Annotated in this window: 39 protein-coding genes and 8 pseudogenes; 26 read left to right on the top strand and 21 right to left on the bottom strand. The window is 65.8% G+C overall.

Annotated elements, in window-relative coordinates; genetic code table 11:
- On the bottom strand, positions 1-423 hold a 423-nt coding region (locus GJ632_RS03585), incomplete at its 3' end, for a PfkB family carbohydrate kinase (protein WP_231751306.1).
- Positions 424-558: 135 nt separating this feature from the next.
- On the opposite strand from GJ632_RS03585, the gene GJ632_RS03590 reads away from it, so the two are divergent.
- The 10 genes and pseudogenes from GJ632_RS03590 (at position 559) to GJ632_RS03630 (ending at position 10275) form a co-directional block, all read left to right on the top strand.
- Positions 559-1332 (top strand): SDR family oxidoreductase, encoded by a 774-nt coding sequence (locus tag GJ632_RS03590; protein WP_191452112.1) that lies wholly within the window; start codon positions 559-561, stop codon positions 1330-1332.
- An 89-nt stretch (positions 1333-1421) separates the two neighbouring features.
- Positions 1422-2374: pseudogene (locus GJ632_RS03595) on the top strand (nucleoside hydrolase).
- Between the two features lie 99 nt (positions 2375-2473).
- Positions 2474-2662, top strand: a complete 189-nt coding sequence (locus GJ632_RS03600; protein WP_343161001.1) for a hypothetical protein — start codon at positions 2474-2476, stop codon at positions 2660-2662.
- Positions 2663-2747: 85 nt separating this feature from the next.
- Positions 2748-3596 (top strand): universal stress protein, encoded by an 849-nt coding sequence (locus GJ632_RS03605; protein ID WP_191452114.1) that lies wholly within the window; start codon positions 2748-2750, stop codon positions 3594-3596.
- Between the two features lie 295 nt (positions 3597-3891).
- A complete protein-coding gene (locus GJ632_RS03610; RefSeq protein WP_231751308.1) occupies positions 3892-5565 on the top strand; it encodes a serine hydrolase in 1674 nt (557 codons plus the stop codon).
- Positions 5523-5795, top strand: a complete 273-nt coding sequence (locus GJ632_RS22955) for a hypothetical protein (protein ID WP_231751309.1) — start codon at positions 5523-5525, stop codon at positions 5793-5795. Before GJ632_RS03610 ends, GJ632_RS22955 begins: the two co-directional genes overlap by 43 nt.
- Positions 5796-6062: 267 nt before the next feature.
- Positions 6063-8168, top strand: a complete 2106-nt coding sequence (gene fdhF, locus GJ632_RS03615) for a formate dehydrogenase subunit alpha (protein WP_191452115.1) — start codon at positions 6063-6065, stop codon at positions 8166-8168.
- A gap of 33 nt (positions 8169-8201) precedes the next feature.
- The gene (locus GJ632_RS03620) at positions 8202-8645 is read left to right on the top strand and encodes a pyridoxamine 5'-phosphate oxidase family protein (RefSeq protein WP_191452116.1); all 444 of its coding nucleotides are present in this window, start codon (positions 8202-8204) and stop codon (positions 8643-8645) included.
- Between the two features lie 467 nt (positions 8646-9112).
- Positions 9113-9457, top strand: coding sequence for a TfoX/Sxy family protein (locus GJ632_RS03625; protein ID WP_191452117.1), 345 nt, complete (start codon positions 9113-9115; stop codon positions 9455-9457).
- Between the two features lie 71 nt (positions 9458-9528).
- A complete protein-coding gene (locus tag GJ632_RS03630) occupies positions 9529-10275 on the top strand; it encodes an alpha/beta fold hydrolase (RefSeq protein WP_197427864.1) in 747 nt (248 codons plus the stop codon).
- A gap of 176 nt (positions 10276-10451) precedes the next feature.
- Here the strand turns inward: GJ632_RS03630 and GJ632_RS03635 are convergent, their stop codons facing one another.
- The 3 genes from GJ632_RS03635 to GJ632_RS03645 form a co-directional block, all read right to left on the bottom strand.
- Positions 10452-10982 carry an ester cyclase gene (locus GJ632_RS03635; protein WP_191452119.1) on the bottom strand — a complete coding sequence of 177 codons (531 nt, stop codon included), beginning with the start codon at positions 10980-10982 and terminating at the stop codon, positions 10452-10454.
- 2 nt (positions 10983-10984) lie between these two features.
- A complete protein-coding gene (locus GJ632_RS03640; RefSeq protein WP_197427865.1) occupies positions 10985-11350 on the bottom strand; it encodes a cupin domain-containing protein in 366 nt (121 codons plus the stop codon).
- Positions 11351-11575: 225 nt separating this feature from the next.
- Positions 11576-12541: a helix-turn-helix domain-containing protein gene (locus GJ632_RS03645; protein ID WP_191452120.1), complete on the bottom strand. Its 966-nt coding sequence runs from the start codon at positions 12539-12541 to the stop codon at positions 11576-11578.
- Between the two features lie 216 nt (positions 12542-12757).
- Between GJ632_RS03645 and GJ632_RS03650 the strand changes: the two genes are divergently transcribed.
- Together GJ632_RS03650 and GJ632_RS03655 are read left to right on the top strand one after the other, a co-directional pair.
- Positions 12758-13558 carry a ParA family protein gene (locus GJ632_RS03650; protein WP_191452121.1) on the top strand — a complete coding sequence of 267 codons (801 nt, stop codon included), beginning with the start codon at positions 12758-12760 and terminating at the stop codon, positions 13556-13558.
- Positions 13555-13986, top strand: coding sequence for a hypothetical protein (locus GJ632_RS03655; protein ID WP_191452122.1), 432 nt, complete (start codon positions 13555-13557; stop codon positions 13984-13986). Before GJ632_RS03650 ends, GJ632_RS03655 begins: the two co-directional genes overlap by 4 nt.
- Positions 13987-14075: 89 nt before the next feature.
- Here GJ632_RS03655 and GJ632_RS03660 read toward each other — a convergent pair whose 3' ends face one another.
- Positions 14076-14315, bottom strand: coding sequence for a PRC-barrel domain containing protein (locus tag GJ632_RS03660; RefSeq protein WP_191452123.1), 240 nt, complete (start codon positions 14313-14315; stop codon positions 14076-14078).
- A gap of 399 nt (positions 14316-14714) precedes the next feature.
- Between GJ632_RS03660 and GJ632_RS22960 the strand changes: the two genes are divergently transcribed.
- Positions 14715-15272, top strand: a complete 558-nt coding sequence (locus tag GJ632_RS22960; RefSeq protein ID WP_231751310.1) for a hypothetical protein — start codon at positions 14715-14717, stop codon at positions 15270-15272.
- Between the two features lie 71 nt (positions 15273-15343).
- A complete protein-coding gene (locus tag GJ632_RS22965) occupies positions 15344-16285 on the top strand; it encodes an ATP-binding protein (RefSeq protein ID WP_343161002.1) in 942 nt (313 codons plus the stop codon).
- 324 nt (positions 16286-16609) lie between these two features.
- Here GJ632_RS22965 and GJ632_RS03670 read toward each other — a convergent pair.
- The 4 genes and pseudogenes from GJ632_RS03670 to GJ632_RS03685 form a co-directional block, all read right to left on the bottom strand.
- A pseudogene (locus GJ632_RS03670) lies at positions 16610-17054 on the bottom strand (acyl-CoA thioesterase).
- Between the two features lie 112 nt (positions 17055-17166).
- Positions 17167-18425 (bottom strand): annotated as a pseudogene (locus GJ632_RS03675) (Cdc6/Cdc18 family protein).
- A 914-nt stretch (positions 18426-19339) separates the two neighbouring features.
- On the bottom strand, positions 19340-19765 hold the full coding sequence (locus GJ632_RS03680; RefSeq protein ID WP_089810355.1) for a VOC family protein: 426 nt from the start codon (positions 19763-19765) through the stop codon (positions 19340-19342).
- 63 nt (positions 19766-19828) lie between these two features.
- Positions 19829-20485: an RNA 2'-phosphotransferase gene (locus GJ632_RS03685; protein WP_191452124.1), complete on the bottom strand. Its 657-nt coding sequence runs from the start codon at positions 20483-20485 to the stop codon at positions 19829-19831.
- A 262-nt stretch (positions 20486-20747) separates the two neighbouring features.
- Here GJ632_RS03685 and GJ632_RS03690 point away from each other — a divergent pair, with 262 nt between their 5' ends.
- Positions 20748-22082, top strand: a complete 1335-nt coding sequence (locus GJ632_RS03690; RefSeq protein WP_191452125.1) for a RimK family alpha-L-glutamate ligase — start codon at positions 20748-20750, stop codon at positions 22080-22082.
- A 15-nt stretch (positions 22083-22097) separates the two neighbouring features.
- On the opposite strand, the gene GJ632_RS03695 is transcribed toward GJ632_RS03690, so the two are convergent.
- The gene (locus GJ632_RS03695; protein WP_191452126.1) at positions 22098-23723 is read right to left on the bottom strand and encodes a SufS family cysteine desulfurase; all 1626 of its coding nucleotides are present in this window, start codon (positions 23721-23723) and stop codon (positions 22098-22100) included.
- Positions 23724-24030: 307 nt separating this feature from the next.
- Between GJ632_RS03695 and GJ632_RS03700 the strand changes: the two genes are divergently transcribed.
- The 3 genes from GJ632_RS03700 to GJ632_RS03710 all read left to right on the top strand — a co-directional run bounded on the left by GJ632_RS03700 (position 24031) and on the right by GJ632_RS03710 (position 26931).
- Positions 24031-25074: an NAD(P)-dependent alcohol dehydrogenase gene (locus GJ632_RS03700; protein ID WP_089810362.1), complete on the top strand. Its 1044-nt coding sequence runs from the start codon at positions 24031-24033 to the stop codon at positions 25072-25074.
- A gap of 382 nt (positions 25075-25456) precedes the next feature.
- Complete coding sequence (locus tag GJ632_RS03705; RefSeq protein ID WP_191452127.1) at positions 25457-26395, top strand: hypothetical protein; 939 nt, start codon at positions 25457-25459, stop codon at positions 26393-26395.
- A 149-nt stretch (positions 26396-26544) separates the two neighbouring features.
- A complete protein-coding gene (locus GJ632_RS03710) occupies positions 26545-26931 on the top strand; it encodes a MoaD/ThiS family protein (RefSeq protein WP_089810366.1) in 387 nt (128 codons plus the stop codon).
- Positions 26932-26953: 22 nt separating this feature from the next.
- On the opposite strand, the gene GJ632_RS22970 is transcribed toward GJ632_RS03710, so the two are convergent.
- Together GJ632_RS22970 and GJ632_RS03715 are read right to left on the bottom strand one after the other, a co-directional pair.
- Complete coding sequence (locus GJ632_RS22970) at positions 26954-27220, bottom strand: hypothetical protein (RefSeq protein ID WP_231751311.1); 267 nt, start codon at positions 27218-27220, stop codon at positions 26954-26956.
- Entirely contained in the window at positions 27202-28125 is a 924-nt protein-coding gene (locus GJ632_RS03715; RefSeq protein WP_231751312.1) for a hypothetical protein, read from the bottom strand. The genes GJ632_RS22970 and GJ632_RS03715 overlap by 19 nt, the downstream gene beginning before the upstream one ends.
- Before the next feature lie 208 nt (positions 28126-28333).
- On the opposite strand from GJ632_RS03715, the gene GJ632_RS03720 reads away from it, so the two are divergent.
- Positions 28334-28654, top strand: coding sequence for a CGCGG family rSAM-modified RiPP protein (locus GJ632_RS03720; RefSeq protein WP_191452128.1), 321 nt, complete (start codon positions 28334-28336; stop codon positions 28652-28654).
- Between the two features lie 197 nt (positions 28655-28851).
- Here GJ632_RS03720 and GJ632_RS03725 read toward each other — a convergent pair whose 3' ends face one another.
- Positions 28852-29256: a hypothetical protein gene (locus GJ632_RS03725; RefSeq protein WP_191452129.1), complete on the bottom strand. Its 405-nt coding sequence runs from the start codon at positions 29254-29256 to the stop codon at positions 28852-28854.
- Positions 29237-30348 (bottom strand): annotated as a pseudogene (locus GJ632_RS03730) (TIGR04053 family radical SAM/SPASM domain-containing protein). Before GJ632_RS03730 ends, GJ632_RS03725 begins: the two are co-directional and overlap by 20 nt.
- A 168-nt stretch (positions 30349-30516) precedes the next feature.
- On the opposite strand from GJ632_RS03730, the gene GJ632_RS03735 reads away from it, so the two are divergent.
- Positions 30517-31356 carry an aldo/keto reductase gene (locus tag GJ632_RS03735; protein WP_191452130.1) on the top strand — a complete coding sequence of 280 codons (840 nt, stop codon included), beginning with the start codon at positions 30517-30519 and terminating at the stop codon, positions 31354-31356.
- Positions 31357-31563: 207 nt separating this feature from the next.
- On the opposite strand, the gene GJ632_RS21880 is transcribed toward GJ632_RS03735, so the two are convergent.
- The 4 genes and pseudogenes from GJ632_RS21880 to GJ632_RS03750 form a co-directional block, all read right to left on the bottom strand.
- Positions 31564-31767, bottom strand: a complete 204-nt coding sequence (locus GJ632_RS21880; protein WP_197427868.1) for a hypothetical protein — start codon at positions 31765-31767, stop codon at positions 31564-31566.
- Positions 31764-32573, bottom strand: coding sequence for an ABC transporter substrate-binding protein (locus GJ632_RS21885; RefSeq protein ID WP_197427869.1), 810 nt, complete (start codon positions 32571-32573; stop codon positions 31764-31766). The genes GJ632_RS21880 and GJ632_RS21885 overlap by 4 nt, the downstream gene beginning before the upstream one ends.
- Before the next feature lie 1021 nt (positions 32574-33594).
- Positions 33595-35779, bottom strand: a pseudogene (locus GJ632_RS03745) (LUD domain-containing protein).
- Between the two features lie 33 nt (positions 35780-35812).
- Positions 35813-36322, bottom strand: coding sequence for an LUD domain-containing protein (locus tag GJ632_RS03750; protein ID WP_191452131.1), 510 nt, complete (start codon positions 36320-36322; stop codon positions 35813-35815).
- A 739-nt stretch (positions 36323-37061) separates the two neighbouring features.
- On the opposite strand from GJ632_RS03750, the gene GJ632_RS03755 reads away from it, so the two are divergent.
- From GJ632_RS03755 to GJ632_RS25150, 3 genes and pseudogenes are all read left to right on the top strand, one after another.
- On the top strand, positions 37062-38006 hold the full coding sequence (locus tag GJ632_RS03755) for a UbiA family prenyltransferase (protein ID WP_191452132.1): 945 nt from the start codon (positions 37062-37064) through the stop codon (positions 38004-38006).
- A 134-nt stretch (positions 38007-38140) separates the two neighbouring features.
- Positions 38141-38449, top strand: a pseudogene (locus GJ632_RS25145) (histidine kinase N-terminal 7TM domain-containing protein); the annotation flags it as partial.
- Between the two features lie 92 nt (positions 38450-38541).
- Positions 38542-38769 (top strand): annotated as a pseudogene (locus GJ632_RS25150) (histidine kinase N-terminal 7TM domain-containing protein); the annotation flags it as partial.
- Here the strand turns inward: GJ632_RS25150 and GJ632_RS25155 are convergent.
- Positions 38686-39036, bottom strand: a complete 351-nt coding sequence (locus GJ632_RS25155; RefSeq protein WP_343161004.1) for a hypothetical protein — start codon at positions 39034-39036, stop codon at positions 38686-38688. The pseudogene GJ632_RS25150 and the gene GJ632_RS25155 overlap by 84 nt on opposite strands.
- Positions 39037-39176: 140 nt before the next feature.
- Here GJ632_RS25155 and GJ632_RS25160 point away from each other — a divergent pair, with 140 nt between their 5' ends.
- Positions 39177-39797: a HAMP domain-containing sensor histidine kinase gene (locus GJ632_RS25160; RefSeq protein WP_343161005.1), complete on the top strand. Its 621-nt coding sequence runs from the start codon at positions 39177-39179 to the stop codon at positions 39795-39797.
- Between the two features lie 40 nt (positions 39798-39837).
- Positions 39838-40905, top strand: coding sequence for a Gfo/Idh/MocA family protein (locus GJ632_RS03765; protein ID WP_191452133.1), 1068 nt, complete (start codon positions 39838-39840; stop codon positions 40903-40905).
- A 33-nt stretch (positions 40906-40938) separates the two neighbouring features.
- On the opposite strand, the gene GJ632_RS03770 is transcribed toward GJ632_RS03765, so the two are convergent.
- A complete protein-coding gene (locus tag GJ632_RS03770) occupies positions 40939-42102 on the bottom strand; it encodes a DUF3604 domain-containing protein (RefSeq protein WP_231751313.1) in 1164 nt (387 codons plus the stop codon).
- Positions 42102-42608 carry a hypothetical protein gene (locus tag GJ632_RS22990; RefSeq protein ID WP_231751314.1) on the bottom strand — a complete coding sequence of 169 codons (507 nt, stop codon included), beginning with the start codon at positions 42606-42608 and terminating at the stop codon, positions 42102-42104. The genes GJ632_RS03770 and GJ632_RS22990 overlap by 1 nt, the downstream gene beginning before the upstream one ends.
- A gap of 204 nt (positions 42609-42812) precedes the next feature.
- On the opposite strand from GJ632_RS22990, the pseudogene GJ632_RS03775 reads away from it, so the two are divergent.
- A pseudogene (locus tag GJ632_RS03775) lies at positions 42813-44002 on the top strand (amidohydrolase family protein).
- Positions 44003-44102: the final 100 nt, after the last annotated feature.

Genomic DNA, 44102 nt, shown 5'->3' on the forward strand with positions numbered 1-44102 from the left:
GTACGCCTCGCCGACGCGTCCGTTCGCCCCCGCGAGGATGGCGATGTAGTTCTCCCCCGTCTCGTCCACCGCGACGTACGCCGCGCCCGTCGGCCCGTCCGCCCGCCCCACGTCGTTCACGTCCACGCCACGTCGGGTGAGCGTCTCGCACACCTCGTACTCCGCCTCGTCGTCGCCGACCATCCCCAAGAGCGAGGTGTCGGCACCGGCGGCCGCCGCCGCGACTGCCTGATTCGCCCCCTTGCCGCCGAGGTGCGTCTCCGCGTAGGCCGCGTCGAGAGCGTCCGGAAACGACGCCACCCGGACCGTCTCGCCCGCCGCGGGGAACCAGTCGTACGCGGCCGCAGTCTCCCGAATCCACTCCGTTGACGTGTACCCCACGTGGTCGACGTTGATGCTCCCGAGACTGACGACGCGGCCCATACGTCGTCGTCGCGCGCCGTCGGTAAGACCCTTCGGCGTTCGGCCGGGGCGGTCGACCCCGACGTCATCCGAGCGAGCATCCCGTCGGAATACGTGGATTACAGTTATCACCGGCCGAGGAGAAGTTCGAGCGAGATGTCACTTCTCGAAGACAAGACGGCGGTTATCACGGGCAGTTCCGGCGGTATCGGACGCGGCATCGCGCAGACGTTCGCGGACCACGGCGCGTCCGTCGTCGTCGCCGACATCCGGGAAGACCCCCGGGAGGGCGGCACACCGACGCACGAACTGCTGCAGGAGGAAGGGTCCGAGGCGACGTACGTCGAGTGCGACGTGACGGACTACGACGACTGCGTCGCGGCCGTAGAGGCGGCCGAGGAGTTCGGCGGCGTCGACGTGATGGTCAACAACGCGGGCATCGTCGGCCCGCAGGACCCACTGGTCGACCTCGACTTAGCGGAGTACCGAAACCTCGTCTCGGTCAACCTCGACGGCGTGGTGAACGGGTCGAAGGCGGCGGCGTTGGCGATGGTCGAACGCGGCGAGGGCGGCAGCATCGTCAACATGTCGAGCGTCGCGGGGATGGTCGGATACGGCGGCATCACGCCGTACTCGGCGGCGAAGGGCGGCGTCCGCCTGTTCACCTACGCGCTGGCGAGCGAACTCGGTCCCGACGGGATTCGCGTGAACGCCGTCCACCCGGGCGTCATCGAGACGACGATGACGAAGGAGGACTCGCCCATCGTCGGCACCGAACAGGAAGAGCAGTTGCTCCCGACGATTCCGCTCCGCCGGGTCGGCCAACCCGAGGACATCGGCGGCGTCGTCACGTTCCTCGCCAGCGACCTGGCGTCGTACGTCACCGCGGAGTCCATCGTCGTCGACGGCGGCCAGTTGAACAGCGAATAAACCGTCGACCGATATATCGAGTCGACGGGACGGCGAGTCCGTCGCGCCGCCCAGAGAAACTAAACGGCGCGGCGGGGAAACGTCACGCCATGAGCAGACGCGTCCTCATCGACACCGACACGGCCGGCGACGACGCGATGGCGATTCTCCTCGCGGCAGTCGCCGACTCCGTCAGCGTGGAGGCACTCACCATCGTCGCCGGCAACGTCGAGTTCGACTACGAAGTCGAGAACGCGAAGCACTCGCTCGAAGTCGCCGACGCCACGGACGTCCCCGTCTACGAGGGCGCGCGCGCACCTCTCGTCAAGGACCACGAACACGCCGACCAGGTCCACGGCGAGGGCGGACTCGGCGGCAACCTCTTTCCCGACACCGGCATCCCTTCGGCCGAGGGACACGGCGCCGAAGCCATCGTCGAACGCGCCCGCGAGTCGCCCGGCGAGTTGACCCTCGTCTGCATCGGGCCGTTGACGAACGTGGCCATCGCCCTCCGCCTGGAACCCGACCTGAACGAACTCCTCGACGAGGTGTGGGTGATGGGCGGCGCCGTCAACACTCTCGGCAACGACACGCCGTCGGCGGAGTTCAACTTCTGGGTCGACCCCGACGCCGCGAGCGTCGTCGTCGACGAACTGGACGTGACCCTCGTCGACTGGGGACTCTCCCTCCGACAGGGGACGTTCGAAACCGAGACGCTCGCCGAGATAGAGGCGATGGGAACCGACTACGCGGAGTTCTTCACCACCGCCTCCGAACGCGCCCGGGAGTTCGCCCGCGAACAGTACGGCGAGGACAGCACCACCCAACCCGACTCGCTGGCGATGGCGTGCGCGCTCTACCCGGAACTCGTCGACGAGGCGAACGACTACTACGTCGACGTGGACGAACGCGAGGGGATGACCCGAGGCTACAGCCTCGTGGACGAACACGGCGTCACCGGCGAGGAACCGAACGCGCGCGAGTCGAGTCGGTGGACGAGGAGGCGTTCGAGACGCTGTTCCTCGACGCGATGCGGCACGGCGACCCGGAGCGGTCGCTGTAACCGCTCTCCTCCGGTTTCGCCGGTCGGACGGTCTTCGAGTGCTCGTCCCTGCCGCCGGAGGCCGAACGGTTGTTAGGTGTCGGGCGCGGAGAGACGGGCGTGACCGTTCCCCCGCCGAACGTGGACGACATCGACGTGACAGACGAGGACGTCGACCCGCGACCGCACGCCGACCTGGTGGCCGCAACGATGGAGGTCCGTTCCTGTTCGCGACCCGACGCGGCGGACTGGGTCGAACGGGTCGGCCCGGAGTACGCCGAGCGGGTGGTTCGCGCACGATGGCTGTAAAACCGGTTCAGGAGACCAGAGACGCCCGTATCGTCACACGGGAACAGAGTCGGGGATTTATTAGGTGCGGGGACGAGCATCGGCCATGTTCGGCCGTCTTACAGGAGACGAACGCGCGGGGGCCGCCTCCTCGGACGGTGACGACGAGGCGTCGGGTGAGCGGGTGCTCTGTCTGTTCGATTCGGGAGAAGCGACCGACGGGCGGTTCGTTCAGGTCGCGGCGGCGATGGCCGACGGCGGTCGATTCGTCGTCCCGGTGGACGGGGCGGCGACGGCCCAGTCGCTGAAACCGGAATCGACCCGCTCTCCGGTCGAGTACGAGACGCGGTTTCTCGAACGCCCGTCGGCGATAACGACCGAGTGGGTCGTCGACGTGGTCAACCGCTTCGACATCTCCATCATCTTCGACATCCGAGACCGGCAGTCCGTCCTCGGCGGCGGCGAACTCGCGTTGGCGACGGGACGCACGCACGTCACGGTGACGCCCGGCACCGAAGTCGAGAGCCTCTCGTCCTGTCTCGTCCCCGTCGCCCGAGGGCCGCACCTCGACGAGACGCTGGACGTGGCTCGCGCCATCGGCGAGTCGCACGACGCCTGGTTGGACCTGTTCCACGTCGAGGACGGCGACCCTCAGGCGGAGACGGACGCCCTGTTCGACTACTGTGCGGACCGCCTCGGCGACTTCGACGCCTTCGACACGTGGCAGTACGACGGCTGGTCGCCGGCACAGGCCATCGTCGAGCAGTCCTCCTACTACGACGCGACGGTCATCGCCGCCCCGTGCAAGGGGCGACTCCGGGAGTTCGTGGACGGGTCGACGATCGAAGTCGTGCAGTCGCTGTGCGAGAACTCGGTCGTCACCGTTCGAAGCGGCGACGTTGACTGCTCCCGCCTCGGCCGGTGGCTGGGGGAGTTCCTCGCGCCGAAGCGCTGAGTTCCCGCCGCGTGCGCCGGTTGCGACCGATTTCGTCCCAGATTCCGCGAGCGAATCGTCCGAACCGCCCCACGAGACTACTTCGCACTCGTTCTTATTTCTATCCTGTTCGACGCGATAGCCGTCCTTATGTTCCTGACGTGACATCGATCGGACATGATCCGGCGCCGCCCACCGCCCGAACTCGGTCGGCCCGCCGCGCGCCGCGCGTGCGAACCGCTCGGCCGCCGCCCGAGAAACGGACAGTTCTCCAACCGCCAGACGAACGTCGCAGCCCCCATCCACAGGTCCCCCGATGCCCACCTCACTCTCCCGACGACGGTTCCTCTCGCGTTCCACCGCGGTCGGAGCCGGTACCGTCGTCGCCGCCAGCGGTCTGTCACGAGCCGAATCGAACGCCGAAACCGGTCGAGACGACGGAATCGAGTCGGTCATCGAGTGGGCGGCCGAGCGCGCGCTGTCTGACCACGACGCCGGCGGCCTGGCCGTCGCCGTGGTCGAGGACGGTGACGTCGCCCTCACGGGCGGGTACGGCCACGCGTTCCGGAGCGAAGACGTCCCCGTTCGGGCCGACGAGACGCTCTTTCGCGTCGGCTCCGTCTCGAAAGTCGCGACGTGGACGGCGGCGATGCAACTGGTCGACGCCGACAGGGTCGACGCGGGCGCGTCGGTGAACGACTACCTCGACGCCGTCACCGTCCCGCGAGCGGACTACGAACCCGTCGCGCTCGAACATCTCGCGACGCACACCCCGGGATTCGAGGTTCGGGGCTGGGGCGACGCCGTCAGAGACCCCGCGTACGTCCGCCCCCTCGCCGAGTCGGTTTCCACGGACGTTCCGACGCGCGTCAGGCCGCCGGGCGAACTCCCGCAGTACACCAACTACGCCGCCGCACTCGCGGGTCAGTTGGTGGCCGACGTGCGGGGTCGGTCGTTCGGCGCGTCCGTCGAGGCGACGGTGTTCGACCCCCTCGGGATGACGAACAGCACGTTTCGGCCGGCCCCGTCGGGACTCGTTCCGGCCGACGGGACGGCCGTGGCGGACGTCGTGGACTTCTACTCCGACGTGGCACCGGCGTCGGGACTGCACACCACCGCCGGCGACATGGTGCGGTTGCTGCAGGCGAACTTGAACGGCGGCGTCGCGGACGGCGAGCGAATCCTCTCGGCCGACGCCGTCGCAGAGATGCACCGGCGGTGGTACGCGCCGCACGAGCGGATGGACGGGATGGCGTTCGGCCTGTTCGAGCAGTCTCGCGGCGACGCGCGACTGGTCCGACACGGTGGCTCCGTTCCGAGTTTCGCCGCCGAGTTCTCGCTGCGCCCCGAAACCGGGAGCGGCCTGTTCGTCGTCGCGCACGGTCCCGAGGCGTCGGACGCCAAGCAGGAAGTGGTCGACGCGATACTCGACCGGATTGCCCCCGTCGAATCTGGCGGTGCGCGACCCACTCCGTCGGCGATGCCCGAACGCGCGGACGAACTCGCCGGTCGCTACCGCTCCGTGAACACGGCCGACAACGCCACGAGCGAGAAACTCGTGTTCGGACTCCTCACCGGCCAGCCGATAGACGTCCGCGTCGCGGACGACGGCACTCTCGTCACGGAACAGGGTGACAGCGTCGACAGGTGGGTCGAAGTCGAACCGCTGCTGTTCGAACACGTCGAGACGGACGAGATGCTCCTGTTCAGCGACGACGGGGGAGAAGTGAGTCACCTGTTGCGCGGTCTGTCCGCGTACGAGCGAATCGGCTACCTCGAACGGCTCTCCGTGCAGGGGTGGCTGGCGACACTGGCGGCGGTGACCGCGCTGACGGGGCTGGTGGGGTGGCCCCTCGCGCGTGGCTGGCGTCGGGTCCGCGGCGGCGGGGACCCGCCGCCGTCGGCGACGCGGGCGCGATGGGTCGCCGGTGCCGGCGCGGCGGACTGGTGCTGTTCGTCGTCGCGACGACGCTCGCCGTCGTCGCCGTGACGACGATGGACCGGCCGACGCTGTTCAACCGACCTCCCGAGTGGTTCGAGGCCGTCTTCGTTGTCCCGACGCTCGGAGCGGTTGCGACGCTCGTCGCCGTCGGCCTCGGGGCGCGCGCTTGGCACCGGAGCGAGTGGTCGCTCGGAGCTCGCGTCCACTACGCCCTCGTCGTCGCCGGGACGGTGGTCCTCTACGGCCTGCTGCACTACTGGAATCTCCTGGCGGTCTGACGCCGGCCGTCCGGTCGTCGACGACTCCCCTCTCTTCCAGTCGGGCGAACGACGCGGGCTGTCACGCCGACCCGGAAGAAGTCGAGCCGTCAAAACCGTCAAATTGTCAAAACCATAAAAAACGTCAAAATTGTCAAAACTGCTATCTTCGTTCCTCCCTCACAGCGACGCCGATTCGCCCGAGGGTCGGGCAGTCCGTCGGCACCGACGTCCCGAGGTGTGAGAACTACCCGCATCAACTAACTCCGTTCGTGTCGTACGCCCGTCATGGCCGATTCCGAAGACAGGGTGTTCGAGGCGCGACAGACCATCTGTCCGTTCTGCGGCGTCGGGTGCGCACTCGCGTACGACCCGAAGAACGGGAAGGCGACGGGGCGAGAGGGGCCGGTGAACGCGCGCGGCGAACTCTGCCCGAAGGGGGTGGCGGCGTTCGACGTCGTGGACCACGACGACCGTTTGACGAAACCGCTCGTTCGCGAACACGGCCGGTTCGTCACCGCCCCGTGGGAGGAAGCGTTCGACCGCATCGAGGCGGCGTTCGGCGACATCGTCGCGCAACACGGGCCGGACGCGCTGACCTTCTTCGCCTCCTCGAACTGCACGAACGAGGAGAACTACGTCCTCCAGAAACTCGCGCGCATGCTCGGCACGAACAGCGTGGACAACTGCGCGCGCCTCTGTCACTCCTCCACCGTCGCCGCGATGGGCGAACGGTTCGGCGCGGGGGCGATGACGAACTCGATGGCGGACCTGAGGGAGGCGGACGCCTACCTCGTCGTCGGCGCCAACCCGGCCGAGAACCACCCCATCACCTTCCAGTCGTACCTCGCGCCCGCCATCAAGTCGGGGACGACGCTGATACACGTCGACCCGCGGGCGAACGCGACGACCAAGCAGGCGGACCACCACCTCCCGGTCAGACCGGGCTACGACATCCCCCTGCTGAACGCGATGGCGAAGGTGGTCGTCGAGGAGGGACTGACCGACGAGGCGTTCCTCGACGAACGCGTCGAGGGGTACGACGCGCTACGCGCGTTCCTCGACGACGTGGACGTGGACCGGAACGCGGATCTGGCCGGCGTCGACGCCGACGAACTGCGCGCGGCAGCGCGCGCGTACGCGAGTGTCGAACGCGGTGCCATCTTCACCGGGATGGGGATGAGCCAGCACCACTGCGGGACTGACAACGTCCACGCCCTCCTCAACCTCGCACTCCTGACCGGGAACGTCGGAAAGCCGGGGTCCGGGGTGAACCCGCTCCGCGGGCAGAACAACGTTCAGGGCGCGGGCGACGTGGGCGCACTGCCGAACGTCCTCCCCGGCTACCGGCCGGTGACGGACGAGGACGCGCGGGAACGACTGGCCGCGGAGTGGGGCGTCGAACCCCCGCCGATGCCGGGGTTGACGGAGGTGGAGGCGACGCACGCGTTCGGCGACGAGGTGCGCGGCGCGTTCGTCCTCGGCGAGAACCCGGCGATGACGGAACCGAACACGAACCGCGTCAGAGAGCAGTTCGAACGCCTCGACTTCCTCGTGGTGCAGGACCTGTTCCGCACGGAGACGGCCGAACACGCCGACGTGGTGCTGCCGGGGAGCGCGTGGGCCGAACGCGGCGGCACCGTCACGAACACGGACCGGCAGGTCCAGCGGATGCGGCCGAACGGCGACCCGCCGGGCGACGCCCGACCGGACCTCGACGTCCTCTGCGAACTCGGCGCGCGACTGGTCGACGCCGACGCGTTCGACTACGACGGTCCCGAGGCGGTGTTCGAGGAGTTGACTCGCGTGACGCCGCAGTACGCGGGGATGTCGTACGACGGCATCGGCGCCGGGAGTCAGCGGTGGCCGTTCCCCGAGGGCGCCGAGGAGGGCACCGCCGTCCTCCACCGGGAGACGTTCGGCACCGGGGAGAAGCGAGCCGAACTGCGGGTCGTCGAACACGTCGACCCGGTGGACTCCGTCGACGACGACGAACTCGTCCTGACGACCGGTCGGGTCCTCCAGCACTTCAACAGCGGGGCGCTCAGCCGTCGGTCGGGCATCCTCGTCCGTCTCCGCGGCGAGGACGTCCTCCAGATTCACCCCGACGACGCCGCCGCGCGCGGCATCGAGGACGGGGACGAGGTCCGCGTCAGCAACGACCGAGGGACGGTGACCGTCGAAGCGGACGTGACCCCCGGCATCAGGCACGGGACGGTGTTCGCGACGTTCCACTACGCCGACCCGCTGGTGAACGTCCTCACCGGCGACACGCTCGACCCGGTGGCGAAGATTCCCGAGTACAAACACTCGGCCGTCCGCGTCAGCGTCGAACGCGCGGACGAGTCCGGCGAACCCGCCGACGAGTCGGGGGCCGCAACAGGCACTGATTGATACGCCCCGCTCGCGTATCGTCGAGTGAGGACCATGGACCACATTCAATTCGTGTACACGTTCGGGATGGAGGAATCGGAGGTGGAGGAGCGACTCCGCTCGGAGGCGGCCGGAGTGCTGTCGTTGGCCGACGACGGGACGGCGTACGGCGTCCCCATCCACCACTACTACGACGGTGAGTCGCTCTACTTCAGGCTCGGCGACGACGACCACAGCAAGAAGCTGTCGTTCGTAGAGACGACGACGGAGGCGTCGTTCGTCCTCTTCGGCGTCGAGGAACCGGAGTCGTGGAGCGTCCTCGTCACGGGGGCGCTCAGAAAACTGTCCGAGGCGGAACGCGAGTCGTTCGACGCCGCCACCATCAACGACCGCTTCGGCCCGTTCCGCGTGTTCGACGAACCCATCGACGACGTCGAACTCGCGATGTTCGAGATGGAGATAGAGTCGGTGACGGGGCGACGGACGAGTCGTCCGTAGCGCCGACGACCGGGAGAACCGAAAGAGCGGGGTGAGCAAAGAGGGAAAAGAGGGCAAGGCTAGCAAAGAGAGCAAAGAGAGTCAAAAGAGCAGAACTCTACGAACCGACCGACCGTGGAAGCCGAGTGACCGCTGACTTCGGATAGCTGGCTCTGGTGAAACGCTCGGCGGCAGATAGAAAAGACGTGCAAGATACGGCGGGTGTATTTGTCACGTGCGCAGAATCGTGGTTATGACAGCAGGTGCTGTCACCCTCCCTTCCGATAGTGGCGTTGACTCACTGAGCCGTCTGTCCGTGAGCCCGCCGACCGAGATGCGTTCTGTGTGTAGCAGAGCCTTTCACACCGTTGCATTTTTGGAAAATCGCTCGTCCTCATCGACCTCGAACTCTTTTTGCCAGTCGTCGTCGGAGAGGCTATGACCGTCACCACCGTATATGAGGTTTAAAAGGCAGAGGAGATGATAGCATGAACTACTTCGACAAAGACGAAGGAGCAGCACTGAAATCGGCGTTCGACGAGGTGGTGTTGGGCTGGCCGAACGTTACTGCAAAGACCATGTTCGGGTGCCCCTCCTATCAGGCGGAGGGGACGCTATTTGCGGTCCTCGTCACGGACGGTATTGCCCTGACAAGACTTCCCGAGGACAACCGCGAACAGGTGACGCAAGCGTTCGAAACCGGGGCGTTCCAAGCCGGTGAGCGAACGGTGACGAAATGGACGCAGGTCACTATCGACGACGTAGCCGAGCTTGACCCCCTTATACCTCACATCAAAGCGAGTTACGAGTCTGCGTTGGGGGAATCGGACTGATGGCCGGCCGATTGGACCGGCACACTGAGGGCGGGACAAGCTACTTGACGGGGGGCGAGGGCTCTCCGGTGGTGTTTCTTCACGGCATTCCCGGGTCAGCACTCACGTGGGAAGCCGTCGCCGCTCGGATGCAGGACCAGTATCGGGTCATCGTCCCGGACCTTCGCGGATTCGGCCAGTCCGAACCACCGGTCGGCGACTACTATATGGAGGGACAAGCTCGGGCAATCGTGGACCTGCTCGATACACTCGGGGTCGAGGAATGTACGCTAGCTACGCACGATTTCGGCGGGCCGGTTGGCCTGACGATGATGCGGCTGTTTTCTGATTTCACCGCTCGGGAGTTGGTGCTCTCGGATACGAACTTGTTTACCGATACGTACGTTCCTCCGCCGTTACGCGTTGCCAAGATTCCCTTACTGAACACAGTGTTTTTCCAGTTGATGGTAGGAAATCGGTTCGGATTACGGATGCTGTACAATGGAGCAGTAAAAGAGAAAGAAACAGCGTCGTGGTCGAAGTTTCAGCGGCATCTGACGCCGTCGGGGATGGCGATGACTCGCCGGATTTTCCAACGGAGCTTGGCAGATCTTGAAGCAAACTACGGAGAAATCGAGCGGATGCTCACTGACATCCAGAGTCGAACGCTGGTCCTGTGGGGCGACGACGACCTGTTCTTTTCGACGGGAGTGGGAGAACGAACACGGGCAGCAATCCCTGATGCAGAATTGATCGTATTCGACGAGACGGGGCATTTCGTGCCCGAGGAGCGTCCAGCAGAAGTGACAGCGGCTATACGCGGCTTTCTTCGATCCTAATGCAGCACAGATTATCCATCGGATCTGCGTTTGCAAGATACGCGCTCTCTATTCAGCACGACCGGTGAAGTCTGTCATCGATTGAGGGTTTCAGCAGTGCCGGAGAACTGGAATCTACCCGTCGAAGACGGGGTCGAGCGGACGCCCTCACACGAGAGACGCGTCACCTCGTCTGCCTACCGATTCGACCGCACTTTCCCGACGAGCAGTCGCGGAAGTTGACCGAGTACCTGCGGGAACGTCAGTCCGAGTTGGTCGGCGACGTCGGTCATGTCCGTGTAGAACCGGTGTTCGTCGACGAGTCCGTCGTCGAGACGCAGTATCGAGACGCCCCGAACGTCGACTCGCCGCCCCGTCGGCGGAACGCTGCCGAGCGGTCCGTCGTGCGTCATCGTCAGTCGGACTTCGTACATGGCCGTCGCCTCACCGGTGAGCACGTCGAGGACCGTTATCTCGAAGTCGGGAAACGCCGTGGTCACCCACTCCATGAACTGTCGGAGGCCCGTCCGTCCGTGGACCTCTCCCTTCGGACCGGGAACGCCCGCCGCGGGCGCGGCGGGGTCGTACATGCGGAACGTCCCCGAGACCAGACGCGGAATCGTCGAGTAGTCCCGCTCGTTCCACATGGTCACGTACGCTATCGCAGTCTCCTCCGGGCCGGCGTCGGTCACCGACCGTTCGCCGCTCGATTGTGGTCGTGAAGTCATGGCTACGTCTCGATAACGGTCGTGTCGAGCGGTTCCACCGGTGCCTCGAACTCGGAGACGGTGGTGCGGTCCGAGAAGAATCCCAGGAACCGGGCCGTGTCGGCACCGACGTTACGGAATCCGTGCGGGACCAGCGGCGGAATCACCGTCAGGTCGCCCGCTCGAACCGTCCCCTTCGCCTCTCCGGCCCATGCCTCGACAGATTCTCCGTGCAGGCAGACGACGAGTTCCTCGGCGCTATCTCGGTGCGTCGCCAGTTCGGTACCAGCGTCGAGTTCGAAGTAGACGACGTTGTGACCGCCGTCGAGTTCGATTCCGGTCGTCGCGGGGAACGCGGCGGAGAACGGGAAGCTCACCCGCGTGTCCATCTCCGAATCGCGCTGTGTGACCGCACGAGTTCGAGGTCCTCCAGACGGACCGTCTTCAGTGCTGTGTCGTTCGACATATCCGACGGAACGTACGTCGAGTTCGGTCATATCTGTTCTGAGAATATCAGTTCTCTAAAATAAATTAGAGAATTTCCGTTCACTCGTGGTCCAAGAGGGATGGATTTCTACCGGTCGAGACGCCGGCCGCGAGACGGCGACGGTCGACTATCCTGCGAGGTCGACGACGGTCAGGTGTTCGTCGAGGGTCAGCGTCACGCCGTCGTCGCCGTCGATGGCGACGACCACGCCGGGCGGGGTATCGGTGACAGTAGTGGTGACCCGCGAGCGGACGACTTCGAAGAGGTCGTCGAGCGAGGGTGCGAGGACGTTCGTCCCGCGCGCGTACAGGAACCCGATGACCGGCGGGAGCGCCATCGCGCACAGTTCGACCGGGAGTCGTTTGGCGAACAGACACGTCCCACATCGCAAGTCCCCCCAGGCGGCGAACGGAGTCCTGCACGTCAAGCAGGACTGTCCGAGAGCGGCGTCGTGCTCGTCACACACCGAGAGTGAACCCCTGACGGCACTCGCACATTCGGGGCAGACGCCCTGCATCATCGACGTCAGGTCCAACATGCACCGGTAGAGTTCCGTCCCGAGCGCATCCTCCGGAGTCCGGCCGACCAACCCCGGAGGCGGAAACGGCGCGTTCAGGAGCGTTCCGTTCGGTGCCGCGTCGCCGAACAGACCGTCACATCGAGTGCAGGTGAACCGGAGCCACTGGTCCTCGTACGTGACCGTCACGTCGCCGCCGCACGCCGGACAGGCCGCGTCTACCTCGCCGGCGACGTCGACGTCGTGCTCTCCCGAGATAGCCACCACCGTCCGCGCGATACGCTTGCCCCCGCCGCTCAGTCGGTACCCCTCGTCCGTCTTCCGGACGAAGTGCGGCACGAGTTTCGAGAGGTGGTAGTTGAACCGACCGTTGTCGTCGACGTCGACGCGTCGTCGGAGTTCGGAGAACGACAGCGCCCCTGCGGTGTCGTCGACGTCGTCGTATTCGTGGAACGCTCCGGCACGCCACAGCACTCTGACGATGTTCAGCCGCGTTTCGTCCCCCAGAATCGCGAACGCCTCCTCCGGTGACACGCCGTTCGCCTCCGTCGTGGGTACCGACCACCGCTCTTCCATGACAACCAGTACCACGTGTTGAGCAATAAACGAGTCGTCCGTGACTGGGAGCCGTACCGGTCTCGTACGGAAACGTAGGTCGTCAGCGCCCGGGAGTGAAGACACGCCGACGCAAACGGATGTGTTTAGCAAAACTAGCAAAACTAGCAAAACTAAGAAAACTAGCAAATCCATCTTTGCCGGAAAGTATAAGTTTTGATGGACAAGCCGTGCAGTATGACTGGTCCGGCAAAACTCTGCGTCTCGAACCAGAAGGGTGGGGTGGGAAAGACGACTATCGCCATCAACGTGGCGGGCGCGATAAACGAACGCGGCCACGACGTGTTGTTCGTCGACTTGGACCCGCAGGGCAACGCGACGGAGAACCTCGGTCTGATGGCGGCGTACGACGACGAACCGCCGACGCTGTTCGACTGTCTCACGGACCCCGAGACGCGGGAGGCGGTGACCGACATCGTCCGGGAACACGAGGAGATGGACGTCATCCCCTCGAACATCGACATGACGGCCGCCGAGCCAGAACTGACGCTCTCGCGACGAAGCGGCGAACAGTTGGCGCTGGTCCTCCGCGAGGTGGAAGACGACTACGACTACGTCATCGTCGACTGTCCGCCGAACCTGGGTAACCTGATGGACAACGCCCTGTTCGCCACGCAGAACGTCCTCATCCCCGCCCTCGCCGAGTCCACTTCCAAGCGCGCGTTCGAACTACTCTTCGACCACGTGGACGCGTTGGAGTACGACTACGAGATAGACATCGAGGACTGCGGCGTCGTCGTCAACCGCATCGACGTGCGGAAGAAACAGGCCCGCGAGATGGTCGAGTGGATCAACGCCGCGTTCGACGACGTGCCGGTGTGGCAGGTTCGCGAACGCGCGGACGTCCAGAAGGCACTCGACGCCGGCGTCTCCCTCCTCCAGTACAACCCCGATTGCGACATGTGCGAGGTGTTCCGGGACGTCGCCGCCGGTCTGGACGACCAGTTCGGTCTGGAGGAACCGGAGGTCGAAGCATGAGCGGTGAGGACCGGGCCGACCGACTCCGACGCCGACGACAACGCGCCCGTGACAAGGTCAAGTCGGACGAGGGAGACGAGACGGCAGAGACGGCAAAACCGGACGAGACAGCAGAGTCAGACGAGGCGACAAAGCCGGACGAGACGGACGCGACGGGCGAGAGCGACGAGGGAGACGAGACAAGCGGGAGCGAAAAACCGACGCTGTCGGTCAAAGACGAACAGAAACCGACCTACATGTACCTCCCTCACTCGATTCGTCGTGACCTAGACCGGTCGTACTCGATGCTGAAAGCCGAGTACGAGTACGAGTACCAGGAGGGTTTCGAGAAGAACCGGCACTTCTACCCGCTGGTCGTCTCTCTCGGACTGGAGGCCGTCGAGGAACTGGACCCGGAAGACGTCCGTGCCCACCTCGCCGACGAATGAGAGGAGAGACCGACCCGAACGTCGCCGCGAGGGTCGTGTCCGCCCGCAAGGTCACTCCTAGTCGAAAATAGCGGTGACTGCGGCCGTCGTTACAGGTCTCGCAGTCGAATCTCGTCGTCCGTGACGGCCTGGACGCGCGCTTCCTGCAGGGGGTAGTCCTCCTCGTCGGAGTCGCCCCAGCCGAGTTTCGCCATCAGTTTCTCCGTGATGCCCGGGTCGGGGTCGATGTAGGCCGTCCCGTGTTCGACCGAGGAGACGACGCCGACCTGGTTTCCGTCGCTATCCAAGACCGGTTTGCCCGTCTCGTCGTCGGTGATAGTTGTCGCCATGCAGTCGAAAGGTAGACCGGAACGATTGATGGTGAGTGTGGCTGTATATACCGGGTGTTTTAAATTACGTCTCAGACACAGCGGACCAGCACGCGAATCTGCCCTCGTGAGACGACGAGCGCCGACCACAGGAGAGGCTCGAATTCGGGACGAGACCGGCCGTGATCCGGAGCAGAGAGCGACGAGAGAGGAGAGATGGCAACGACGACAAAGAGGTTTTTGCCGTCTTTGCCACCAAATTCGTCACGGAAGCCGAAACGCGACGGCAACCTCACGCCGCACGCCGCGTCCGAACGATTTCGTCGGCCGACGCGTACCCGTGATGCGTTCCCGAACACCGAGTATCACGAGTGAGAACGAAGAATCGACTTTTTAACGAGGGTCGGCGAACAGGCGGACGTGATAGTAGGGGGGCGAACCGAAGACGTGGCGTATCTCTGCGCGGACGGGTCCGTGAGGCAGGGATACCGACTCGGAGACGCGCGGCCGTTGCGGACGCTCGGTCGAATCCAGTACGCGTGGGACCGGACGACGGACGACGGTCAGATTCGCGAGTACGTCACCACCGCGGGGTTCCTCGTCCGTGACGGGCAGTTGTCCGCCGCGAACGTCGCCGCGACGCTCCACTTCGAACGGGTGCTCGACGTCGAACACGTCGAGGAGTTCGTCGAGGCGTGCGAGACGCGTGGCGAGGAGATTAGCTCGGAAGCGGCCGCGAACTGCGACCCGGCGAGACTTCGCGGACACGCCGCCGACGCGTCGAGTTCGTCAACAACGCCGCTCGCGGGGCGGCGGAACATCGGTACTGGGACTGGGACCGGGCGCAGACGCCCATCGGCCGAAATGGCCGGTTCGTCCAGAGCCTCCCGGACGGGTTCCACGCGGACCTGCGCGACGCACTCGAAACCGAGTTCGGCTGGGCCTCCCACGCCGACGCCACGGTCCTCGCGAACCTGACGCCGAGGCGCGTCCGCGGCGTCGTTCGGTTCCAGCGGGGCGACCAGAAGCAGCCGACGACGCCCGACGACGTGACCGACGAGATGTCCGAGGCGGTCCGACCCGCCGGCGAAGACGACGAACACGAGGAGGCCGAACAGTGGCTGTGCGAACCCGATACGACGTTCGACGACGTCGCCGCGATGCACGAGGTGAAAGACCGCTTGCGGCAGACGGTGTTGAACCCGCTTCGGGACCCAGAACTGTTCGAGGAGTACGGCCTCGGAACGATAAACGGGATACTCCTCCACGGCCCGCCGGGAACGGGGAAGACGTACGTGAGCCGTGCGCTCGCGGGCGAACTCGACCGACCGTTCCTCCGGATCACGCCTGCAAACGTGACGAGCAAGTTCGTCGGCGAGAGCGCGGACAACGTCGCGGAGGTGTTCGAAGTCGCCCGCAGGCACCAGCCGAGTATCGTCTTCATCGACGAACTCGACGCACTCGGGACCGACCGGAGCGCGACGCACAACACGCAGAGTGAACGGCAGATGCAGAATCAGCTCCTGCTGGAGTTGGCGGACTTGGAGGCCGACGACGTCGTCGTCATCGGCGCGACGAACAAACTCGACGAGTTGGACGAGGCACTCACCCGAACGGGTCGCTTCGACGAGTGGATCGCCGTCCCCCTCCCGAACGCGGAGTCGAGGCTGTCGATGCTGTTGCACCACCTCCGGGACCGACCGACAGACATCGACGAAGCCGATTTAGGTGAGTTCGCCACGCTGACGGAAGGCTTCAGCGCGAGCGACATCGAATCCATCGCGAACGAGGCGGCGAGACGCGCCATCGACGAGACGTACGACACCGGAACTCGGCAACCGATAGCCGCGCACCACGTTCGCGCCGCCGTCGAAGCCACCGACTCCCACACCGACCGAACGGTGAGTCGGTCGAGGGATTCGGGCGACGGCGTCGACGTGGCCGACGACGGTACCGAGGAGTCCGACAGACACCCCCAGATGTCGCTGTAGGCATCGAGACTCCGTCGTCCGCCGCTCTCGTCTCGTTATCTCGGGCGAGGGGCGGAGATACCGACGACTGCGGAGATAGCGATTATTGCGGAGATACCGACGACTGCGGAGATAGCGATTATTGCGGAGATACCGACGACTGCGGAGTTGGTTCTGATAGCAAAACCGGTTTTGATAGTAAAATAGTTTTGATAGCAAAGAGAGGTGCGACAGTAGAGATAGTTTGCAGTTGAAATAGATTCCGACGGTGTCGGGAGGGGAAAGAAACGCGAGGGTGGCGACCGGAATCGGAAACGAGAGGTCGGCGACGACGTCGGAAACCGTTTACCGACTCGGTTCGTCGGCGAGTGCCTCCTCGCGGAGTTCTCGGTCCCGGTCAGTCTCGACCGCGATTTCGGGGACCTCGGTCGGTCGCATCGACTTGTCGACGGCGACGAAGACGAAGTACGATTGGGTCGTCAGTTCTCGTTCGCCGGTCGTGGGGTCCTCGCGGTACGCGCGGATGCGGACGCGGACGCTGGTCCGTCCGGCGGCGTACGCGTACGCCTCCACGACGCACGTCTCGCCGCGCGGGATGGGCCGGTCGAAGTCGAGGCGGGCGACGTGTGCTGTCACGCACGTCTTCCCGGCGTGTCGCATCGCCGACATCGCGCCCACCTCGTCCATCCACTTCATCACGTTCCCCCCCGTGTGCGGAGTCGTAGTTGTTCGTGTCGTCGGGTTGGACCCGTTCGCGGTTCAACAGGTAGGTGTCGGTGACTGTGGGCACGTTCGTGAGTCGCGACGGACGACCATAGGTTCGCCGCCGAGTGCCGTCGAACCGTGACCGCCGCAGTCGGTATCGTCGTCGCACGAGAAACGACGGAAACCCGGGGTGGGGGTCAGAACGAATCGAGTGAGGCGTTCTCTGCGTCCGTTTCGCTGACGACGAACTGTTCGTCGTCCATCGCAGTCTGGTGAACGATGTCGAGGTCGTGATCCGGTTGGAGGCGGGCGTAGATGGTGATGCCGCCCGCGCGTCCGAGGTTCTGCTTCCGGAGTTCGAGGATGTCGAGGAAGGCGAGACGGCGAACGAAGTCTCGAACGCGGCGGTCCGACCGGGTGGAGGTGCCCGTCGCCTCGCAGAGTTTGGTGTACGTCTCGATTATCTGTGCCATCGAGAACTCGTCCTCGTCGGTCCCTTTGTGGAGGGCCGTCACCGCCGAGAGGACGAGTTTCTTCTGAACGGTGAGTCCGCCGATGAGGTCGCGGAATCGGTCCTTCTCGGCTTCCATCTTCGCGTCCTCGACGTGGTCGCGGGTCACGACGTCCGACCCGTCGCGTTGGGCCAACATGCCGGCGTTCCGGAGGACGTCGATGGCCTGCCGTGCGTCGCCGTGGTCCTGGGCCGCGTACGCGGCGCAGAGCGGAATCACGTCGTCGGAGAGGACCCCCTCACGAAACGCGTCGCGCCGATGACTCAGTATCGCGCGGAGTTGGTTCGCGTCGTAGGAGTGAAAGTTGAGTTCGCGCGGTTGCAGCGACGACTTCACGCGGTCGTTCAGGTCCTCGGCCCACCGAACCTTGTTGCTGATGGCGATGAGGCCGATTCGGCAGTCGGTCTTTCCCGTCTCGACGGCCCGAGAGAGAGACATGAGAATCTGGTCGTCGGGGTGCATGTCCGCCTCGTCGAGGATGATGATGACCACGTCGTACAGTTGGTCCAGGATTTCGTACAGTCGGGTGTAGTAGGCCGCCTTGGCGAGACCGGTCTCCGGAACGCGGGTGTCCGTCGTCGCCTCGTCGTTCAGCGTTCGCCCGATCGTCGAGATGGCCTGCGTCTCGGTGTCGTCCGTCGAGCAGTCCACGTAGACCGTCCCGATTCGGACGTCGCCGGCGTTCGACTGGGCGGCCTTCGCGACGTGTTTGGCGACGAGGCTCTTTCCCGTCCCCGTCTCGCCGTAGAGAATCACGTTCTCGGGCGAATCGCCGTTGACTGCGACCGGAGTTCCGTCGAGAGGGCGCGAATCTCGTCGTCGCGCCCGACGATGCGTTCGGGACTCGGGACGTGTTCCACCTCTACCAGCGACTTGTTCCTGAAGATGGGGTCTTCCTGAGCGAAAATCTCCGCGGCGATGTCCTGTGACCCATCTTTCTCCATGCGCAGACGGAGAGACTCGTCACACATAAAACCACCTTCGAAGTACCCCCACGTTTCCGACGTTTTCCCCGACTTCGAAACGGTCTCGTGAACAAATTCGGCGGTTAGGGGTTCGACGATTCTGAGACCGAGTTTCCGACGTTCCGACCCACACACCCCACGTTTCCGTCGTTCTGGGGGAGGGAACAGTCGCGAGACGGGACAGTCACAGTTCGTCGCACCTCTCGTTCGTCTATCGGCGTCGCATCTACTCGAGGGACTGGCACCCCCCACGTTTCCGTCGTTCCTCTACTCACCGATTTCACGGTTCCAATCCCACGCTTCCAGCGTACCTCAGACCCACCCACCCCACGTTTCCGACGTTCTTCCGCGGGAAGGGAGGGGTCGTGAGAGTGGAGGCGGGAAGCGACGCCCGTCGGCGTATCCCGACACCCACACCCCACGTTTCCGTCGTTCCTTCGACGAAGAGGCAGTCGATTCAGACCACGCCTCGTTACTCGCTCGGAACCGACTCGTGCGAATATCTCGGCCCTCGGCCGAACGAACTCGTCGGCTACCCACTCGTCGAAACGACCCGACGGTTCGGACGACGGTCCCTGTTGTTCGAACGAGTAAATCCTCACTCGACACGAACCGAACCACACGGCAGACAACACAAATTTTTAATATGTGCCAGTAAAATAGTCCATTAGCTACATAGCAAAGTAAAGAGGCACTTTGTGCCTCTGACCCCCACCCCCCGTCCGTCCCAGAACGACGGAAACGTGGGGTGGGTGTGTCCGTCCACCTCTCGGAGCGAGGAAACGACGGAAACCCGGGGGGACGACGAGGACTCTACGAATCCTGCGTCCAGTCGATGCCACGACCGAAGAACGACGGAAATCCGGGGTGGGAGCGTTCGCTCGTCCAGCCGATTACGCCGACGGCTCGATAATCTCTATCAGGTTACCTTCGGGGTCCCGGACGAAGAGGATTCGACTCCCGGTGTCCGTCGTCTGGGGTCCGCTAAGCGTCCCGACGTCGTCCGGCAGCGACTCGTAGAACCCGTCGACGTCGTCGACGGTCAATCCGAGATGCTTCGCACCGACGCGGTTCACGGCTGCTTCCTCTCGGCTCTCGCGTTCGGGGTCGTACTCGACGAGTTCGACGCGGATGCCGTCGGCATCGAGGTGCGCGAACCGACCGGTCGCGCCGTCGACACCGACTGCCGTCGAGAACTGTTCTCCCGAGACGGTGAAGCGGTCGAGAACCGAGAGTCCGAGTACGTCGCGGTAGAACTCCACGGCTCGGTCGAGATTCGAGACGGTCGTTCCGACGTGGTGTGCGCGAAGGTCCGTCACGTGACGCCGTACTCGACGGCCGACCGAATAGCCACCGATCACGACGGACGAACGCTCGACTCGTCACCGCTCCGCGACTTCGAGATACGAGGGTGGAACGCGGCGGGCCGTGTACGTCCCGGCCCCACGTTTGTCTATCTCGAAGCCGTCCTCGCGCATCGAACGTGCGTCCACCGAGAGGACGACGGGGTCGTCGGCGTGTCTGCTGCCGACGTTTCGGGCTTCCTCGCGAGTCTCCGAGAGGTGGACGGCCTGCCGACCCATCGGTTTCACTCCGTCGTCGAGGATGGCGTCGAGGTTTCGCGGTGAAGTCCCGTGGTAGAGGCAGTCCGGTACCGACGCAGTCGTCGATTCAAGTTCGACGTCGACGGAGTGGCCGTAGGCCGCGCGTACCCGACCGTCCCGACGCTCGAATCGACCCTTCGAATCGGTCGCGACGACGGCTTCGACGTGTTCCGCGTCGGCCCACGGATACCGATTTCCGACCGCCTCGACGAGCGAGTCGAAGGCGACCCAGCCCGCGTCGTCCAGCGAGAGTCCAGCGTCGTCGGGGAAGTGACGCAGCGCACCGCTGACGAACTTGGAGAGTCTGACGCGGCGGTCCGCCTCGAGTACGGCGTCTCCCTCGTCATCACAGTCTGGACACGTCGCCTCCTCGAAGTGGCCGTGGTCCGGACAGCGGCGAATCACACGCTGCAGTTGCAGTCGTACGTCCGTCATCGTGTCGATGTCCGCGCCCGGGCGCGCCAGTCGCCGAGTGTCCTATCGTTCGGAGCGAAGGGATGCGACCACACGACCGAGAAATCTCACGTGAGGGCAATCTCTCGGTACAGACGCGTCTTCGCTGGAGGTGCGACCTGCGACCGTTTCCAGACCGGTGGAAATCACACTGGCAGTTTTTCATCCGGTAGGAGAAACACCATCTCAGAACTAACATGATTAAAGAAACGAAATGCGACTGGAATCGCAGCGGGGGGAACGGATGAGCGACACACCGGTCCGAGTGGGGGTGTTGAGTCTCCACAACAGCAAGGAGACGAAGGCGATCCTGAACGCCGTCGAGGCGCTTGGACACGACACGGAGTGGCTACGGTCGGAGAACACGGTCGTCCGGTTCGAGACGGGGGAAGCGACGCTGTCGCCGGACGTGGACGTCATCGCCAACCGACTGCTCCTCTCGAACACGGACAACCCGTCCGAAGAGGTGGGACTGGCGCGAACGCTCGAAGGGATTCGGCCGATGCTGAACACGCCCGACGCGACGTCTCGGGCCGCCCACAAGACCGCCGCGGCCGTCGCGCTGATAAACGAGGGGCTCCCCGTTCCGCGGACCGCGCTGGCGCTCAGCAGCGACCAACTCGACCGGATTCGGCGCGAGTTCGCCGAGGAAGCCGTCTACAAGACCGCAATCGGGACGCACGGTGGCGGCGCGTGGAAAGTCGGGACGAAAGATCCGCTCACTCCTCGGGTCGGCAAACGTCGTGCGTTCATCCAGGAACTCGTCAGACGGCGGGGGGAGACACCCCGTGACCTCCGGGTGTACGTCGTCGACGACCGGGTCGTCGGGGCGATGTACCGGACGGCGTTCGAGGGCGACTGGCGGACGAACGTCGCGCGCGGGGGTGGCGTCGAGGACGCGACGAACTCTGCGCCCGAGGAGGCGTTCGAACTCGCCCGACGAGCGGCGGCGACGCTCGGTCTCGACTACGCCGGGGTTGACCTCATCGAGGGCGAAGACGGGTGGTACATTCTGGAGGCGAACCCCACGGCCGGGTTCAAGGGCCTGTACCGGGCGACGGGTCGCAGTCCCGCACCGTACATCGCGAAGCAGGCCATCGAGTACGCCGGCGGGTCGGTTGACCCGGACCGCGTCGAGCAGTTGGCGTCCACGCTCGACGACTCGGTGCCGGCGTGCAAGCCGACGTCCGTCACGGTGGAGTCCGACGAGGCTGTCACCATCGGCTTCACCGAACAGGTCGTCATCAGCGGAACGAGTGGGACGAAGACCGTCGTCGCCAAGTCCGACTCCGGCGCCGCCAGAACGAGCATCGACCTCCAACTGGCGGCGGACATCGGTGCCGGGCCGATTCACACCGTCTCGCGCGTTCGGTCCGGAAGTTCGAAGCAGTCGAAGACGCGACCGGTCGTCGACCTCGTCCTCGGTATCGGCGGCGACCAACACACGGTCGCGGCGAACATCGAGGACCGGAGCCACATGACCCACCGTCTGCTCCTCGGCCGAGACATCCTGAAGAACTACCGCCTCGACGTGAGTCGTCGAATCGAAGACCACGCCGAACTCCCCGACGAGGAGTGAGCGTGTGAGGTTCGCCTATCGCTCGCCGGCCCCTGCCCCGCCGACCTGTTCGCGCGCCGCCTCGCGGATGACCTCCTCGGGGCCGAGGACGCAGTCGCGGCGGACGTCGGGGTAGGTTCCCTCGAGGAGTTCGTCCACGTAACCGTCGAGTTCGGCGACGGCGTCCAGCGACATGCCCTCGAGTCGTTCGCTCAGAATGCTCGCGACGGCACTACTGACCGCACAGCTCTCGCTCTCGAACGCGATTTCGACGAGGGTGCCGTCGTCGTCAACCTCGACGTGGAACTCGCCGTCGTCGCCGCAGGCGGTCTCCTCGGAGTGCTTCGTGAACGTCGGGTTCGCGAGGCCGCCCGCGTTCCGGGGCGTGCGGTAGTGGTCGTACACCAGGTCGTGGTACTGCGTGTCGAGGTGCGAGTCGAGTTCGTCGCGTGCGGCGTCGACGGCGTCGAGCAACGTGTCTATCTCCGCCTTCGTGTTGTAGACGTAGAACGACGCGCGGACCGAACCGGGGATGTCGAGTCTGTCGTGGAGCGGTTGGGTACAGTGGTCGCCGGCGCGGACGGCGATGCCGCGTTCGTCGAGGAGTGTCGACAGGTCGTGGCCGTGGATACCGTCGAGGTTGAACGCGACGAGACCCGACCGGGGTTCGCCGGCCGGCGGGCCGTACACCTCCACGTCCTCGCGTTCGCCGAGGCGTTCGAGAGCGTACTGCGCGAGTTCGTTCTCGCGTTCCTCGACGAAGTCCATCCCCACTTCCTCCAGATAGTCCGCCGCCGCGGCGAGAGCGATTCCCTCGGCGATGGGCGGCGTTCCGGCCTCGAACTTCCACGGCGGGCGGTTCCACGTCGAGTCCTCGTAGGTGACGTGTCGAATCATCTCGCCGCCGTAGAGGAACGGTTCCATCTCCTCCAGCAGGTGCTTCTTCCCGTACAGACAGCCGATTCCGGTCGGACCGGCCATCTTGTGCCCCGAGAACGCGTAGAAGTCGGCGTCGATGGCTTCGACGTCCACGCGTCGGTTCGGCACCGCCTGCGCGCCGTCCACGAACACGAGGGCGTCCCGTTCGTGCGCCATCTCGGCCAACTCCGCGACGGGGTTGACCGTCCCGAGGACGTTCGAGACGTGGACGACCGAGAGGAGTTTCGTGTCGTCGTCTATCAGGTCCGCCGCGTGTTCCATGTCGAGTTGACCGTCGTCGTCGACGCGAACGTACCGAATCTCCGCGCCGGTCCGCTTTGCGACCTGTTGCCACGTCACGAGCGACGCGTGGTGCTCCATCTCCGTCGTGACGACGTTGTCGCCGGGGCCGAGTTCGTTCAGGCCGACGCCGTAGGCGACGAGGTTGATGCCCTCCGTCGTGTTCTTCGTGAAGACCATCTCCTCGCGGCCGCCGGAAGCGCCGACGAACGCGGCGAGTCTGTCGTGCGCCTCCTCGTATGCGACGGACGCCTCGTGGCTCAGCGTGTGAATCCCGCGGTGGACGTTCGCGTTGTACGTGCCGTAGAACTCCTCGAACACGTCGTACACCTGCTTCGGCGTCTGCGTCGTCGCGGCGTTGTCGAGGTAGACCAGCGGTTCGTCACCGACCGACCGACTCAGGACGGTAAAGTCGTCACGTATGGCAGCAATGGCCTCGTTCATACCTCGCACATTCGGCACGCGAACTTAAATTTTCACCATACGATTGGATATTCGACGCACTTTCGAACCGATTCCCGAACGTGGTGACGCCGAGAGCAGGTCTCGCCCCGACGAACTCCGCGCGTCGCGAAAGGACGGCCGGTGCTCTCCGTCGATGGCCGGGGATTTCTGGCCTACTGCGTCGGACAACCGGTCGTGACGTGAAGCCCTACTCAGAGTACGGACTGCGGAACGCATCACCCACGTGAACACTCAACAAATGTCCGCAGTCCTATGATTAATGGCTGATACAATACTACACAGCCGTATGCAAGCCGCGAGACTGCACGAGTACACGGACGACATGAGCGAAGCGCTGACGATAGACGAGGTGGAACGGCCGGAGGTAACTCGCTCCGACGGCGTTGTGGTCGAAGTCGAGGGGGCGGGCTGGTGCCAGACGGACAATCACATCATCGAGGGGATGTGGACGGACTACGTGGAACAGACGCTCCCGATGACGCTCGGTCACGAGAACGCCGGCACGGTGGTCGACGTCGGCGAGGAGGTGACCACCGTCGAGGAGGGCGACCAGGTCATCTGTCACCCCGTGATGACCTGCGGCGTCTGTCGGGCGTGCCGCCTCGGCAACGACATGTACTGCGAGGAACTGTCGTTCCCCGGCCTGACGACGGACGGCGGGTTCGCCGAGTACCTCCTCACCTCCGAACGCGCGACGATACCGTTGCCGGGCGACGTCTCCCCCGCCGACATCGCGCCGCACGCCGACGCCGGCATCACCGCATACCACGCCGTGAAGAAGGCGGTTGGCGAACTCAACCCCGGCGACCACGCCGTCGTCGTCGGCGTCGGCGGCCTCGGCCACATCGGTCTACAGTGTCTCGACGCGATGAGTGCCGTCGACATCACCGCCCTCGACGTGAAGGCGGAGGCACGCGAACTCGCCGAAGAACTCGGCGCGGCGCACACAATCGACCCGTCCGCGGACGACGTACCGGCCGAAATCGAGGCGCTGACCGACGGTACCGGCGCACAACAGGTCATCGACTTCGTCGGCGCAGATGCCACGACGAGTCTCGCGCCGGACATCGTCGCGTCGGGCGGCGACCACCACGTCGTCGGCTACGGCGGGCACGTCCACGAACCGTCCCAGTCGCTCGTGAACGGCGAATTCTCCTACAAGGGAACGCTCGTCGGCCGGTACACGGAGTTGCAGGAACTCGTCGCTCTCGTCGAACGCGGCGACGTGGAACTCCGGACCTCCCGGTACGACCTCGACGACATCAACACCGTCGCCGAACGCCTCGAACACGGGGAGATAGAGGGACGCGCGGTCATCGTCCCGCCCTGATTCCGTACCTTCGCGGGGCGCCGGAACCCGCCGTTCTCGGAGGACCTCGCGGCCGACGGACCCGGCGGGGACAGATTCGGCGAGTGCGAACGACGAGTGGAAGTCGAGGACCCGACATTCAACGCTCTGACTATTTTCGTGAGATAGAACCATCACTCTACGTTCATATTATGCGGTCACACAGGAGATACAGACATTCAAAATCTCCTGTACGAACTTCAACTAAAACACAATCTTTCGAAATTCTCTAACGGATGAAATGGTATTTGGGTTGTGTTTCTCAACTAATACCGCAATCTTAATTTAATATAACCTTATCCAACCGGACGCTGTGAGGGGGCTCACTGCACCTCGAAACGGCAGAATTGGGTATATAGTCTAAATGGCACGTGACGGAAACGAAGTTGATAGCACAGACGATAAATCTCAGACGGCGGGGCAGGCATCTTCGCGTTCGGTCGGTCGACGGCGATTCCTGCAGGGCGTCGGCGCGGCAGTCGCGACGACCGGACTCGCACGGACGGCGCGGGCGGACTCGAACGACGTCATTCGACTCCAGAGCGGCGAGAGCCGACTGTTCCGGAGTTCGCAGGACGACCTCTCGAACACGCTCGTCGTCCCGAACGGCGCTTCGGTCCGGTTCGTCCTCGACTCCGGCGGTCGGTGGGAGAACGTCGGCATCGCGGGCAACGCGGACCAGACGGGCGCCGGCGGCGGCATGTTCGCCACGATGGTACCCGAGGGGGAGGAGTTCGTCCTCGACGGCTACTACACCGGCGGGACGACCAGTAGCGGACGCAACGACAACGGTGGACACTCGTTCGTCTTCAACAGCATCGACCACGCGGGCGACGCGACGTTCAAGAACGGATTCACCACGGACTGGTACCAACCGTACTACTGTTCGAACAGTGGCAACCCGGCGCACCGAAACGAGGACCACGCCGGGCGCGGCGGCGACATCCACTTCGAGAACCTCTACACCGAGAAGTTCGCGCACACCGCGTACCGCCTCGGAACCGACGGTTCGACCTGCGTGGACTGCGTCGCGGCGAACCCGTACGAGGACCACGGCCCGGCGCGGAGTGCATGGGCGTTCTTCAACGAACCGACGTACGAGAACCTGCAGTTCGAGACGTACATCAAGTCCGGGAGCAGGTACGACCACCCGGTCCCCCGCCTCGTGTCGTGTAACGGCACCGGCGGTCGGATGATGCACGGCGACTATCAGGGCGACGACCCGTCGGACGGTGCGGACCTCTCCGTGCCCGACGGCGTGCCGACGTCCGCGGAGGCGGCCGCGGCGGGCGACCGGTCGTAATCGACCGCTTCGGAGTTCATTTTTTCCGCTCGCTCGTTCGGCGTCGACGATGATTCCTGACGCGATTTGACCACTCGATGCCGCCGCAGACGGCACGAGCGAACATGTTCGGAGCAGTTTCTATCCCCCGAACGAGCCATCGTTCGAACATGGGAACGCACGCCCGGCAGGAACAGACGACGACAGTCGAGGTGCGGGCGACCGGTAACGTCCGCCGCGAACTCGGCCGGCACACGTTCGAGTTCAGTTTCGAGGGGACGACGCTTCGGGCGTTCCTCGACGCCTTCTTCGAGGCGTTCGGCGGCGAGGAACTGCTGCTGGCGCGGACCGAGTCTGAAGAGCGGACGGGCGGGTGGGCGACTGCGCCCGAGACGCTCCCGGGTCGATGGGAGCGGAACCCCGAGGGCGAGCGTACTCGCGCGTACGCCCGCGTCCTCGTCAACGGCGAGTTCAACGAACTGCTCGACGGGTTCGACACCGAACTGCACGACGGCGACAGAGTCGCTCTCGTCCATCCGTTCGTATTCTGCGTCTGACTCTCGCTCTCCCCTCGACCCATCACCGCGCGCGGAACGCGGCGACGACGAGATACGCGTACAGCACCGCCCCGCCGAACGCGAGTAGGTGACCGAACGTCGCGACGACGGGGACGACATGCCCGACGAGTTGTGCGAGGAGACCGGACGCGAGAGCGGCGATCGAGACGAGTGCGGTCCGGTCCGACGCGGCCGGTAGCGTCCCGACGCTCGGTGGGTAGAACTGGTAGCTGACGCCGACGACGGCCAGACCGAGGAAGCCGAGGAGGTTCAGGCGGAGGTGCGCCACCCCGAGCGACGGTTGCGGCCGACCGAACGCGAACCAGAGTCCGAGAGCGACGCCGACGACGCCGCAGGCAGCACTCCCGAGGACCCCGACGAACCCCACGCGGCGGCGCTCAGACCGCTGGTACAGCGTTCCGACGGCGACGGCGTAGCGACGACTGCGACGGCTTCGACGGCACCACCGATGCGGAGTAGGCCGCCGCCGGCGACGCCGGTGGCCAGTAGCGCCGGACCCGACGCGCCCGTGAGGAGGACGACGCCGACGAGCCACCGGGGTGGGTGTGCGACCATGAACCGCGGCAGGAGTCGGAATCCGAGCGAGAACAGCAGCACACCGGCAGTGCCCGCCGCGAGCAGGTGAGTCGCCTGCGGCGGATAGCCGTCGAGGAGCGGCGGAACGCCGGCGTACAGCGCGAGCGTCTCGTACGTCCCGGCGAGGAGATACAGGAGCGCCACCGGAACGAACCCGTTCGCCAGTCGGTCCACGGGCCGCCGGCCGGCGTTGTGGTCGCCCGTCGCCGTCTCGCGACCGGTCGGGTTCCCGCGAATCGTCCACCCCACCGTGACGACGAACGCGCCGACGCCCAGCGTCCACAGGAGCGCACCCGCCGCGCCCGCCCACGCTGGCCCGACGTCGAGCGACGACGCGGCGAGTCCGCTCACGCCACCGACGGTGAGCGGGAACTGGACCGCCGGCGCGCGCGGGAACGCCAGGTCCCGGTCGAAGTACGCCGGGACGAGCGAGTACGCCTTCCCGAAGACGACGTGCAACACGAACCCGAGGAGGCCCAGGACGACTTCGGTCCGACGCGGCACTCCGACGACGACGCCGGCCTGCCACGCCATGAGCGACCCGGCGCCGGCGAGCACGTAGCGCCGCGCCCACCGCGAAACCGTCGCCGCCGTCACGACGTTCGGCCCCCCTGACGCGCGGCGTCGGTCACGAACGCGACGGCCATGCCCGCGGATTCGGCGTCGAGCGACGTAGAACCTCGCCCGAATCCGTTCGACCTGATGCCGTCCCCGACGGGGTGCCGTCCGTCCCGAAGTCGGGCGCCGTCACCGAACACGTTCGGGACCGACGCTTTCGATACCCGCTCCGTCCGTTCGGACGAAGATGAACTCCGCTCACGACTCGGACCACGGACACGACGAACCGGACCCGGTCACCGACCGAACGCACGACAACTCGTGGTCGGCGAACCTGGAGGGACCGCAGCACGCCGCGGACGAGAGTCTCGTCGTCTCGCAGGCCCTCGACGCCGTCGAACACACCGCGCCCGGCAACCACGTCAACCTCGTCACGCACGGCGACCACGGACACCCCTCGTCGTACCTGTTCGAGGCGCTCGCTGACGCGTACGACGACGGCGTCTCGTGGGAGTACGTCCAGCAGTGTGGCTGCGGCGGACACGTCACTCGCGTGTACGTCGAGTGAACGCTCGTCCGCGTGGGTAAGTGAACGTTCGTCCCGTGGGTACACGTCCGCACGGGCGCACGTTCGCAGTCGGGCGCACGGTCGTGCGTCCAAAGTGACCCGTTGACGGACGGTGACCGAGTACCACTGAAAGAGGGTAACCGAGCGTCGGAACCGGCCTGCCGGGAGTTACACGTCCGTTCGAACGCTGGCAGCGGTTAGTTCTCTCCCTCGAACAGTTCGACCACCTCCCGTTCGACGCTCATATCGACCCCTTCGTCACCGGCGAGGGAGGGTCGACACGTGGATAGCACGCCTTCGACGATGGATTTCGACAGCCGTTCGACGGTCTGTCGCTGCTCATCCGACAGCTCTCCCTCTGATTCGAGCTTCGAGAGCGCCCGCTGCAACTGTCCTCGCCTGATATCTTCGAAGTCCGCCCGAACCGCCCGCCACTCGTTTCGTACCTCCGTGTCGCCGCCGAACGAGTCGCTTTCGCGTCTGAGTTCTGAGGATACGCGAATGGATTCGGATGATACGAAGTCGTCTCGCTCACCGTCGGGCACTGAATCGCCCTTCGCTCGCTCTGACCCCCCGGACCGCTCAGTCGGCGGTCGAGACATCTCCCTCGGTGAACGACTGTTCGGGGAGCGGTCCGTCGTATCGGTCGGGGACGTAGGCGCAGAGCGGGTCCGATTCGAGGGGGTCACCGGTGTAGGCGAACGCCCGCGACCGACTCCCGCCGCAGTGGTGGCGGAACTCGCAGGCGCCGCACTTCCCGCGGAGTGCGTCGGGGTCGCGCAGCGACTGGAACAGGTCGGCGTCGCGGTAGATGTCGACGACGCTCCGTTCGCGGACGTTCCGGCGGACTGCGGGAGGAACCCCGAGGGGTACACCTCGCCCACGTGGCTGACGAAGGCGAAGCCGTCGCCGGCGGTGATGCCGGTTCGCCGGCCGATGCCGTCCGACGCTGCCCCGTCCCCAGCGTCGCTTCCTCGCTGGGCGACGACGCGTCGGTAGTGCGGGGCTTCGGTCGTCTTGACGCCGAACGGGGCGTCGGCGGCGACGTTCCCCAACCACTCCATCACCCATTCGGCCCGTTCGGGCGTGACGGGGTCCAGCACGCGCCCCCGACCCACCGGGACGAGGAAGAACACAGACCAGAGCACGGCGTCCAACGCCTCGACTCGCCGGCGAATCGCGGGGAGTTCGCCCACCGTCTCGGCGCACACCGTCGTGTTCACCTGTAGAGGGAGGCCAGCGGACCGCGCCGCCTCGGCCGCGGCCAGCGTCTGCTCGAAACTCCCGTCCTCGCCGCGGAAGGCGTCGTGTGCGGCCGCCGACCCGCCGTCGATACTGAGGGCGACGCGCCTGAGGCCGGCGTCGGCGAGTGCGTCGATTCGGTCCCGCGTCAGCGACGCCGTTCCGCTGGGCGTCAGCGTCATGCGGAGGCCGAGGGCTGTTCCGTACTCGACGAGTTCGACGGCGTCGTCTCGGGCCAACGGGTCGCCGCCCGAGAGGACGACCAGTTGGCCGTCGCCGAACTCGGACGCCTCCTCCAAGAGTCGCCTCCCCTCCGCGGTGGTGAGTTCGTCGGGGTGGCGGTCCGGTTTCGCGTCCGCACGACAGTGCTTACAGGCCAACTCGCACGCCTGCGTGAGTTCCCAGACGAGGACGAACGGCCGCCGGGACGTGTCGATAGCCGGTGGTGCCATAGTCGTCACTCCCGTCGCCGCGTGCGAAAGGGAACCGCCGAACGTGTTCGGACGAACGGCCACCGGCCGGGGTTCGGCGACGCGGGTCGGGAGTCGCCGACGCCGGCCAACCCGCACGACTGCCCGTGAACCAAACGACTTTGCCGCGCTGCGGTGAATCACCGCCCGATGACCGCACCAACGACGACGCTCCCGAGCGGTGACGAACTCCCGATGGTCGGCGTCGGCACGTGGGACCTCGGCGGCGACACCGTCAGGGATTCGGTTCGCGCGGGCCTCGACGCGGGATACGAGCACGTCGACACCGCGGAGGGGTACGCCAACGAGTCCGAAATCGGCGAGGTGCTGGCGGAGTACGACCGGGAGGACGTCTTCCTCACCTCGAAGGTCCTCCCCAAGCACCTCAACTACGATTCGGTCGTCGACTCGTGCGAGGCGTCGCTCGACCGACTGGGAACCGACTATCTGGACCTCTACCTCGTCCACTGGCCCAACCCGGCGATTTCGCTCCGCGAGACGCTGGACGCGATGGCGAAACTCCACGACGAGGGGCTGGTTCGGAACGTCGGCGTCTCGAACTTCAGCGCCTACCAACTGAGTTGCGCACACCACGTTTCCGACGTTCCCATCGCCGTCAACCAGATAGAGTACCACCCGTGGAACACGCAGGACGACGTGGTCGACTACTGCCGCGAGACGGACACCGTCGTCGAGGCGGCCGCCCCACTCGGCCGGACGGCGGTGTTCGAAGACGACGTGATTCGGGACCTCGCGGAGACGTACGACCGCTCGCCCGCACAAATCGTCCTCAGGTGGGCCGTCGAGAACGACGTGGTCGTCCTCCCGAAGTCGTCTTCGCCCGACCACGTCCGCGCGAACGTCGACCTGTTCGACTGGTCGCTGGACGAGAAGGACCACGCCCGCATCGACGCCATCGACCGTCACAACCCGGTGTACGACACCCCCGCTCGCGACTGGACGGGCGACACGTACGGCATCTCCGAGTAGTTCTCGTCTCTGAGCGTCGCTGTTCTCGTGTCGGTCGCCGTCGAGGTCGGATTCTGCTCCTACTCTCGTCTGGGTCGGCGTCGACCCTGATTCGGACTCTCCAGTGCAGTCTGCGGGGAGGCCGCCGCCGGCGACTGTCTCCACCGTACTTCGCGTACTCTCTGCGTGTCGGGTCTTCGTTCGTGCTGGAATCGTCGTCGCTTACGGTCAGATATCTCCGTTGATGATGTCAGCGAGCCGCTGACGGTCGAACAGCTGTTCACTCTCCGGGAGTCGACCGTATCCGGGATACGACCCGAATTCGTCCGGGTAGAGCTGCTTTGCCGCCATCTCGGTCTGGAACATGTTGATGATCGGGCCCTGGTACGGGGTGCCGCCGACGTATAGGTCGTCGTTCTTGACTGCGGTCACCTCGCTACGACGGGATGGTCGTTGAGGAGCTCTCGTTGTTTTTCGATCAAGTTCTCTCCCTGGAAGTCTCGGTACGTGATTCCAAAGTTGAAGATGATGACGTCCGGGTCGTACTCCAACAGTCCCTCGAAACCCACCTTGACGGAGGACTGACCGTCGTACGCGCCCTCGAACGCGTCGACGACGTTCAGGTCGCGATACTGTTTCTTCCCCCACGTCTTTTCGACTTCCGACTTCGGATTGTAGACGATCCATCCATCGCGGTTCTCCGGATTGTACCGTCCGTTCACCAACGCCAGCGACCGACGCTCGCTCTTCGGGGGAACCCTCGACCGGACGTCTTCGATGAACGGCTCGTAGAGGTTCAGGAGCGCTTCGCCGCGTTCCTCTTCGCCGAACAGAGCAGCGTACTTCGGGATGTATTCGGGAAGAGAGAGATACGGATACGGTTCGCCGCCCGGCCAGTAGGTCCACCCGTCGAAGCGCTTTCGTCGGCTCTCGTTCCCGAACCACGGTGCGACGTTCTCTTGAATCTCCGCTGCTCCTCCCTTATCGAGCCCGTAAACCGCGATGATGGGGTTGGGGTCGACCGCCATCAGGTCCGGGTCGAGTTCGTACAGCACCTCGAGCTCGGTATCACGCTCCGCCGTCGTGAATTGGGTGAGGTCACCTTTCGCGGGGACCGTCACACCGTCGAGGAAGTCGTAGAACCCTTGATACCAGAACCGCGGGTCTGCCATACCAACAGCACCGTCGGCCTGTCCGAGTGCGGTCAACACGTCTGCGGTGAACCCGAGACCACCCACCCACGAAGACGGTGGTTCCGACAGTGTGAGTTCACCCATAGGTGACATCGTCGCCGTGTAGGAGTTCTCTCCGGTGCTCGTTTCCGTGGACGAACTCGTGGCTGTCTCGGTCTGGTCCGACCCGGAACCGCCTGCCGGGTCGGCGTCTGAACCGCCTGCACACCCGGCGAGCAGGCCACCCCCGAGGACTGCCCCGCCGTACTTCACGTACTCTCTTCGCGTCGGTGCCTCGCGCTGTCCGGAGCCGTCCGTCATACGTTTTAGGCCCACCTAATAATACAAAGCAGTTCCGAATTTAGGCCGACCAAAATATTATCGGGATACTCCACACCGCGGACACATCGGCGGGCCGTCGTCCGGGGGTTCCGATAGCCGTCTACGGTCCTACTCTCGGACCGACAGAGTCGAGGCCGCGATTCGATTCTCTTCGAACGACTCTACGAGCGAGTGCTGACGAAGCGAAGGCAGTCTGCCGTCGGTAGAGTTCTCGCTGACAGACCGAGGACGAGTGTAAATATCCGGGGAACGACTTCCTCGTGAAGACGTCGTCGAAGCACTACCGCGGGCGGTCTCGTTCTTCATGAGTATCAGCGCTGTGTCGGGCAACGAGCGAACTTGTCACGCGTAATCGGTCTCGACCCGAGCAGGTCTGTGGGGAAACTGACCCGGGATCGAACCGTCCGCTGGAACTGTGCCTCCTCTCGTCTGGCCGTATCATATCGCGCCATAGGATTTATCTTTCCACGAACGGACCGACGGGAAGAACCGAGTTCTGCGAACCCGCCGGTTACCCGACTCGAATCGCTTCGAGAGGGGTGTCTCTGACATCGTCGGAACCGCGACCAGTGCGGACCTCGCATCCAGTAGCACGAACAGCTATAGTGGTGTTCGCTAATGGCGTTTCACAGAGGAGACGGGGTTCGCGGCGGGTTGGGTCTCGACAGACAGGGTCGACCGAGAGAGCGCTTCGACCGCACGTCGGTGCTGAAACGGCGCGAAGAGCGGAGTGCAGTCGGGGTCGCTACTCGACCAGCAGTTCGACCGGGTGACGGGGCTGCCGTTCGAGCAGGGAGTCTATCTGTTCGAGACAGGAGGTACCGCTGGCGACGACGCGCCGGTCACGGACGCCCTCGGCCACCAGTTGGTCTCGCAGACGCTCGCCCACGTCCATGCTGAGTTCGTAGTAGTCGGACTTGTAACCGAAACTGCCGGCCATGCCGCAGCACTCCACGTCCGAGGTGACCACGTCGTAGTCGCACGCGTCGAGGACGGCGACGGTGTACGTCTCCAGGCCGAGCGTGCGCTGTTGGCAGTGGCTGTGGTAGGCGATGCCCTCGCCGTCGCCGTTCGAGAGCGCACTCGGGTCGGCGCCGTTCTCCAGCAGACCGTAGACGTACTCTAACACCTCGTAGCTGTTCTCCGAGAGCGATGCGAACGCGTCGGCGTCGACGAGGCGTTCGTACTCCCGCGTGAACATTGCGTGGTCCGAGGGTTCGACGACGACCACGTCCCGGCCGTCCGAGACGTACGGCGCGAGGGTCTCGGTCACGCGTTCGGCGTGGTCCGCGGCGGTGGCGACCATCCCCTGCGAGTACGGGGCGCGTCCGCTGGACGCCACCGGGGGAACGACCACGTCGACGCCGAGGGCTTCGAGGGCGCGCACGGCCGCCTTGCCGCGTTCGACCTGCACGTGGTTGGTGTAGAGGTCCGGGTAGAGGACGACCCGGCGTTCGGGGTCCGCCGGCCCCGCTTCCGCGTCCCGGGAGCGGAACCACTCGACCAGCGTCTCCCGCTCGAACCGGGGCAACTCGCGTCGCGGGTCGATGTCGAGAACCTGTTCCATCGCCCACCGGGACGCCTCGGTGTCGGCCAGCCAGTTCGACAGCGGGGCCGTCGCGCTCCCGAGTTTCGCCACCGTCTCGAAGTTGCCGAAGAAGCGCTTCTGGAAGGGTGCGCCCTCGTCCTCCTCGTCGGGCATCAGCCCGTCCACCAGCCAGTCGGCCGGCCGTTCGCCCTCGCGGTTGATCCGGTCGCGGACGACCGTGTTTATCCACGGGATGTCTATCTTCACCGGGCAGGCGTTCACACAGCGCGTACAGCCGGTACAGAGGTCGTTGAATTCCGCCGCGGTGTCGGTACCTTCGATGCCGGCCTCCCATCCGGTCGCGATACCGCCGGAGTACGTCTCGCCGCCGAACGCGTGGCCGCCGGTGCTCTGGAAGTTGGCACACGAGTTCGAACAGGCCGAACACCGGATGCAGTAGAGCGTCTCGCGCAGTTGGTCGTCCTCGCGCATCGCCATCCGGCCGTTGTCCACGAGGACGAGGTGGAACTCCCGGTCGGCGTCGAACGCCGAGAGGGGCGTCTCGTCGTCCGCGAAGTCCACGACGGGCGTGTCGACCGGTGGGGTGAGAAGCGAGACGTAGGAGGTGATGTCCTGCCCGGTGCCCGACCGACCGATGAGTTCGACGAACGGGTGGAGGTCCTCGACGGTCGGAATCACCTTCTCCACGCCGGCGACGGTGATCTGCGTGTCCGTCGCGGCGACGGTCTTCCGCGCGTTGCCCTCGCTGGTCACCAGCGCCATCGTCCCCGAGTCCGCGGCGAGGAAGTTCGCGCCCGTGATTCCCACCTCCGCGTCTGTTATCTGCTCGCCGAGTTTCTCGCGCGCGAAGTAGGTGAGGTCCTGCGCCGTCTCCAGCGGTTCGTCCGGGTCGAACGTCTCGTTGAACAGGTCCGCGATGCTCTCTCGGGACTTGTGGATGGCGGGCGCGACGATGTGCGACGGCGACTCGTCGGCGACCTGCAGTACCCACTCCCCGAGGTCCGTCTCCACCACGTCCACGCCGTCGGCCTCCAGCACGTCGTTCACCTCCAACTCCTCCGTCGTCATCGACTTCGACTTGACGACGCGGTCGGCTTCCCGGTCGGCCACGACGACCGGATGTACTCGTTCGCGTCCTCGGCGTCGTCGGCGATGTAGACGGTGCCGCCGTTGGCCTCGACCGACTCGGTCAACTCGTCTATCAGTTCCGGCAGACGCTCGATGGCGTCTTCCTTGATGGCGCGGGCCTCCGTCTTCAGTTCCTCGTAGTCCTCCAGGTCGGCGACCGAGGCGTACCGCCCCTCGTTGACGCGCGGGTGTTCTCCGCGACGGCCGCTCCCTCGGTCCGCATCAAGCGTCGGATGTCGTCTGCTTTCGACATCTCAGCCCTCCCCCTCCGCGTCGGGCGCGTCCGTCAGCACGAGACGTGCACTTCCCGCGGCCCGTGGGCTCCCTTCACCAGCGCGCCCATGTCGGCCGTCGCGCTCGGCCCCGTCGCGAGGATGGCGCTGCCGCCCGCCCGTCCGAACTCGTCGGCGACGGCGTCGATCGCCGTCTCCATGTCGGCCACGATGTCGGACTCGCGGACGACGGCGACGTGCCGGTCCACGAACAGGCTCACGAGTTCGCTCGCGCCGTCGGTCACCGAGAGGACGACCGACCCGTAGTCGGCGACGCCGAGACTCGCCCCCGTCACCCCGGTGGTCGCCGTCTGAAGCGTCGCGGGCGTCGGGTCCACCTCGACAGACGTCCCGTCGAGCGACGGCGCCGGGTCCTCGAACGTCTCTTCGAGGGCGACACCGACGGCGTGTGGTTCGACCAACTCCTCGACGTGCGTCTGGAAGGCGTCGGACTCGACGCGACTCACCGTCACGTCGAGGGCTTCCAACGCGGCTTCGAACCGGGACGCGGTGGATGTTGTCATTCGTACGCGAACGGAGACCACACACGACCATTTAGTTTTGGTTCCGGACGAAACTCTCACTTCGGGCCTCGACGACTTCGGCGTGGTCGTCCGCGCGAAGAGGCCCCCGTTCGACCGGTCGGCGCTGCATCGGTCCTCGGTGCGAACGAAGAGTAACATATGTCGTTACACTTCTCTCGTTCTCGGAGGTACCGCTCTTCGACGCCTCACCACTCGCGATTGAAATTCCAACGTTCTCCCCCCGAAATCTGCTCTCGAAACTACCGACGAGAGACGAACGAATATCGTTCGAAAAATACGGCTCGAATAAAACCATCGCACTACGGCTCTCAGATTGGGGCAATCGAGCTTCCTCACGTATTTACAATTTAATATCTTTGCTCTCTGGCTCCGGCATCGGTTCTTCCCCTCGGTCGTCTGCCGGACACCGGCCGTGAAGGGGAGGACTATCGAGTCGCCTCACCGAGTCTCTGTGCCGCGAACGCGACGGCGTCACCGTCTGCTACGTCCAGTCCTCGCCACTCCCATCTGTCTGTTGACATTAATACCGACCGCGAGACACGTCGCCGACGCCCACGGCTATCCCGAACGGCTATATTCGACCTGTAACGGGCTAAACTGGCCGTTAAGCGGCCGTTCGGCGTCGATAGACAGCAGGTAATTAACACATCATACTGTTGGTGTGCACGCGAAGGTCGTCGTCGCGGGACTGTCCGCGCGGCGACTACCGTGCCAACCCATGTCCAACGAATCGCCGAGTCTGTCCGCGGCCGCGGACGACACTGGTTTCTCGCATAGTCCGGTCGTCGAACGCCTCCTCGCTCACTGGGGGCGGGTGAAAGATGCGCTGTTGTACAGTTCGGCCTACCTCGTCTTCGTCGCGATGGGGATGGTCGCCACCGTCATGCTCGCCCTGTCGCTGCCGCCGAGTCCGGCCCCCATCGTCGTCGGCCTCGTCACCTTCGCCGTCTACGTGGGTGACCGCATCGCCGACGCCGAGACGGACGCGCAGACGAGTCCCGAGCGGTCCGCGTTCGTCAGCCGGTACGAGAGCGTGCTGTCGGTCCTCACGGCCCTCTCGTACGGACTGGCCGTCACCATCGCTATCACCGGCGGACCGTTCGCGCTGGCCATCACGCTGCTCCCCGGCGCGTTCTGGGTGCTGTACGCCTCCGAGTGGCTCCCGGCGCTCGGCTCGCAGTTCAAGCGACTGAAAGAGGTCTTCGTCGTCAACTCCGCCGTCGTCGCCGGCGCGTGGACCGTCGCCGTCGTCTTCCTCCCCCTCGCCTTCGGGGACGCGCCGTTCACGCCGACGGCCGCCGTCGTGTTCGTCTACTTCTTCGTCGACATCTTCGTCAACACGGAGATTCCGAACGTTCGCGACATGGAGGGCGACGCCGAAATCGGCGTCTCGACGCTGCCCGTGGTCTTCGGCGTCCGCCGGACGCGACACGTCCTCTACGCGCTCGATTGCTTCCTCGTCGGGTTCCTCGCCGCCGCCTTCCTCGGCGGGATGCTCTCGGTCGCCATCGCGGCGGGGACGCTGTTCGGCCTCGGATACGCGCTCGTGCTGGCCGCCTACGTCGGCCGAACCGACCGCTACGGGCTGCTCGCCATCGCGGGCGAGGTGAAACACTTCCTCGTCTTCCTCGTCGTCCTCGGCCTCTCTGCGGTCGGCGTCTGACTCGGACCCGACCCGGGCCCGGCCCCTCTTCCGACTTTGGCACCAAGTCGCTCGCCGCAGCGCGTCCAGCCCGGGCTCCGTCTGACGGACGTTTCATATGTGGTGACTGTGTTAGTCTCTCTACAGGTGGTCTCGTGAATCCGATCGTCCCGCTCCTGTTCGTCTCCGTCGCCGTCGGCGCGGCGGCGGGGATTCTGGCGTGGCGACAGCGACCGGAACCGGGTGCGACCCCGCTGGTCGCCCTTCTCGTCGGGCAGAGCTGGTGGTCCGTCTGCATCCTCTTCGGCCTCCGCGAGGGGACGGTCGCGGCGAGGCTCTTCTGGACGAACTGGGCGTGGGTTGGCGTCGTCGCCATCCCCGTCGCGTGGCTCCTGTTCGCCCTCGAGTACACGGGGCGCGACGAGTACGTCCAGCCGCGGTACGTGGCCGCGCTCTCGTTCGTCCCGGCTCTCACCGTCCTCCTGATGGTGACCGACCGGTACCACGACCTGCTGTATCTCAGACCGTACGCGTCCGGGTCGACGGCATCGTGCAGGTGGCTCACGGCGGCCCCTGGTACGCGGTCGTCGCCGGCTACACCTACCTCCTCGGCGGGGCGGGGATGGTGCTCGTCCTCGGACTGCTCACCAGCGACGCCGCGACGTTCCGAAGTCAGGGGGCGGCGCTCCTCGTCGGGTTGTTAGCGCCGTGGCTCACGAACGCGCTCTACCTCGCGGACGTCCTCCCCACGTCCGGCATCGACCCGACGCCCATCGCCTTCTCCGTCTCCGGCGTCGCGTACCTCAGCGCCATCAGCCGCTACCGGCTGTTCGGGACGAACCCGGCGCCGCGAGTCCGCGCGCGCCAGTTGATATTCGACCGGATGCAGGAGGGTGCGCTCGTGGTCGACACGAACGACTACGTGGTCGAAGTGAACGACAGCTGTCTCGACATTCTGGACGTCCGCGCCGACGACGTGCTCGGAGTTCCCGCCGCGGACGTCGTCCCCGAGTACGACCGCCTCCCTGCGGAGGGGACGCTCGCCGGTCACCTCACCGTCGCCGCCGCGTCGGGCAGCCGGTCGTACGACGTGACGGCGACACGAATCAACAACGTCCGCGGGAGCGTCATCGGACGGGTGATAACGTTCCACGACGCAGCAGGCACCTCCGCCAACAGCAGCGTCTGGAGGTGCTCAACCGCATCCTACGGCACAACATCCGCACCGAGACGAACATCATCCACGGCTACGTGGACCGCTTCGCCGACGACGAGGACGCCCGAACCGTCAAGCGCCGCGCCCTCCGCATCGAGGAGATGGGGCAGAAGGGACGCGAAGCCATCGAACTGTTCGACGAGGGCAGAGCGGGGTCCGACCCGAAGCCGGTCGGTCGCCTCCTCGAACAGTGCGTCGAGTCGGTCAGACGGGAGTGTCCCGCCGTCTCTGTGGAGTACGACTGCACCGACCCCGACGCGCGCGTCGCCGGTCTGCTCTCGACGGTCTTCGAGAACGTCGTCGAGAACGCCGCCGAACACAACGACGGCGACGACCCGCACGTCCGGATAACGGCCCGCCAGGAGAGTGACCGCGTCCGCGTCAGCGTCGCTGACGACGGCCCCGGCATCGCCCCTTACGAACTGACGGTGCTGGAGGACGGGACGGAGAGCGCGCTGAAACACGGGAGCGGACTCGGGCTCTGGATGGTGAAGTGGGGCGCGGAGATTGCCGGGGGGACCGTCGACTTCACCGAGAACGAACCGAGGGGGTCCGTCGTCACCGTGTCGGTGCCCGTGCTCTCCGCCGACGACTGAAGCCACAGCATCTTTGGCCTCGCCCGGTGTCGTTCCCTCCATGAGTGACACCGCAGTACCCGACGCGGACGAGCCGACCGACGCCGACGTCTCCCCGCTTCGGGTCGGCGTCGTCGGCGGCGGCTTCATCGGCCGGACCGTCGGCACCGAGTTCGTCGAACACGAGGACGCCGACGTGGTCGCCCTCGCCGACATCGACCCGGACGTGCTGGACGAGACGGGGGCGAAACTGGGGGTCGACGCCGACGCCCGATACGACGACTACGAGACGATGCTTGACGCCGAACCGCTCGACGCAGTTCTCATCGGGACGCCGCACACGCTCCACTACGACCAGATTCTCGCGGCGTTCGAACGGGACCTGCACGTCCTCTGCGACAAACCGCTCACGACCGACCTGGACGACGCCCGCGACTTGGTGGACCGCGACGCCGACCGCGACGAGGTGCTGATGGTCGGCTACCAGCGCCACCTCTACCCGGCGTTCGTCGAGGCCCGAGAGCTGTGGGCGGAGGAGGACCGCGAACCGCGCTGGATAACCGCCGAGGTGTGTCAGGACTGGGTGGACCGCTTCGAGGACGCGTGGCGGCAGGACGCGGACCTCTCGGGCGGCGGCTACCTGTACGACACCGGGAGTCACCTGCTCGACTGCGTGCTGTGGAGCACCGGACTCACGCCCGAGGCCGTCTCGGCGACCATGCAGTTCGTCGACGACGCCGAGCGAATCGACGGCCGCGCGAACGTCACCGTCCGCTTCACGAACGGCGCGACGGCGTCGTTCTCGCTCTCGGGCGAGACGCCGTGCATGCGCGAACACGTGCGGATGTGGGACGAGGAGGGCGCGGTCACGCTCGACAGCAAGGACTGGGAGCCGAGCGAGTACGCCGAGATAGACGAGGACAGCGGCGAACACCGGCCGCGTCTGTCCCGGGGCGACCAGCCGACGAAGGCCGAGGCGTTCGTCGAGGCGGTGCGGACGGGCGAAGACCCCGTTGCGACTGCGCTCGACGGCCTCCGCGTCACCGCGGTCACGGAGGCGGCGTACGAGTCCGCCCGGAGCGACGGGTCGTTCGTCGCCATCGACCCCGAGGACGTGGCGCTGGACTGACGCCTCGCCGCGCGGTTCGACCCGGCTCGGTCGTCACGCCGTTTCGGCCCAGATGGGCCCGACCCACGCCGTCCCCGGGTGGTCGCCGTCCGCCGCGGCCTGCCGGACGCGAACGGCGTACACGTCGCCGGCGGTTCCGCGACGGTCGTCCCAGCTCATCCCCGAGAGCGGCGTCTCGTCGGTCCACTCCGTCGAAACGGTGTACGCGTCGAGTCCGGCGTCGGCGTCGTCGGTCCCCTCGAACCGCCGCCAGACGGCGTTGTTCTTCACGACGGTGACCGACGCGACGGGCGCGGTGCCGGCGACGTCGACGGTCACCTCGCGGGGTGTCTCCGCGGACTCGACGCCGACGGCGTCGGTCTGTTCGGCCACGTCGACGCCGTTCACGCGGAAGTCGACGAGGATGCGGTGCGGTTGGGTCGTCGCGTACACCGACCGGTTCTTCAGGGCCGAGAACACGGCGCTCCGCTCCAGTTCGGGCGCGAGGAAGGCGCTGAGGCCGCCCGGATAGCTCTTCTCGTTCCACACCCGCCAGATGTTTCCCCAGCCGAGTCCGCGCCGCCGCCACTCCGACAGCGACGGCAGGTGCGGGCGCGTATGGATGAGCGAGTGGCCCGGGTGCGGGCCGTGGTAGTCCGCGCCGCCGAGCATCCCGACTCTGTGGCCCATGCGGTGGGCGTCGCGCACGTAGTGGCCCTCGGTCTCTATCTCCCCCTGCCCCATCGCCAGCGGGAACCGGTTGCCGTCGTCGCCGGGACGTTCGCTCGACCCCCACTGGGAGTACACCTCGACGACGGGGGCCAACTCGTCGTCGTAGTCCACGCTGGCGAAGTCGAACGGGTACATCGACTCCGCGGGGTGGTGCGGTACCGTCACCACTCCCGAGTCGTGGTCGGCGTCCCACTCCCGCAGGCGCGACCAGAGTCGCTCGTACGTGCGGGTTTCGGGGGCGAGCGAGTCGAACAGCGTCGCGTCCGCGGCGTCCTCGAAGTAGACGTTGACGTGGCCGCCGACGTTCGGTTGCTTCGTCCACTCGTACGCCGGGAGCGTGACGAACTCCCCCGCCTCGTCGAACTCCTCGGCGACTTCGCACAACTGGTCGAAGTAGCGTTCGTGCATCCGCCGACGCTGCCACTCCGGCGGGATGAAGAAGCCCATCGTGTCGTGGTCGGTGTAGGCGACGACGTCGAGCGCCATCACGTCCCGGCCGAATCGGTAGCCCCGTTCGCGTCGCCGACGCCGTCCGAGCAGTTCGAGTGGAGGTGGATGTCCCCCCAGTAGACGCGGTGGTCGTGGTCGTCGGCGACCCGGACCGGATTGGAGACGAACCGCTCGCCCGTCCGCGCGTCGGTCAGCGTGAGGTACTGGGTCCCCGGCGTCTCGAACCGCACGTCGTCGACCCGGACGACGCCGTCGTCCCCGGACGCGAACGACACCGACTCCGGGTGTGTCGCCTCCGGGTCGGTCGACGCCATCGCCGCACTCCCCGCGAAGTCGCGGTGGAGGCGTTCGCACTGGTCCCACGCCTGCACGGTGAGCGTCAGCGACTCGCCGGGCGTCGCCGTCGAGGGGACGACGGCGTGCAGGCGGCCGAATCGGGAGGTCCGGTTCGCCAGCAACTCCCGCGGGGACGGTGCGTTGCGGACGAACACGGACACCGTCTCCTTCGCCTTGACGAGGGGTCCTAGAGACGACCTGTTCATACCGTCGTCTCACAGGGCCGAGTGATATGTGTACTCCCCGTCCGACCGTCGCCGGGGCGCGGCCGCCTCGGGAGGCCCGGGTCCCTCGTCGCAGTCGCCGGCGAGTCCGCGGGCGACCTGTCGACGACCCGCCTCACCGCCGCCCGAACCGGCAGAATCGTTTCGAACCGAAACGACTTGTACCTCGACCCGAGATTCGGAGGTATGTACGTCATTCGGAACGCGACGCTGCACACGGCGACGGACCGCGGCACCGTCGAGGGCGACTTGCTCCTCGAGACGGGACGATAGCCGCCGGTCGGCGAGGTGGACGCGCCCGCCGAGGCGACGGAGATAGACGTCGACGGCGCGCCGGTCACGCCCGGACTCGTGGACGCCCACAGTCACGCGGGGATGGCCGAGTGGGGCGAACCCGAGGACGGCGACGTGAACGAGGGCACCGACCCGGTGACGCCCCACGTCAACGCCCTCGACGGCTTCCACCCCCGTGACGAGGAACTGAAGTACGCCTTCCAGAACGGCGTCACCACCGTCTCCGCGCGGATGGGGTCGGGCAACGTCGTCGGCGGCGTCATCTGCACGATGAAGACGTACGGCGACGTGGCCGACCACATGCTCGTCCGCGAGGACGGCATGAAGGCCGCGATGGGCGAGAACCCGAAGCGTTTCCACGGCGAGAACAAGGACCGCCAGCCCTCCACCCGTCCGGGCGTCGCCGCGACCCTCCGGCAGGCCCTGATGGACGCCGAGGACTACGCGGCCAAGCGCGAGAAGGCGGACGACGAGGACGAACCGTTCGACCGGGACCTCGGATTGGAGAACCTCGCGCGCGTCGTCGAGGGGGACCTGCCCCTCCGCGTCCACGCCCACCGCGCCGACGACATCATGACCGTCTTCCGCATCGCCGAGGAGTTCGGCATCGACGACCTCTCCATCGAACACGCGACGGAGGGCCACCTCGTCGCCGAGGAGTTCGCCGAACGCGACGTGCCCGCGGTGTGCGGACCGTCGCTCTACTCGGGCGCGAAGTACGAACTGCGCAACATCACGTTCGAGACGCCCGGCATCCTCCACGAGGCGGGGGTGCAGGTGGCCATCCAGACGGACGCGCCGGTCCTGCCGCAACGACACCTCGACGTCTGCGTCGGCCTCGCCGTCCGCGAGGGCCTCCCCGAGGAGGCCGCACTCGACGTGGTGACGCGCAACCCCGCCGCGATTCTGGGCGTCGAAGACCGGGTGGGGACGCTCGAAGCGGGAACCGACGCCGACGTGGTCGTCTGGGACGGGCCGTTCTACCAGTCGACACCACCGCCCAGCACGTGTTCGTGGACGGCGAACACGTGTTCGACCGCGCGGAGGACGCCGTCGACCCGCGCGAGGAGTGGCAGTGGTGACCGGTCGAGCGAGTTCGTAGCCGTCGGCCGCTTGCGCCCTCCTCATCTCACTTCTGTGCCGTTTCTCGCCCCCTCCTCACTTCTGTGCCGTTTCTCGCCC

Source organism: Halogeometricum sp. CBA1124, from assembly GCF_009741955.1.
GTDB classification, from domain to species: domain Archaea; phylum Halobacteriota; class Halobacteria; order Halobacteriales; family Haloferacaceae; genus Halogeometricum; species Halogeometricum rufum.

Coding starts and splice junctions, on each gene's coding strand:
- GJ632_RS03590 (WP_191452112.1), top strand. CDS start 559: ATGTCACTTCTCGAAGACAAGACGGCGGTTATCACGGGCAGTTCCGGC.
- GJ632_RS03605 (WP_191452114.1), top strand. CDS start 2,748: ATGTTCGGCCGTCTTACAGGAGACGAACGCGCGGGGGCCGCCTCCTCG.
- GJ632_RS03610 (WP_231751308.1), top strand. CDS start 3,892: ATGCCCACCTCACTCTCCCGACGACGGTTCCTCTCGCGTTCCACCGCG.
- fdhF (WP_191452115.1), top strand. CDS start 6,063: ATGGCCGATTCCGAAGACAGGGTGTTCGAGGCGCGACAGACCATCTGT.
- GJ632_RS03620 (WP_191452116.1), top strand. CDS start 8,202: ATGGACCACATTCAATTCGTGTACACGTTCGGGATGGAGGAATCGGAG.
- GJ632_RS03625 (WP_191452117.1), top strand. CDS start 9,113: ATGAACTACTTCGACAAAGACGAAGGAGCAGCACTGAAATCGGCGTTC.
- GJ632_RS03635 (WP_191452119.1), bottom strand. CDS start 10,982: ATGACTTCACGACCACAATCGAGCGGCGAACGGTCGGTGACCGACGCC.
- GJ632_RS03640 (WP_197427865.1), bottom strand. CDS start 11,350: ATGGACACGCGGGTGAGCTTCCCGTTCTCCGCCGCGTTCCCCGCGACG.
- GJ632_RS03645 (WP_191452120.1), bottom strand. CDS start 12,541: ATGGAAGAGCGGTGGTCGGTACCCACGACGGAGGCGAACGGCGTGTCA.
- GJ632_RS03650 (WP_191452121.1), top strand. CDS start 12,758: ATGACTGGTCCGGCAAAACTCTGCGTCTCGAACCAGAAGGGTGGGGTG.
- GJ632_RS03655 (WP_191452122.1), top strand. CDS start 13,555: ATGAGCGGTGAGGACCGGGCCGACCGACTCCGACGCCGACGACAACGC.
- GJ632_RS03660 (WP_191452123.1), bottom strand. CDS start 14,315: ATGGCGACAACTATCACCGACGACGAGACGGGCAAACCGGTCTTGGAT.
- GJ632_RS03685 (WP_191452124.1), bottom strand. CDS start 20,485: ATGACGGACGTACGACTGCAACTGCAGCGTGTGATTCGCCGCTGTCCG.
- GJ632_RS03690 (WP_191452125.1), top strand. CDS start 20,748: ATGAGCGACACACCGGTCCGAGTGGGGGTGTTGAGTCTCCACAACAGC.
- GJ632_RS03695 (WP_191452126.1), bottom strand. CDS start 23,723: ATGAACGAGGCCATTGCTGCCATACGTGACGACTTTACCGTCCTGAGT.
- GJ632_RS03700 (WP_089810362.1), top strand. CDS start 24,031: ATGCAAGCCGCGAGACTGCACGAGTACACGGACGACATGAGCGAAGCG.
- GJ632_RS03705 (WP_191452127.1), top strand. CDS start 25,457: ATGGCACGTGACGGAAACGAAGTTGATAGCACAGACGATAAATCTCAG.
- GJ632_RS03710 (WP_089810366.1), top strand. CDS start 26,545: ATGGGAACGCACGCCCGGCAGGAACAGACGACGACAGTCGAGGTGCGG.
- GJ632_RS03720 (WP_191452128.1), top strand. CDS start 28,334: ATGAACTCCGCTCACGACTCGGACCACGGACACGACGAACCGGACCCG.
- GJ632_RS03725 (WP_191452129.1), bottom strand. CDS start 29,256: ATGTCTCGACCGCCGACTGAGCGGTCCGGGGGGTCAGAGCGAGCGAAG.
- GJ632_RS03735 (WP_191452130.1), top strand. CDS start 30,517: ATGACCGCACCAACGACGACGCTCCCGAGCGGTGACGAACTCCCGATG.
- GJ632_RS03750 (WP_191452131.1), bottom strand. CDS start 36,322: ATGACAACATCCACCGCGTCCCGGTTCGAAGCCGCGTTGGAAGCCCTC.
- GJ632_RS03755 (WP_191452132.1), top strand. CDS start 37,062: ATGTCCAACGAATCGCCGAGTCTGTCCGCGGCCGCGGACGACACTGGT.
- GJ632_RS03765 (WP_191452133.1), top strand. CDS start 39,838: ATGAGTGACACCGCAGTACCCGACGCGGACGAGCCGACCGACGCCGAC.
- GJ632_RS03770 (WP_231751313.1), bottom strand. CDS start 42,102: ATGGCGCTCGACGTCGTCGCCTACACCGACCACGACACGATGGGCTTC.
- GJ632_RS22990 (WP_231751314.1), bottom strand. CDS start 42,608: ATGAACAGGTCGTCTCTAGGACCCCTCGTCAAGGCGAAGGAGACGGTG.